The sequence below is a fragment of the Variovorax paradoxus NBRC 15149 genome (genome assembly GCF_001591365.1).
Classification (GTDB): Bacteria; Pseudomonadota; Gammaproteobacteria; order Burkholderiales; family Burkholderiaceae_C; genus Variovorax; species Variovorax paradoxus.
Genome location: NZ_BCUT01000010.1, coordinates 1 through 55,092, shown reverse-complemented (window position 1 = coordinate 55,092; position 55,092 = coordinate 1). Strand labels below are relative to the sequence as shown.

The following is a 55,092-nucleotide window of genomic DNA, read 5'->3' as shown; positions in this document are numbered from 1 at the left end:
GCCACGGCTACATCCGGAAGATGCCGAATTTCGGCTCGGGAATCGGCGCATTGCGCGACGCAGCCAAACCGAGTGCAAGCACCCGCCGCGTGTCGGCCGGATCGATGATCCCGTCGTCCCACAGCCGCGCCGTTGCGTAGTAGGGGTGGCCCTGGTCTTCGTACTGCTGGCGGATCGGCGCCTTGAAGGCTTCTTCCTCTTCCTTGCTCCAGCTGCCGCCCTTCAATTCGATGCCGTCGCGCTTCACCGTGGCCAGCACGCTCGCGGCCTGCTCGCCGCCCATCACGCTGATGCGCGCGTTGGGCCACATCCAGAGGAAGCGCGGGCTGTAGGCGCGGCCGCACATCCCGTAGTTGCCGGCGCCGAAGCTGCCGCCGATGATGATGGTGAACTTGGGCACGTTGGCCGTGGCCACGGCCGTCACCATCTTGGCGCCGTGGCGCGCGATGCCCTCGTTCTCGTACTTGCGGCCCACCATGAAGCCCGTGATGTTCTGCAGGAACACCAGTGGCGTCTTGCGATGGCAGCACAGCTCGATGAAGTGCGCGCCCTTCTGCGCCGATTCGGAAAACAGGATGCCGTTGTTGGCGATGATGCCCACCGGCATGCCCTCGATCTCGGCAAAGCCGCAGACCAGCGTGGCACCGAAGCGCGCCTTGAACTCGTGGAACTCGCTGCCGTCGACGATGCGCGCGATGATCTCGCGCACATCGAAGGGCTTGCGCGTGTCGGTCGGGATCACGCCGTAGAGCTCTTCGCGCGGGAACTCGGGTGGGCGCACCTCGGCCTTTGCGGTGTCCTGGGCCGAGGCCGCGTTCGCATTGAGATTGGCCACGGCCGAACGTGCGAGCGCCAGCGCATGCAGGTCGTTCTGCGCCAGGTGGTCGACCACGCCCGACAAGCGCGTGTGCACGTCGCCGCCGCCCAGGTCCTCGGCCGTGACGATCTCGCCGGTCGCGGCCTTCACGAGCGGCGGGCCGCCCAGGAAGATGGTGCCCTGGTTCTTCACGATGATCGACTCGTCGCTCATCGCCGGCACATACGCGCCGCCCGCCGTGCACGAGCCCATGACCACCGCGATCTGCGCGATGCCCTGGGCGCTCATGTTGGCCTGGTTGTAGAAGATGCGGCCGAAGTGGTCGCGGTCGGGAAACACCTCGTCCTGGTTCGGCAGGTTGGCGCCGCCCGAGTCGACCAGGTAGATGCAGGGCAGGCGGTTCTGCTCGGCGATCTCCTGCGCGCGCAGGTGCTTCTTGACCGTCATCGGGTAATAGGTGCCGCCCTTCACCGTCGCATCGTTGCAGACGATCATGCAGTCGACGCCGTTCACGCGGCCGATGCCCGCGATGAGGCCCGCGCCGGGTGCCGACTCCGCACCCTTGGCATCGAGGTACATCGCATGCGCGGCCAGCGGCGCAATCTCGAGAAAGGGCGTGCCGGGGTCGAGCAGCTCGGCCACGCGGTCGCGCGGCAGCAGCTTGCCGCGGGCCGTGTGCTTGGCGCGCGCGGCCTCGCCGCCGCCCTGCTCCACTTTCGCGAACTGCTTGTGCAGGTCGTCGACCAGCGCGCGCATGGCTGCTGCATTGGCCTGGAAGTCGGCCGAGCGGGCGTTGAGTTTGGTTTCGATCTTGCTCATGCTGTCTTTTCTTGTTCGAGGCCCAGTTGCTCGGCCATCGCTTCGCGGATCTTGAATTTCTGGATCTTGCCGGTCACCGTCATCGGAAACTCGGTGACGAAGCGGATGTACTTCGGCACCTTGTAGTGCGCGATCTGGCCCTTGCAGAAGTCGCGGATCTCGTCTTCGGTCGCGGCCTGGCCGGGCTTGGCGATGATCCAGGCGCACAGCTCCTCGCCGTACTTCCGGTCGGGCAGGCCGACCACCTGCACGTCCTGCACCTTCGGGTGGCGGTACAGGAATTCCTCGATCTCGCGCGGGTAGATGTTCTCGCCGCCGCGGATCACGAGGTCCTTGATGCGGCCGACGATATTCACGTAGCCCTCGGCGTCCATGGTGGCCAGGTCGCCGGTGTGCATCCAGTGCTCGGTATCGATGGCTTCGCGGGTCTTGGGCTCGTCTTCCCAGTAGCCGTGCATCACCGAGTAGCCGCGCGTGCAGAACTCGCCGGAGCTGCCGCGCGGCACGATGGCCCCGGTCTCGGGGTCGATGATCTTGATCTCCAGGTGCGGCTGCACCGTGCCCACGGTGGACACGCGCTTGTCCAGCGGCGTATCGGTGCTGCTCTGGCAGCTCACGGGGCTGGTCTCGGTCATGCCGTAGGCGATGGTGATTTCGCCCAGGTGCATCTCGTTCACCACGCGCTTCATCACCTCGGTCGGGCACGGCGAGCCGGCCATGATGCCGGTGCGCAGCGTGGACAGGTCGAACTCCTTGAAGCGCGGATGGTCGAGCTCGGCAATGAACATGGTGGGCACGCCGTGCAGGCCGGTGCATTTTTCGGCCTGCACGGTCTCGAGCACCGTGAGCGGATCGAAGCCGTCGTTCGGATACACGATGGCCGAGCCATGCGTGAGGCAGGCCAGGTTGCCGAGCACCATGCCGAAGCAGTGGTAGAGCGGCACCGGAATGCACAGCCTGTCGGCCGGCGTGAGCTTCATGCATTCGCCGATGAAGAAGCCGTTGTTGAGGATGTTGCGGTGCGTGAGCGTCGCGCCCTTGGGAAAGCCCGTGGTGCCGCTCGTGAACTGGATGTTGATCGGGTCGGTGGCCTTGAGCGTCTTTTGCGTGGCGGCCACGCGCGGGTCGGCCGCATCGCCGCTTGCGAGCAGCTCGCTGAAGCGCTGCATGCCGGGCTCCTGCACATCGGCCGCGGCCTTGCCGTCGATCCAGAAGGTGTGGCGCAGCTGCGGCAGGCGCTGGGGGCCGAGCTCGCGCAGCATGCCCAGGTAGTCGCTGGTCTTGAACTGCGCCATCGTCACCAGCGCCTTGCAGCCGACCTTGTTGAGCGCGTATTCGAGCTCGGAGGTGCGGTAGGCCGGGTTGATGTTGACGAGGATCAGCCCGGCCTTGGCGGTCGCGATCTGCATCAGCACCCAGGGCGCGTTGTTGTGCGACCAGATGCCCACGCGGTCGCCGGGTGCGAGCCCCAGCTTCAGCAATGCGCTGGCCAGCTTGTTGGACTCGGCCTGCAGCTCGCGGTAGGTGAAGCGCTTGCCTTCGTGGCGGCTGACGAGCGCCTCGCGGTCGGGCTGCTTCGCGGCCATGCCGTCGAAGAAGTCGCCGATGGTTTGTTCGATGAGGGGGACGTTGGTGGCGCCTTGCGCCAGGCTCTGCGTCAGTGGCATCGTCTTGTCTCCTTGTCTTGCTCCCTCTCCCCCTGGGAGAGGGTTGGGGTGAGGGCGCTCGGCCCTCGATGAGGCATGGCGCTCGACTCGATCGCTGCTGCCCTCACCCCGGCCCTCTCCCAGGGGGAGAGGGAGGAAGAAGGGGCGGCGCGCGTCATCCTAGGCGGTTTCAGCAAACAGCTCGCGCCCGATCAGCATGCGGCGGATCTCGCTCGTGCCCGCACCGATCTCGTACAGCTTGGCGTCGCGCCACAGCCGCTCGACCGGAAAGTCCTTCGTGTAGCCCACGCCGCCCAGCGCCTGGATCGCCTCGCCGGCCATCCATGTCGCTTTCTCGGCCGAATAGAGAATGGCGCCGGCCGCGTCCTTGCGGAAGGTGCGCGCGTGGTCGTTGCGGTCGCAGGCCTTGCCCACCGCGTACACATAAGCGCGCGTGGCCTGCCAGGTCGAGTACATGTCGGCGAGCTTGCCCTGCATCAGCTGGAACTCGCCGATGCTCTGGCCGAACTGCTTGCGCTCGTGGATGAAGGGCAGCACCGCGTCCATGCAGGCCGCCATGATGCCCAGCGGCCCGCCCGACAGCACCGCGCGCTCGTAGTCGAGACCGCTCATCAGCACCTTGGCGCCCATGCCTTCGCCGCCGAGCACGTTCTCTTCGGGCACTTCGCAGTTGTCGAAGAACAGCGGGTAGGTGTTGGAGCCGCGCATGCCGAGCTTGTCGAGCTTGGTGCCGGCCGAGAAGCCCTTGAAGCCCTTCTCGACGATGAAGGCCGTCATGCCGCGCGCGCCCATCTCGGGTTCGGTCTTGGCGTAGATCACGAGCGTGTCGGCGTCGCCGCCGTTGGTGATCCACATCTTGCCGCCGTTGAGCACGTAGCAGCCGTTCTTCTTCTCGGCCTTGAGCTTCATGCTCACCACGTCGGAGCCGGCGTTGGGCTCGCTCATGGCCAGCGCGCCCACGTGCTCGCCGCTCACGAGCCTGGGCAGGTATTTCTTCTTCTGCGCATCGCTGCCGTTGCGGTGGATCTGGTTGACGCACAGGTTGGAGTGCGCGCCGTACGAGAGGCCGACCGAGGCCGAGGCGCGCGACACCTCTTCCATCGCCACGATGTGGGCGAGGTAGCCCAGCTCGGTGCCGCCGAACTCTTCCTTCACCGTCATGCCGTGCAGGCCGAGCTCGCCGAGCTTCTGCCACAGGTCGTGCGGGAACAGGTTGTCGCGGTCGATGTCGGCGGCGCGCGGGGCGATCTCGTTCGCGGCAAAGTCCTGGATCGCGCTGCGCAGCGAGTCGATGGTCTCGCCCAGGTCGAAGTTCAGGCCGGGATCGTGCATGTGTGTTGTCTCCTCTGAGGGGTCGGCGCGCAGGCAGGCTGTCCCACGCGGATGGGCGCTTGGAAGAATGCAGCTTACGCCTCGCCGCGCCGCAATTGGCGCCACAATGGTTGCAAATTGCGCCACGCCGGAACCACCTGACCATGTCGTCCCCGTCCTTCCTCCGACCCGCCCGCGCCGTCACGCCGATGGCTTTCGTGAGAGCTATCGTGCAGGGCTACGAGCGCTACGGCGTCGATCCGTCCGCGGCGCTGCAAGCGGCACAGATCACGCCGCGCGAGCTGGCCCGGCCGGGCGCGCGGGTGACGGCCGCGCAGTTCGAGGCGCTGTCGGGCCATGCGATGCAGGAGCTGGACGACGAGGCGCTCGGCTGGTTCTCGCGGCGCCTGCCCTGGGGCAGCTACGGCATGCTGTGCCGCGCCTCGCTGACCTCGCCCGACCTGGGCGTGGCCATCAAGCGCTGGTGCCGCCATCACCGCCTGCTGACCGAGGACATCACGCTGGCGCTGGAGGTGTCGGGCGGCGTGGCCACGCTGCGCATCGCCGAGCACCACCCGCTGGACGAGGCCTTCCGCGAGTTCTGCCTGGTGACGAGCCTGCGCTTCTTGCACGGGTACGTCTGCTGGGCCATCGATTCGCGCATCTCGCTGCGCGACGCGACCTTTCCCTTTGCAGCGCCGCCGCACCGCGACGCCTATCCGCTGATGTTCACGCCCGAGGTGCGCTTCGATGCGCCCGAGGCGAGCATCAGCTTCGACGAGCGCTACCTCGCGCTGCCGCTGCAGCGCGACGAGCGCGCGCTGCGCACCATGCTCAAGCGGGCGCTGCCGCTCACGGTGCTGCAGTACCGGCGCGACCGGCTGCTGGGCCAGCGCGTGCGCGAGCTGCTGCGTTCGCGCGCCGCCGAGGCCACGACGGCGGAGGCGCTGGCCACGCTGCTCAACGTGTCGAGCCGCACGCTGCACCGGCAGTTGCATGAAGAAGGCACGTCACTGCAGACGCTGAAGAACGAAGTGCGCCACGAGATGGCGGTGGAGCAGTTGCGCCGCACCAGCCGGCCGATCAAGCAGGTGGCGCTGGCCGTGGGCTTTCGCAACGAGAAGAGCTTTTCGCGTGCGTTCCTGCAATGGACGGGACATGCGCCGCGGGACTTTCGGCTGCGGGGGTTGTGACGCCTTTGTTCGGGGCGGGTGCCCTGTCCAACGCTCCCGTCGATGGGGTGCCTTGCGCAGCGAAATAAAGGAGGAGGCCGCAGGCCGGGGGACATTCGCGGAGCAAGGTACCCCGTCGGCGGGAGCGCGCCCTGAATCAGCGGCGCCCTGAACAAAGGCACTTACGAAGCTCAGCCCGGCTGTGCAATCAACGCCAGCGCGTCGGCGATGGACTGGCTGTCTTCGGGACGCACCAGCTTCGCGACCTGCTGGCCGTCGCGCATGAACACCAGCGTGGGCCACAGCCGCACGTTGAACGAGCGGCCCAGCGGTCGTCCGCTGCCGTCCTCGACCTTGATGCGCGGAATCTCCGGGTACTTGGCAAAGGCCTCGGCGATATGAGGTTGGGCGGCCTTGCAGATGCCGCACCAGTTGGTGCCGAACTCGACCACCGCCGGGCCCTTCAGGGCATCGATCTCGGCGCGGTCGGGCTGCTCGGTCTTGTATTCGGAAGTCATGGGATCCGGCTCCTTGTGGACTGGCTTGCTTGATGCCATTGCAGCAGAAACGCCGCGGGCTTGCTCGCGGCAGGGGCTTGGTTTTTCCGAGCCCGTTTTTCAGGCCGGCTGCAGGCCGTGCGAAGCGAGCAGCGCGGGCAGTTCCCGCATGTCGCTGAACACCTGCAGCGCGCCGACGCTGCGCAGCGCCTCGGGGCCGCTGTGGCCCGATTCGCCGGTGCTGTAGCCGAACACCGTGGCACCCGCAGCCACGCCGGCCATCGCGCCCGTGACGGTGTCCTCGACCACCGCGCAGCGTTTCGGATCGACACCCAGCGCCTCGGCAGCGGCCAAGTAAACGTCGGGGTAGGGCTTGGAGCGCGGCATCTCGTGGCCGCTGAAGATGCGGCCTTCGAAACACTCGAGCAGGCCGACCTTCGCCAGTTGCAGCTCGACCTTGTGGCGGTCGGCGCCCGAGGCGCAGGCGATGCGGCCCCGGAGCCGCGCATGGACTTCGCGGATGGCCGCGGGGGCGTGCGCAATGGCCAAGAGGTCGCGCTCGAGCGCTTCGTTGCGGCGGGCCCTGAAGGCCTTGAGCCAGTCTTCGGTGATCCTGACGCCGGTCTTCGATTCGATGAGCGCGGTTTCGTCCTTCACGGCCTTGCCGGTGAAGGTGTTCATCGACTCTTCGGTGGTCAGGTGCCAGCCGAGTTCGCCGAGCATCTCGGCGAGCACGCGGTTGGTGATGGGTTCGGAATCGACGAGGACGCCGTCGCAGTCGAAAAGGACGGCGTCGAAGGGGAGTGGGGTCATTGCGCGGAGGGGTTCGGGGGAATTCCCCCATGGTAGCAATGACCCCGGCCGGGCTCAGGACGCGGGCTGGATCGGGATGTAGATCTCGCCGCCGCCCGCCATGAACTCCCTGGACTTCTGCGCCATTCCTTCGGCCATGGCTTCCGCCTCGGCCACGCCCTTCTTCGCCGCGTACTCGCGCACTTCCTGCGTGATCTTCATCGAGCAGAACTTCGGTCCGCACATCGAGCAGAAATGCGCCACCTTGCTCGAATCCTTGGGCAGGGTCTCGTCATGGAATTCGCGCGCCGTGTCGGGATCCAGGCCCAGGTTGAACTGGTCCTGCCAGCGGAATTCGAAGCGCGCCTTGCTGAGCGCATCGTCGCGCGAGCGCGCGCCGGGGTGCCCCTTGGCCACGTCGGCCGCATGCGCGGCGATCTTGTAGGCAATGATTCCCTGCTTGACGTCGTCGCGGTCGGGCAGGCCCAGGTGCTCCTTGGGCGTCACGTAGCAGAGCATCGCGGTGCCGGCCCAGCCGATCATCGCGGCGCCGATGGCGCTGGAGATATGGTCGTAGCCCGGTGCGATGTCGATGGTCAACGGGCCGAGCGTGTAGAACGGCGCCTCGTGGCAGTGCTTGAGCTGCTCGTCCATGTTGGCCTGGATCATGTGCATCGGCACGTGGCCCGGGCCTTCGATCATGGTCTGCACGTCGTGCTTCCATGCGATCTGCGTGAGCTCGCCCAGCGTGCGCAGCTCGGCGAACTGCGCTTCGTCGTTGGCATCGGCGCCCGAGCCCGGGCGCAGGCCGTCGCCGAGCGAGAAGCTCACGTCGTAGGCTTTCATGATGTCGCAGATGTCCTCGAAGCGCTCGTAGAGAAAGCTCTCCTTGTGGTGCGCGATGCACCACTTGGCCATGATCGAGCCGCCGCGCGAGACGATGCCCGTCATGCGGTCGGCCGTCAGGTGGATGAACGGCAGCCGCACGCCGGCATGGATGGTGAAGTAGTCGATGCCCTGCTCGGCCTGCTCGATCAGCGTGTCGCGGAAGATCTCCCAGGTCAGGTCCTCGGCCACGCCGCCCACTTTCTCGAGCGCCTGGTAGATCGGCACGGTGCCGATGGGCACGGGACTGTTGCGCACGATCCAGTCGCGCGTGGTGTGGATGTTCTTGCCGGTGGAAAGGTCCATCACGTTGTCGGCGCCCCAGCGGATCGCCCACACGAGCTTTTCCACTTCTTCCTCGATGCTCGAGGTGACGGCCGAGTTGCCGATGTTGGCGTTGATCTTGACCTTGAAGTTGCGGCCGATGGCCATCGGCTCCACTTCAGGATGGTTGATGTTGGCCGGGATGATGGCGCGGCCGCGCGCCACCTCGTCGCGCACGAACTCGGGCGTGATGATGCGCGGAATGCTGGCGCCCATCGGGTTGCCGGCCACGCGCTTGGCGCGCTCCTCGTTGGCGAGGTATTCGGCCATCCACTCGCGCTTGCCGTTCTCGCGCAGCGCCACGTATTCCATCTCGGGTGTGACGATGCCGCGGCGCGCGTAGTGCATCTGCGTGACGTTGGCGCCCGCCTTGGCGCGGCGCGGCGTGCGCTGCAGCGCCGAGGCGCCGGCCCGCAGTTCGGCGAGGCGCTGGGCATCGTGGTCGTGCGCGTGCTTCAGGCCCTCGTCGAGCGCCTGGTGCGAGCGGCCTTCGTAGCTTTCGGTGTCGTTGCGCTCGGTGATCCAGGCGCCGCGCACGCCGGGCAGGCCGCGGCGCACGTCGATCTCGACCTTGGCATCGGTGTAGGGGCCCGAGGTGTCGTAGAGCGACACGGTCTCGCCGTTGGTCAGCAGCACGTCGCGCACCGGCACGTTGAGGTCGGGCCGGCTGCCCGGGATCAGGCACTTGTGCGATGCGGGAAAGGGCTCGCGCGTGAGCGAGAGCAGGGAGGTGAACTTGTCGGGGGCATTCATGCGGGGCACTCCTTGTTGAGGGAAAGGGTGCTCCGCAATCGCTCTGAGGACTTTGGGCCGCCACGTTGGTGGGTGGGTGGCGGGACCGGAGTCGGGGAGTGCAGCTCTTCTTACGCCGGTATGACCCGGATCAAGTTCGCGGGTCGGCACTTTGCCATCTCAGCACGCCACATGCGTGCACCCCGGAGCGGGGACTATTGTGCGGGCCATGGCCCGGTGCGTCAACCGGGGGTCTGCAGATCGCCTTCGAGGTAGAACCAGCGGTCGCCCTCGCGCACGAAGCGGCTGCGCTCGTGCAGGCGCGTGGCGGCGCCGGTGCTGCTGCGCTGGCGGGCGACGAATTCGACCTCGGCATGGTCGGCGTCCAACACCGAGCGCGAACGGATGTCCAGGCCCAGCCACTTCACGCCGGGTTCGAACTCGATCGACGCCGGCCGCGTCGACGCATGCCAGGTGGCAAGCAGGTAGGGGCCGCGTTCCAGCACGAAGGCGGTATAGCGCGAGCGCATCAGCGATTCGGCGTCGGGCGCGGGCGTGCCCTCGAAATCCTCGAGGTAGCGGCCGCAGCACAGGGCATAGCCGATGGGCTTGTCTCGGCGGTCCGTGCGGCCGCAGGGGCAAGGTCCGGTGGGGGGAACAGTGGCGCTCATGAAGGCCTCTATTGGAACATCCTCCGGGCCCTTCGACCGATGGGGCAAGCCCGAGCGTCCCCGGACATCCACTCTTGGCGCAGTGCTTGCTTGCCGCTAGCCTTGCTTGTGCACACGAAAGAGCGAGGTGGCGATGTACCTGACAGGCTCCGAACAGCGGGCGCTGCGCGGCGTTTTCACGCTGCTGGCGGAAGACCGAGGCGAAATCGACATCCGCGAGCGCCTCGGCCGGGCACTGCTCGACCTGCTGCACGCGGACCAGTTCGCCTCCTTCGTCTGGAATGCCGAAACTGGCCGGTTCGACGGCCGCGTGGCCTTGAACATGGACGCAGCCAACCTCGACCGCTATGGCGAATGGCACCAGCACCACGACCCGATCACCTTCGTGCTGCAGTCGCACCGCCGTGCAACCCGCGTCACCGACGTGATGCCGCAGCGCGAATTGATGCGCACCGAATTCTTCACCGACTTTCTCTCGCGCGACGGGCTGCACTGGGGCATGAACCTGCACGCTTTCCAGGGCAACCGCGCGCTGGGCGACCTGCGCGTCTGGCGGCGCAAGGGCCGCGGCGATTTCGGCGACCACGAGAAGGCGCTGCTCGACCTGATCGAGCCCGCCTTCATCGGTGCATTGCAGCGCGCACAGCGCACGGCGGCATTTGCGCCGATGCCCGCCGAAGCCCTCTGGCGTGCCTTGAGCGGACGCGAACAGGAGGTTGCGCGGGCCGTGTGCGAAGGCCTGACCGACAAGGAGATCGCGCGCCGGATGACGGTGAGCGTGCCGACGGTGCGCACCTATCTGCGGCGGATCTTCGACAAGCTCGGCATCGAGCGCCGTTCGGCGCTGGCCGGCCTGGCCCGGCGCTGATACGGCCGCAGGCGCCCTACTTCGCCTTCGGAGCGGGCAGGCGGCCCAGCACGTTCTCGACCGCGAGGCCCAGGGCGAGCAGCTGGCGATCGCTGCCGGACGGCCCGTCCAGTTCCAGTCCCACGGGCAGCCCGCTGGTCGCACCGAGGCCCGAGGGCAGTTGCACGCCTGGAATGCCGGCGTTGCTGCCGGGGTCGGTGTTCTGAATCAGCGCGCCGAAGTTCTCGGGGCTGCTGGCTTCGGGCGCGGCCACCGGCGCCACCCGCGGCACGGTCGGGAACACAAGCGCATCGAGCCGGTGCTGCGCGAAGGTGTCGCGGTAGAGCTTCTGCAATGCGGGCCGCGCCACGCGCATCGCGTTGTCGTAGGCCGGCTTCGCATCGACAGTGCCGTTCGGCGCGGGCAGCTTGCGCGGGATCACGAAGGCCTCGAAGGTGCCCTTGACGTCGGGGCTCGCGATGCCGGCCGTGAGCTGCGCGATGTCGATGCCGGTGCGGTACTTCGCGAGGTAGGCAACCATGTCGCCGTGTGCCTCGTAGAGCGCAACCGGAAAGCCGATGGCGCCATTGAGCTCCATGAGCTTGGGCATCTCCACGTCCACCAGCATGACGCCCGCCGCGCGCAGCTTGCCGAGCGCCGCGTCAGTGGCGGCGCGCGTGTCGGCGTCGAGATTCGCATAGAAGGCCGGCACCACGCCCAGGCGCACGCGCTTCAGATCGGCTGGCTTCAGCGGCGCGCCGCCCGCAATCACGCGATCGAGCAGCGCGACGTCGGCCATCGACTGCGCCATCGGCCCCGCGGTGTCGCGCGTGTGCGAGATCGGCGCGATGCCCTGCTGCGAATAGCGCCCCATGGTCGGGCGCAGCGAAGCGCAGCCGTTGAACGCGCACGGAATGCGCACCGAGCCGCCCGTGTCGGTGCCCAGCGCCGCCGGCGCCATGCGCGCACCGAGCGCCGCACCGTTGCCCGAGGACGACCCGCCCGCCACGCGGGTCGCGTCGTAGGCATTGCGCACGCCCACCTCGGGGCCGGTCTGGAACGCGGGGTTGTAGCCCGTGACGCCGAAGGCCAGCTCGTGCATGTTCGTCTTGCCCAGAATGACGGCGCCCGCGGCGCGCAGCTTCGCGACCACGGGCGCATCAGCCCTGGGCACAAAGCCCTTGAGCGCCGGCGAGCCGGCCGTGGCGGGCAGGCCCTGAACCTGGATGTTGTCCTTGATGACGACCGGCAATCCGGCCAGCGGCTTGCAGGCGCCGCCGCGCCTGCGCCCGGCATCGGCCGCGCGCGCGGCCTTCAGTGCGCCGGCCTCGTCCAGCGTGATGAAGGCGTTGAGGTCCGCCTTCTCCTTTGCCTGCGCAAGGTACGCCGTCACGAGCTGCTCGCTGCTCAGCGTGCCGGCACAGAGCTGTTGCACGGCATCGCTCGCTGTCAGCGTGGCAATGCCGGCGGCGTCGGGCTGCGCCTGTGCGGATGCACCGAGGCACAGCAGGGCCGCGGTGAAGGAAAGGAGTCTGAAAACGGACATGGCAAGAACCTCCGACGAAGAGGACGCCATGCTGCGCCGCGGGCGCCGTCCTGTCTGTCATCGAAACCGATGACACGGCATGAACGCTTGGCTGGAACGTCAGCCGCAGTGCGCGGCGCGCGCCGGCACTCAAGCCATTGCGCGCTGGATCAGCAGCTTCTGGATGTCCGAGGTGCCTTCGTAGATCTGGCACACCCGCACGTCGCGATAAATGCGCTCGAGCGGAAAGTCGTTCACGTAGCCATAGCCGCCCAGCGTCTGGATCGCGGCGCTGCAGACGCGCTCGGCCATTTCGCTCGCGAACAGCTTGGCCATGGCGGCTTCCTTGAGGCACGGGCGGCCGGCGTCTCGCAGGCTGGCGGCGTGCCAGATCAGCTGGCGCGCGGCTTCGAGCTGCGTGGCGCACTCGGCCAGCCTGAAACCGACGGCCTGCTGGTCGAAGATCGCCCCGCCGAAGGCCTGGCGTTCCTTGGCATAGGCCAGCGCCACGTCGAAGGCGCTGCGCGCCATGCCCACGCTCTGCGCCGCAATGCCGATGCGGCCGCCCTCGAGCGCGCCCAGCGCGATCTTGTAGCCCTCGCCCTCGGCGCCGATGAGGTTTTCCACCGGGATGCGGCAGCCGTCGAAATTGATCTGCGCGGTGTCGCTGCTGTGCTGGCCCAGCTTGTCCTCGAGCCGCGCCACGCTGTAGCCCGGCGCATCGGTCGGCACGATGAAAGCGCTCATGCCGCGCTTGCCCGCGCCCCTGTCGGTCACCGCGATGACGATGGCGACCTGGCCGTTCTTGCCGCTGGTGATGAACTGCTTCACGCCGTCGATCACGTAGCCATCGCCGTCCTTGCGCGCCGTGGTGCGCAGGCTCGATGCATCGCTGCCGGCCTGCGGCTCGGTGAGGCAGAAGGCGCCGAGCATCCGGCCCTGCGCCAGCGGCTCGAGCCACTGCGTCTTCTGCTGCGCGTTGCCATAGCGCATGAGGATCGCATTGACCGGGCAGTTGGTCACGCTGATGGCGGTGCTGGTGCCGCCGTCGCCGGCCGCGATTTCTTCCAACACCAGCGCGAGCGTGAGGTAGTCGAGGCCCGCGCCGCCGTGCTCCTCGGGCACGCAGATGCCGTAGGCACCGAGCGCCGCGAGGCCCTGGTGGGCTTCCTTCGGGAAGCTGTGCTCGCGGTCCCACTTGGGGGCGTTGGGCCAGAGCTCGGCCTGCGAAAAATCGCGCACCGCGTCGCGGATGGCTTCCTGGTCGGCACTGAGCAGCATGGCGTTGTCTCCTGTCCTTTTTCTTGCTTACTTGCCGGCGCCCAGGTCCATGATGAGCCGCGCCGCCATGTACAGGCGCCTTGGAATCGCGCTGATGTCGACGTACTCGGCCTTGTCGCTGTGGTAGCCGAAGCCCGGCAGGCCCAGGCTCTCGATCACGGGCTTGCCCGAGAGCGCCGCGTAGGCCGCGTCGGTGCCGCCGCCGGTGCGCTCTTCCACGCCCAGCGTGCCGCCGGCTTCCTTGTAGTAGGCCACGGCCTTGTCGACCAGCTTCTTGCCGCCTTCGCCGGCGTTGAAGGCCGGACGGCCGCGCGTGACCACCACCTTGACATCGGATTCGGGCAGCTTCTTCTGCTGCGCCTTTTCTTCGAGCGTCTTCATGGCGGCCTCGAAGTCCTCGTTCTGCGCATAGCGCACGTCGGCGTTCAGCGTGGCGCTGGCCGGAATGATGTTCGACACGTTGCCGGCCTTGGACATGGTCCAGTTGAAGCGCAGGTGCCTGGCCTTGTCGTCGATGCTCATGGTGCGCAGCACGAGGTCCGAGGCCTCGACCAGCGCGTTCACGCCCAGGTCGGGCGCGGCGCCCGCATGCGAGGCCTTGCCGATGATGTTGACCTGCACGTAGGCAATGCCCGAAGTGCCGAGCGAGAGCTTCTCGTCGCCCGCGCTCGTGGGTTCGAACGAGAGCACGTAGTCGGCCTGCTTGGCTTCTTCCTGGATCAGGTCGCGCGAGCCGAAGGAGCCTTTTTCCTCGTCGGTGTTGAACAGCACGGTGATGGTGCCGTAGTCGCGCACGCCGTAGTCCTTGAGCAGCTTCAGCGTGTGCAGGATGACGGCGTTGCCGCCCTTGTCGTCGGCAATGCCGGGGCCGTAGGCCTTGTTGCCTTCGATGCGGAACGGCGCCTTGGCGAGCGTGCCCTTGAGGTACACGGTGTCCATGTGCGACATCAGCAGCAGGTTCTTGCCGCCCCGGCCCTTGAGCTTGCCGACGATGTTGTCGCCCACCACGAGGCCGGCCGACTTGCTGCGCGTGACGGTGAAGCCAAGATTCTTGAGCTCGCCCTCGAGGTAGTTGCCCGCGGCCGCAATGCCCTCGGCATCCCCCGTGCCGGTTTCGATGTTGACCAGCTGCTCCAGCGTCTTGAGCACGGCGGGCTGCGCATCGGTGGCGGCCTGGAACAGCACGTTGTCGCGCTTCTGCGCCCAGCCGGCGGCTGGCGCCAGCAAGGCGGTGGCCAGCAGGGCTGCGAGCATGGTGCGTTGATTGAATGGGCGCATGAAGAATCTCCTGGCGTCTGTCTGCAGTATTCGTAGAGAGAAAACCACGAAGCGCCCCGGCAAGGGGCGCTTGCGGCGTTTGTTTTTTGTTAGAGCAACTCGAGTGCCACGGCGGTGCCTTCGCCCCCGCCGATGCACAGCGTGGCCACGCCGCGCTTCTTGCCGCGCGCCTTCAGCGCATGGATCAAAGTGACCATGATGCGCGCGCCGCTGGCGCCGATCGGGTGGCCCAGCGCGCAGGCGCCGCCGTTCACATTGACGATCTCGTGCGACACGTCGAGCTCGTGCATCAGCGCCATCGGCACCACCGCGAAAGCCTCGTTCACTTCCCACAGGTCCACGTCCTTGACGCTCCAGCCGGTCTTCTTGAACAGCTTGGCCACGGCGCCGACCGGCGCGGTGGAGAACCATTCGGGCTGCTGCGCATGCGTGGCGTGGCCGACGATGCGGGCGATCGGCCTGGCGCCGATCTTCTTGGCGTGCGACTCGGTCATCATCACCAGCGCGGCGGCGCCGTCGTTGATCGACGAGCTCGATGCGGCGGTGATGGTGCCGTTCTCTTTCTTGAACGCGGGCTTGAGCGTGGCGATCTTGTCGAGCTTGACCTTGCCCGGGCCTTCGTCGATGGAAATGACGGTGTCGCCGCCGCGGCCCTTCACGGTGATGGGCGTGATCTCGTCCTTGAACGCGCCGGATTCGGTGGCGGCCTTGGCGCGCTGCACGCTGGCAATGGCAAACGCATCTTGCTGCTCGCGCGTGAACTTGTACTTGGCGGCGCAGTCCTCGCCGAAGGTGCCCATCGAGCGGCCCGGCTGGTAGGCGTCTTCGAGGCCGTCGAGCATCATGTGGTCGAAGATGCGGTCATGGCCCATGCGGTAGCCGCCGCGGCCCTTGAGCATGAGGTAGGGCGCGTTGGTCATGCTTTCCATGCCGCCGGCCACCATCACCTCGTGCGTGCCGGCCAAGAGCAGGTCGTGCGCGAGCATCGCGGCCTTCATGGCCGAGCCGCACATCTTGCTGAGCGTGACCGCGCCCGCGCTGTCGGGCAGGCCGCCCTTGTAGGCCGCCTGGCGCGCCGGCGCCTGGCCCTGGCCGGCCATCAGGCAATTTCCGAACAGCACTTCGCCCACGCTGTCGGGCGCGATGCCGGCGCGCTCCACGGCGGCCTTGATGGCGGCGCCGCCGAGGTCGTGCGCGGCAAGGGAAGAGAAGTCGCCCTGGAAGCTCCCCATGGGGGTGCGGGCGGCGCCGACGATGACGATGGATTCAGGCATGGTGGTCTCCTTCGGAAAAGTGGAAAGAAAAAAGGAAGCGGTCGTTGCCGACCGGGGCTCGATCAGAAATGGGTCGCATGGCCCTCGTGCGGAAAGCGCTGCGACTCCTCGTACGGGAACACGTCGAGCATCTGGCCGGCCCGGATGCGCTCCTTGTGGTGCTGCCAGAAGGCAGCGTCGAGCAGGTCGGCATGGTGCGCCATGAAGGCTTTGCGCACCGCGTCGTTGCCGAGCAGGAAAGGCTCGAAGGTTTCCGGGAACACGTCCTTCGGGCCCACCGAATACCAGACCTCGCCGCTCATCTCGTCTTCCTCGTTGCGCGGCGCGGGCACCTTGCGGAACTGGCAGTCTGTGATGTATTCGATCTCGTCGTAGTCGTAGAAGACCACCTTGCCGCCGCGCGTGACGCCGAAGTTCTTCCACAGCATGTCGCCCGGAAAGATGTTGGCCGCCACCATGTCCTTGATGGCGTTGCCGTACTCGACCACCGCATGCTCGAGCTGCTCCTGCGCGCGCTTGGCGTGGGCCGGGCTTTCGGGGTTGGCGAGCGTGTCGAAGGCCTCCTGCAGGAAGATGTTGAGCGGGATCATGCGGCGCTCGATGTAGACGTGCTTGAGCACGAGCTCCATCTCCCCGTTGCCGTCGGGGTCGCCGATCTCGAGCTGGCTGGGCGCGAATTTGCGGATCTCGTCGATCAGCTCGGGCTCGAAGCGGTCGAGCGGAAAACCAACGTCGCTGTATTCGAGCGTGTCGGCCATGCGGCCCACGCGGTCGTGCTGCTTCACGAGCATGTACTTGCCCTTGATCTGCTCGCGCGTGGTGTCCTTCTGCGGCGGATAGAAGTCCTTGATGACCTTGAACACGAACGGGAACGACGGCAGGTCGAACACCAGCATGACCATGCCCTTGATGCCGGGCGCGATGCGGAAGCGGTCGCTCGAGTAGTTCAGGTGCGAGAGGAAGTCGCGGTAGAACAGCGTCTTGCCTTGCTTGGCAAGGCCCAGTGCGTTGTAGATTTCGGCGCGCGGCTTGCGCGGCATGAGCGAGCGCAGGAACTGCACGCAGGCCGAGGGCACTTCCATGTCGACCATGAAGTAGGCGCGCGCAAAGCTGAAGAGCATCTGCAGATCGTCCTCGCCGAAGAGCGCCGCGTCCACGTAGAACTTGCCATGGCTGTCGTGCAGGATCGGCAGCGAGAACGGGAGTTCGACGAAGCCGTTCATGATCTTGCCGACCACGTAGGCGCCCTTGTTGCGGTAGAACAGCCCCGAGAGCACCTGCAGCTGGAAGTTGGCGCGCAGCTTCACCTGGTGGAAGCGCCCCATGATGGCGTGCGCCACGCGCTCGGCATCGCGCCGCTTGTTGGCAAAGCCGCCCTGCAGGCCGTAGTCGTCCAGCATCTGCTCGATGGTGTCGGCCAGCGTGTCGTGCGAGGGGTAGTAGGGCCTGTACGTGGGCGCGCCGCGCGGCTCGATGTACTCGGTGCTGATGGCCGGGCGAACGAAGATGAAGTCGTTCTGGAAGTAGGCCCGGTGCAGGATCTTCGTGGTCACCGAATTGAAGAAGCTCTCGGCCAGCTCGGGCTGGTGATGGTCCACCAGCAGGCCGATGAAGTGCAGCTTGACCTGGTGCCACACCTCCATCGGCTGGTCGCCGGCCTTGAACTCTTTCTCGAGCCGGGCCACGGCCTCGTTCACGCGCATGTCGTAGAACTCGATGCGCTCGCGCTGCGCGCGCTGCTGGCCGTGCCAGTCGGCCGTTTCGAAGCGGTGCTTGGCACGCGCCGACTCGGCGCGGAACAGCGTGTAGTGGCGATTGAACCCGTCGATCATCGCCTTGGCGATGTCGTAGGCCAGCGGTGAGTCGAGACGCTGCGGGAACATGGGTTCAGCCGGTTTTCGTTCCGGTGCTCTCGATGGCCTGGGCACCGGCCGCGGCGGCATCGATGCCTTCGGTCCCGTCGGCCCCGGCCTGCGCCGACGGCGAGGCTCCCGCGGGCTTGCTCCACTTGTAGCGGATGCGCTGCACCGCGGCCTTGTAGACCGCGTCGAGCGGCCTGGCGCCATCGACGTTCAGGCCCAGGTCCTGCAGCAGGCCGTCGTGCACGCCGAAGGTCCAGCCGTGGATCTTGACCTTCTGGCCGCGGCCCCAGGCATCGACCATGACGGTGCTGACGGCCACGTTGACCACCTGCTCGGCCACGTTGAGCTCGCACAGCGCATCGACGCGCACGTCCTCGGGCAGGGAATCGAGCATTACGGCATGGCGGTCGCGCACGTCCTGGATGTGGCGGATCCAGTTGTCGGCCAGGCCGATGCGCTTGCCGCTGAGCGCCGCCTTCACGCCGGCGCAGCCGTAGTGGCCCACCACCATGATGTGCTCGACCTTCAGGTGCTCGACCGCGAACTGGATCGCCGAGAGCGCGTTGAGGTCGGAGTGCACCACGATGTTGGCGACGTTGCGGTGCACGAACACCTCGCCCGGCTCCAGGCCGGTGATCTGGTTGGCGGGCACGCGGCTGTCGGAGCAGCCGATCCACATGTAGCGCGGCGTCTGCTGCTTCACCAGGCCGGTGAAGAAGCCGGGCCGGTCGCGTTCCATCTGTGCGGACCAGGCACGGTTGTGGGCAAACAGGTCATCAAGATTGTCGGACATGGGCGTGATTGTCGATGAGTCGTGGTGGTTCGGTCGGGATCTCAGGCCGCTCTGGCCGCTTTCTGTGCCTTGGCCAGGGCCGCGCGGCCCTTTTTCTCGTGCTCGCGCACTTCCGCCAGGTTGGCCTGCAGCTCGGCCAGCTGCGCCTCGAGCTGGGCGCGGTGCGCACCCAGCACGCCCAGGAACTTCTGCAGCTGCGGCACGGTGTCGCGCGGGCTGTCGTACATGTCGAGGATGTCCCTGGCCTCGGTCAAGCTCAGGCCCAGGCGCTTGGCACGCAGCGTGAGCGTGAGCCGCGCCCGGTCGCGCGCGCTGTAGACGCGCTGCACGCCGGCGCGCTCGGGCGTGAGCAGCCCCATGTCTTCATAGAAGCGGATGGCGCGCGTCGTGAGGTCGAATTCCTTCGCGAGCTGGCTGATGGTGAAGGTTTGCGCGGACATTGGACTGGGATCTGCCGAAAAAAGCCGTCTGGAGGGGCGTTGCGGCGGCGACAGCAGGATGGCCCCGCTCTGCCTACAATGATGCCCTCAACCCATGACGTTTACGTAAACGTCAATCTTACATGAACCTCCTCGAACGCGAACTCCACTACCCCCTGGGCGACACCCTGCCCGCCCCCGGCGAAGCACTGGAAGTCGCGCCGGGCGTGCGATGGATCCGCATGCGGCTGCCGTTCGCGCTCGACCACATCAACCTCTGGCTGCTGCGCGACAGCCTCGACGGCGTCGAGGGCTGGACCGTGGTCGACTGCTGCATCGCGCACGACGAAGCCCGCGCGCAGTGGGAGCATGTGTTCGAAACCCAGTTGCAGGGCCTGCCGATCCTGCGCGTGATCGTCACCCACATGCACCCCGACCACATCGGCCTGGCCGAATGGCTGTGCACGCGCTGGAACGCGCCGCTGTGGATCAGCTCGACCGACTACCACGTGGCGCGCGTGCTGAGCACCGCCGGCGACACGCTGGCGGGCGGCGATGCGGCGGCGAGCTTCTTTGCCTCGCACGGCCTCGTCGACCCCGAGGCGGTGGCCAAGATCCGCGCCCGCACCAACTACTACGCCAACATGGTGCCCTCCGTGCCCGACCGCTTCACGCGCATGATGGACGGCGACACCGTGGCCATCAACGGCCACGCCTGGCGCTGCATCAGCGGCTACGGCCATGCGCCCGAGCACATCGCGCTGTACTGCGACGATCTCAAGCTGCTGCTGGGCGGCGACATGATGCTGCCGCGCATCTCGACCAACGTGAGCGTGCATGCAGGCGAGCCCGAAGCCAATTCGCTGCGGCTCTTCCTGGACAGCATCGACAAGTTCAAGGCACTGCCGGCCGACACGCTGGGCCTGCCCTCGCACGGCAAGCCGTTCACGGGCATTCACCGCCGCGTCGACCAGCTGCAGGAGCACCACCGCGACCGCCTGGCCGAACTGCTCGAAGCCTGCACCGCGCGCCCGCTGACCGCGGCCGAGGGCCTGCCGATCCTGTTCAAGCGCGAACTCGATCTGCACCAGATGACTTTCGCCATGGGCGAGACCGTGGCGCACCTGCACCTGCTGTGGTTCGCGGGCCAGGTCCGGCGCGAGCTCGGCGAGGACGGCATCTACCGCTTCGGACCCCGCAGCGCCACGGCCCGGGCACTTTAGACTCGGTGGATGGACACGCTGGCTGAGCTGCGCGCGGGCCGGCTGGCAGGCGCAAGACGAATCGATCTCTCGTGCGGACTCACCGAGTTTCCGCGCGAGATCTTCGACCTGGCCGATTCGCTCGAGACACTGAACCTCTCCGGCAATGCGCTCGACGCATTGCCCGACGACCTCGGCCGGCTGCACCGCCTGCGCGTGCTGTTCTGCTCCGACAACCGCTTCACGCGGCTGCCCGAATCCATCGGCCAGTGCCAGGCGCTGGAGATGGTCGGATTCAAGGCCAACCGCATCCGCACCGTGCCTGCCGCCGCGCTGCGGCTGCCGTCGCTGCGCTGGCTGATCCTCACGGACAACCAGATCGAGACCCTGCCCGAGGCGCTGGGCCAATGCACCGCCATGCAGAAGCTCATGCTGGCCGGCAACCGGCTGCGTGCGCTGCCGGAATCGCTGGCGGCCTGCGGCCGGCTCGAGCTGCTGCGCATTTCGGCCAACAACTTCGAGGCGCTGCCCGCATGGCTGCTGGCGCTGCCGCGCCTGTCGTGGCTCGCGGGTGCAGGCAACCCCTTTGACATGCAGGCCGAGCAGGCAGCCATCGCCGCGCAGTCGGTGCCGCATGTCGACTGGCGCGACCTGGCGCTGGGACAGAAGCTCGGCGAAGGTGCATCGGGCGTCATCCACCAGGCGGTGCTGGGCCCCGCGTCGCGGCCGGTGGCCGTCAAGCTGTTCAAGGGCGCGGTCACCAGCGACGGCTGGCCGCACAGCGAGATGGCCGCCAGCATCGCGGCCGGCGCGCATCCGACACTGATCGCCGCACAAGGCCGGATCGATGGACATCCGGACGGCACCCAGGGCCTCGTCATGGCGCTGGTGGATCCGTCTTTCCGCACGCTCGCCGGCCCGCCGAGCCTCGCGTCCTGCACGCGCGACGTCTATGCGGCCGATGCGCAGTGGACTTCCGCCGTGGCCTTGCGCATGGCCCGCGACATCGCGTCCGCCATGCGGCACCTGCATGCGCGCGGCATGCTGCACGGCGACCTCTACGCACACAACATCCTCTGGAACGCGCAAGGCGGCGGACTGCTCGGCGATTTCGGTGCGGCCTGGATGACGGGCGCACTCGACACGGCGCAAGCCCAGGCACTGCAGCGGCTGGAGATGCGCGCCTTCGGCTGCCTGCTGGAAGAACTGCTCGAGCGCTGCAGCGACGCGCCGCCGCACACCATCGTGGTGCTGAAGGACCGCTGCCTGCAGGCCGATGCGTCCGCGCGGCCCTCGTTCGCCGAGGCCTTGGCGCTGCTCCAGGGCGAGCTCTCGCCATGACGGGCCAGCGCCTGCCCCTGCCCACGCGCGACGGCGTCGGCCCGAGCTGCGTCGGCCTTCCGCAAGGCGCATGGCCCACCATCGCCGAGTTCCTGATCGAACGCTTTCCGGCAATCACGCGCGAGGCCTGGCTGGCCCGCATGGAAGCCCGCGACGTGGTCGACGAGCACGGCGTCCCCGTGACCGCGCAGCGCCGCTACCAGGCGCCATTGCGCGTGTACTACTACCGCACGCTCGATGCCGAGGTGCGCATTCCCTTCGACGAGCAGGTGCTGTTCCAGGACGACCAGCTCGTGGTCGTGGACAAGCCCCCGTTCCTGCCCGTGACCCCCACCGGCAAGTACCTGCAGGAGAGCCTGCTGGTGCGGCTCAAGCGCAAGCTGAAGCTCGACGACCTGGTGCCGCTGCACCGCATCGACCGCAGCACCGCGGGGCTGGTGCTGTTCTCGGTGCGTCCCGAAACGCGCGGCGCCTACCAGGCCATGTTCCCCGAGCGCCGCATCGACAAGCACTACGAGGCCGTGGTGCCGTGGCAGCCGGGCGTGTCGTCGGTGCCCGGCACCTACCGCAGCCGGCTGGTCGACGACGACCATTTCATGCGCGTGAAGGAAGAGGCCGGCGAGCCCAATTCGGAAACGCGCATCGCCGTGGAACAGGCGGCGGGCGGCCACGCCCTGCTGAGGCTCTCGCCGGTCACCGGCCGCAAGCACCAGCTGCGGGTGCACTGCATGGCGCTGGGCATGCCGATCGTCAACGATCCGTTCTACCCCGTGCTGCTGCCGCCCGACAGCGACGACTTCGACAAGCCCTTGCAGCTGCTGGCCAAGTCGGTGGCGTTCCAGGATCCGGTGAGCGGCGAGCTGCGCCGCTTCACGAGTCCGCGCAGCCTGGCACTGCCGCCAAGGTGACGCCCCGCGGGCACGCCGCGCACTAAGCTCGTTTCCTGAAAACTTTCATTCAGGAGACACCTGCACCATGGACACCACCCAACTCTTCTCGCTGAAGGGCCGCAGCGCCTTGATCACCGGCGGCTCGCGCGGCATCGGCCGCATGATTGCCGAGGGCTTCCTGGCCCAGGGCGCGCGCGTGTACATCTCGGCCCGCAAGGCCGCGGCCTGCGACCAGGCCGCCAAGGAGCTTTCGGCCTTCGGCCATTGCGTCTCGCTGCCGGCCGACGTGTCCACGCTGGAAGGCGCGCAGGCGCTGGTCGCTGCCTATGCGAAGCATGAAGACGCGCTCGACATCTTGGTCAACAACGCGGGCGCGGCCTGGGGTGCACCGTACGACGAATTTCCCGAGAGCGGCTGGGACAAGGTGGTGGACCTGAACCTGAAGACGCCCTTCTTCCTGACCCAGGCGCTGACGCCGATGCTCAAGAAGGCGGCGACCGACCACCTCGCGAAGGTGATCAACATTGCGTCCATCGACGGCATCTCGGTGAATCCGCAGGAGACGTACTCCTATGCCGCAAGCAAGGCCGGCCTGATCCAGCTCACGCGGCGCATGGCGCTGCGGCTCGCGCAGGAGCGGATCGTGGTGAGCGCGATCGCGCCCGGGGCGTTTGCCTCGGACATGAACAAGCTCGCGCGCGACCATGGCGATGAAGTGAAGGAGCGGATTCCCGCGGGGCGCATCGGGGTGCCGGAGGACATGGCGGGGGCGGCCATTTATCTCGCCTCCCGGGCGGGGGACTATGTGATGGGGTCTACGCTGGTGGTGGATGGGGGGGTTACGCACGCTCGCTGATTTTTTTGAGGTGGGGGGCCGGGACTCGCCCCGGCGGGCGAGCTACTTTCTTTTGCTTCGCCAAAAGAAAGTAGCCAAAGAAAAGGCGACCCTGCTGTCTGCGTCCCTCCGCTTCGCTGCGGGCAACCTGCGGTGCTCGATTACGGCGGGGGTCCGCAGAACTCGCCTTCGGCTCAAACAGCTGCGGCCCTGATCCCGCCTCCATCTGCGCTCCTCGGCGCATACAGAAGGGGTGGGAGCCGGGCAGCCTTCGCTTCGCTCGGCCCCAATACCAACAGCCCAACCACCGCAGGCGCGCAGCGCCTGCGGTGGCTTGGTGGCCGAGCGAAGCAAAGGCCCGTGTGGTTTGCCCTCCCCTCTGTATGCGCCGAGGAGCGCAGCGTTTCGCGGATCAGGGCTCGCAGCTGTTTGAGCCGAAGGCGAGTTCTGCGAGACCCCGCGAAACGCGAGCACCGCAGGTTGCCCCGTAGCGCAGCGAAGGGGTCGCAGACAGTGGGGTCGCCTTTTCTTTGCTTACTTTCTTTTGGCGAAGCAAAAGAAAGTGAGTCCGCCGCCGGGCGGAATCCCGGCCCCGGAAAACAAAAAAACAAACCTCAAGACCACCGAGGCACAGCCTCATCCTTGAGCTGCCGCCGCAGCAGGTCATAGTCCGGCACCACGCTCTCCACCGTGTCCCAAAACCGCTGCGAGTGGTCCATCACCCGCAGATGCGCCAGCTCATGCGCCACCACATAGTCGATCACCGGCAGGCGAAAGTGGATCAACCGCCAGTTCAGCCGGATCGACCCATCCGCGCTCGCGCTTCCCCAGCGAGTCGCGGCATTCGACAGCGACAGCTTCTGCCACCGCACTCCCAGCCGGGGCGCGAAATGGTCGAGCCGCTCGATGAACAGCCGGCGCGCCTGCCGCATGAGCCAGGCCTGGGCGGCATCGCGGATCTGCGAGGCCTCGGCGTTCTGCGCCACGGCCAGGCGCAAAGTGCGCGGGCCGGCGGCGTCATCGCTTGCATCGAGCGTGCCGCCGACGCTTGCAAAGCCGTGCTTCGGATCGAGGCGGATCACGACCCTCTCGCCCATGAAGGGAAACTCCGCGCCGTCCTTCCAGTCGATGCGCGTGGCCTCGACGCGTGCGTGGCGCTGCTGCGTCTCCAGCAGCTTGCGCAGGATCCAGCCGGCCTTTTCCTGGATGGCGGCATCGACGTCGCGCAGCGTGACCCAGCGCGGCGCGCGCACCGACAGGCCTTCGGCGCCCACCACGAAGCCGATGGTCTTGCGCTTGCCGCGCTTGAACTCGTAGGCCACGCGCGCCGATCCCAGCACCGCTTCGCGCGTGGCCTCAGGGTGCACGAAGCTTGCGAGCGCGAGCGTGTCGCGCAGCGGGACGGCGGGCTGCGCAGGACCGGCGTCTCCGGCCCTGCCTGTTGGCTGCGCATCGGCCACCGGGGGTGCGGGCACGGCCGGCGGCGCCGCCTTTTTCCGGACCTTCTTGCCGCGCGGCTCGCTCGGCTTGGCCGGCGCAAACTCGTTGCCCAGCCCTTCGAACAGGTCCATCGTGAACTGAAGCAGTCCCCGCATCTCGGGCTCTTTCTTTTCTTCTACTACTTCAGCGCCTCTTGCGGCGCCTGCGGCAGCGGCAGGCTGTCGCGGTAGGCCTCGGGATCGAGCCGGCGCATCTCGGATTCGATCCAGGCCTCGACCTCGCGCATCAGCTCGTCGGGCTTGCGGCCCACGCTGGGAATGGCCGGGCCGATCGACACGTCGACCACGCCGGGACGCTTGATGAAGGCCTTGCGCGGCCAGACCTTGGCCGAGGTGACGGCCACCGGGATCACCGGCACGCCGGTCTCGCATGCGAGGCGCGTGCCGCCGCTCTTGTAGGTGCCCTTCTGGCCGCGCGGAATGCGGGTGCCCTCGGGAAACATGATGATCCAGATGCCCTGCGCCAGCAGCTTGCGGCCCTGGTTCACGACCTTGTTGAAGGCCTGCGCGCGCTGGCTGCGGTCGATGTGGATCATGTCGAGCCGGGCCATCGCCCAGCCGAAGAAGGGCACGTAGATCAGTTCCTTCTTGAACACGAAGGCCAGCGGATGCGGCATCAGCGTGGGCATCAGGAAGGTCTCGAAGGTCGACTGGTGCTTCACCAGCAGGACTGCGCCGGCCAGCTTGTCGGCGGGCAGGTTTTCCATGCCGGTCACGCGCGTCTGGATGCCCAGCAGCACGCGCGCGCCGCCGATGGCCCAGCTGAGCCACTGCACCGCCATCCAGTAGAGCGGAATGCCGCGCTTCCAGAGCGAACTGACGCACATGATGATGCCCCAGGGCACCACGGTGACGAGCATCCACAGGGCATGGACAACGGAACGGATAAAAGCCATCAGACAGCCACCTGCAGTGCAGCCTGCGCTTCGCGCGCAAGCAAAAAGTCGACAAAGGCGGCGAGGTTCTCATGAACCACGGTGTTCGCCGGGTATTCGGGGGGCAGCGGATCGACGCCGCGGCAGGCCGCGCCCATGCCGGTGAGCAGCAGGTGCGGCTCGCAGCCGGCGGCCGCGCCGGCCTGCAGGTCGCGCAGGCTGTCGCCCGCGGTGGGCACGTCCTTCAGGTCGATGCCGTAGCGGTCGGCAATCTGGCGGAACAGGCCCGGCGCGGGCTTGCGGCAATCGCAGCCCTCGTCGGGGCTGTGCGGGCAATAGAAGACCGCATCGACCCGCCCGCCCACGGCCGCGAGCATCTTGTGCATCTTGGCGTGCATGGCATTGAGCGAGGCCATGTCGAACAGCCCGCGGCCCAGGCCCGACTGGTTGGACGCGATCACCACATGCCAGCCCGCATGGTTGAGCCGGGCCACGGCCTCGAGCGCACCGGGCAGCGGCGTCCACTCGATGTCGCTCTTGACGAAGTCTTCGCGGTGCACGTTGATCGTGCCGTTGCGGTCGAGGATGACGAGTTTCATGGCAGTGCCGCCCATCGTGAGGTCGCCGGGGGGATGATCAAGCAGCCAGCCGCTCGAGCTGCGCCACGCGGTTCATCGCGGCGTGCAGCGACATCAGCAGGCCCAGCCGGTTCAGGCGCAGGTCGGCCTGCTCGGCATTGACCATCACGCCGTCGAAGAAGGCATCGACCGGCTCGCGCAGCGCGGCCAGGGTCTGCAGCGAAGCGGTGTAGTCGCCGGCATCGAACTGGGCATTGGCGGCGGGCACGACCTCGGCCATGGCGGCATGCAGCGCCTTCTCGGCGGGCTCCTTCAGCAGCAGCTCGCTGACGTGCGCGTCGGCCTCGGGCGCCTTCTTGAGGATGTTGCCGATGCGCTTGTTGGCGGCGGCCAGCGCGGCGGCGGCTGGCAGCGCGGCAAAGGCGCGCACGGCCGCCAGCAGCTTGGGCACCTCGCCCAGGCGCTGCGGCCGCGGCGCCAGCACGGCGTCGACTTCCTGCGCGCTGGCGCCCTGCTCGCGCAGGCTGCCGGCCAGGCGGTCGAGGATGAAGTCCTGCAGCTCGGCCGTGGCCTTGCCGGTGTCGAAGCCGTCGATGTCCTTGAACTGCGCGGCGGCGTCCTGCAGCAGCGCGTCGAGCTTCAGCGGCAGGTCTTTCTCGATCAGCATGCGGATCACGCCGAGCGCATGGCGGCGCAGCGCGAAGGGATCGCGGTCGCCGGTGGGCAGGTTGCCGATGCCGAACATGCCGACCAGCGTCTCGAGCTTGTCGGCCAGTGCGACCACCAGGCCCACGCTGTTGCGCGGCAGCTCGTCGCCGGCAAAGCGCGGCTTGTAGTGGTCTTCGATCGCGTCGGCCACTTCGGCAGCGAGGCCGTCGTGCAGCGCGTAGTAGCGGCCCATGGTGCCCTGCAGCTCCGGGAACTCGCCGACCATGTCGGTCACGAGGTCGGCCTTGGCCAGCTGCGCGGCCTGCACCGCATGCGCGACGAGCGCGGCGCCGCCGAGCTTTTCGGCGATGCCGCGCGCAATGCGCATCACGCGTTCGACGCGCTCGCCCTGGGTGCCGAGCTTGTTGTGATAGACCACCTTGCCCAGCGATTCGACGCGCGAGGCCAGCGACTTCTTGCGGTCCTGGTCGAAGAAGAACTTGGCGTCGGCCAGGCGCGGACGCACCACGCGCTCGTTGCCGCCGACCACCGCGCTCGCATCTTCCGGGCTGATGTTGCTGACCACCAGGAACTTGTTGGTGAGCCGGTTCGAGGCGTCCAGCAGCGGAAAGTACTTCTGGTTGGCCTTCATCGTGAGGATGAGGCACTCCTGCGGCACTTCGAGGAATTCGCGCTCGAAGCTGCAGACCAGCACGTTGGGCCGCTCGACCAGCGCGGTCACTTCGTCGAGCAGCGCGTCGTCATGGATGGGCACGGCAGCGCCGCCGACCCGCACGGCCGCGGCCGCGAGCTGGCGCGCGATCTCGGTGCGGCGCGCTTCGAAGCTCGCGATGACCGCGCCCTCGTCCTGCATCTGCAGCGCATAGCTGTTGGCGTCGCGCAGCACGACCGGATCGACGGCCGCCTCGAAGCGGTGGCCGTGGGTTTCGCGGCCGGCCTTCAGGCCGAGCGCCTCGACCGGCACCACGGCATCGCCATGCAGCGCCACCAGGCCATGCGCGGGGCGCACGAAGCTCACGCTGCTCCAGCCGGGCAGCTCGCAGCCGCTTTCGAGCTGGTAGCTCATCACCTTGGGAATCGGCAGCTTGGCAATGGCCTCGGCCAGCGCCTTCTGCAGGCCTTCGGCCAGCGTTGCGCCCTTGGCGGTGCTTTCGTAGAACAGCGCTTCGGCCTTGCCGTCCATCGCGCGCTTGAGGCCGGGCACGGCCGAGGCGTCGGCGCCCAGCGCGGCCAGGCGCTTCAGCAACGCGGGCGTGGGCTGGCCCGAGGCATCGAGTCCCACGGCCACGGGCATGAGCTTTTGCGAGACGGCCTTGTCGGCGGCGCGCTCGGCCACGTGCGTGAGGTGCGCAGCGAGGCGGCGCGGCGACGCGTAGGCCGTGAGCACCGAGGCGGGCTCGGCGAGCCCCTGGGCCACGAGCTGGTCGCGCAGCACGCCGGCGAAGGCATCGCCGAGTTTCTTCAGCGCCTTGGGCGGCAGCTCTTCGACGAAGAGTTCGACCAACAGGTTCTTTTGCACGCTCGTCATCGCTCAGGCCGCCTTCTTCGTGATTTGTGCAACCCACTCGCGAGGCGCCATCGGAAAACCGAGCCGCTCGCGGCTCTCGTAGTAGCTCTGCGCCACGCTGCGCGCGAGGTTGCGGATGCGGCCGATGTAGGCCGCGCGCTCGGTCACGCTGATGGCGCCGCGCGCGTCGAGCAGGTTGAAGCTGTGCGCGGCCTTGAGCACCTGTTCGTAGGCCGGCAGCGCGAGCTGCTCGGTCATGAGGTGCCTGGCCTGCTTCTCGTGCGCCGCGAAGGCGGTGAACAAAAACTCGGCGTCGCTGTGCTCGAAGTTGTAGGTCGACTGCTCGACCTCGTTCTGCTTGTAGACGTCGCCGTAGCTCAGGCCGTCGGTCCAGGTGAGGTTGTAGACGTTGTCCACGCCCTGCAGGTACATGGCCAGGCGCTCCAGGCCGTAGGTGATCTCGCCGGTGATCGGCTTGCAGTCGATGCCGCCGACCTGCTGGAAATAGGTGAACTGCGTCACTTCCATGCCGTTGAGCCAGACTTCCCAGCCCAGGCCCCAGGCGCCGAGCGTGGGATTCTCCCAGTCGTCTTCGACGAAGCGGATGTCGTTTTTCTTCAAGTCGAAGCCCAGCGCCTCGAGGCTGCCGAGGTACAGCTCCAGGATGTTGCTGGGCGCCGGCTTGAGCACCACCTGGTACTGGTAGTAGTGCTGCAGGCGGTTGGGGTTCTCGCCGTAGCGGCCGTCCTTGGGGCGGCGGCTGGGCTGCACGTAGGCGGCCTTCCAGGGCTCGGGGCCGAGCGCGCGCAGGAAGGTGGCGGTGTGCGAGGTGCCCGCGCCCACTTCCATGTCGTAGGGTTGCAGCAGCGCACAGCCCTTGTCGGCCCAGTACGACTGCAGTTTGAGAATGATTTGCTGGAAGGTCAACATGAAGCAGGCCGGCGTGACCGGGCGTTGGACGGTAGCGCGATGAAGCACCGCGAAAGCAGACGATTTTACGGGCGGAGGGCCGCTCTCCCACAGCAAGCCGGCATGCCGGCCGCCTGCGCGGACCGGCCGGCCGTGCGACAACCGCGGGTCAGGGGCGCGCACCGCGCTTTTCCCGGGCTTCCTGCCCCCGCGCCCGAACTTTCGCAGCCCGCCAGGCTCTTCCCCTCCTTTTTCCGGTTTCCATCGACATGCAGCCGTCTCCCCTCGGTCCGAACTCCCCCTTGTTCGTCGTTCTCAACGCCGGCTCCGGCAGCGCGGACGCCGCCGAAACCCGCGAAATCATCGAGCAAGGCTGCGCCGCGGCCGGCCGCAGGCTGCGCATCTTCCTGGTCGACGAACGCACGACGGTGCAGGCGCTGGCGCGCGAGGCGGTGGAGCGCGCCCGCGCCGTGGACGGCGTGGTGGTGGCCGCGGGCGGCGACGGCACCCTCAACACGGTGGCGCGGGCCACGCTCGGCAGCGGGCTGGCCTTCGGCGTGCTGCCGCAGGGCACCTTCAACTATTTCAGCCGCGCCCACGGCATTCCGCGCGACACGGCGCAGGCGCTGCAGGTGCTGCTGGACGAGCAGCCGCGGCCGGTGCAGGTGGGGCTGGTCAACGACCGCATCTTCCTGGTGAACGCCAGCATGGGCCTGTATGCCGAACTGCTGGAGGAACGCGAAAGCTACAAGGTGCGCTACGGCCGCAGCCGCTGGGTCGCGTTCTTTGCCGGCCTGCTCACCGTGATGCGTGGCCACCGGCACTGGAACCTGCGCATCGCCTCGCACGGGGTGGAGCGCGACATCCGCACGACCACGCTTTTCGTGGGCAACAACCCGCTACAGCTGCTGCAGGTGGGCATCGCGCATGCCGATGCACCCGAGAACGGCCAGCTGGCCGCCGTGGCGCTGAAGCCGGTGGGCGTGCTGGCCATGCCCGGCCTGCTGGTGCGCGGCGCGCTCGGCCGGCTGGGGAACGCCGACGAGGTGCTGAGCTTTCCGTTCGAGTCGATGACGGTGAAGGCCGGCCGCCTGCATCCGCCGCGCCGCGTGAAAGTGGCCACCGACGGCGAGATCGCCTGGGCCGAGATGCCGCTGCTGTTCCGGGTCTCGCCCGAACCGCTGTGGCTGGTACGGCCCGACGTCGCGCCCGAGCTGGAGGCCGCCAAGCAATGAGCTGCCTGCTGCAGATCTCCGACACGCATTTCGGCACCGAGCAGCCCGAGGTGATGGCCGCGCTCGAGCGGCTCGCGCAGGCCCTGGCGCCGCAGGTGGTGGTGCTCTCGGGCGACATCACGCAGCGCGCCACGCGCAGGCAGTTCGCGGCCGCACGCGCCTTCGTCGATCGGCTGGCCGCACCGGCCGTGGTGGCCATTCCGGGCAACCACGACATTCCGCTGTTCCAGCTGGGGGCGCGCCTGTTCTCGCCTTATGGGCGCTACGCCGGCGCCTTCGGCACCGACCTGGAGCCGGTGTTCGAATCCGCCGACTGGCTGGTGGTGGCGGTCAACACCACGCGCTGGTGGCGGCATGCGGACGGCGAGGTCTCGCCGGCGCAGATCGAGCGGGTGGCGGCGCGGCTGGCGGGCGCCCTGCCTTCGCAACTGCGCGTGGTGGTCACGCACCAGCCCGTGATGGTGACGCGGCAGGAAGACATGCAAAACCGGCTGCACGGGCGCGAAGCCGCCGTCGCGCGCTGGTGCGCGGCCGGCGCGGACCTGATCCTGGGCGGCCACATCCACCTGCCGTTCGTGCGTTCGCTGCACGGTGCGTACGCCGGCTGCCCGCGCACCGCATGGGCGGTGCAGGCCGGCACGGCGGTGTCGTCGCGCGTGCGCGCGGGCCATCCCAATTCGGTGAACGTGCTGCGCCTGGGCGCGCCGGAAGACGGCCGCGTGTGCCAGGCCGAGCGCTGGGACCATTCGGCCGCCGACAAGGCCTTCGTGTGCGCCAAGGTTTTGCAGCTTCCGCTTGCCAGCGCCAGGGCGCCCGCTTAGGGTGCGCCGCATGCCGATGGAAGCCCCTGCACTCGTTCTTCTCGCCCGCCAGCTGGGCGAGCATTCGCTGGCCTGGTTCGCCGGCGCCTTCGCCGTCTCGGTGCTCGGCGCCGGCCTGGCCTGCCGGGCGCTGCAGCGGCGGCGCCTCAGGAGATCGCCGGCCGATGAGCCCGACGAACCGCGGCTGGCCGCCGGGCTGGCCATCGGCTTCCTGTCGATCCTCGGGGCGGCCAGCCTGGTGGCATACATCGCATCGAAGCTCGGCGACGGGCGCCTGCTGGGCCTGGCCGACCAGGCGCTGGCCAACGCCATCGGCGAGCACCTGCCGTGGGCGGCGCTGGTGGCTTTCAGCTGGCTCACGCACCTGGGCGATGCCGAACTGCTGGCGCCGGTGTGCGTGGTGGTGGCGCTGCTGCTGTGGCGCCGCGCGCACCACGGCCTGGCGCTGGGCTGGGTCATGGCGCTCGGCGGCATCGTGCTGCTGAACCCGGCGCTCAAGCGCATCTTCGCGCGCGCGCGGCCGCTGCACGACCACGGGCTGGCGCTGGAGACGAGCTACAGCTTCCCGAGCGGCCACAGCGCGGGCGCGATCGTGAGCTACGGCATGCTGATGTACTTGGCGCTGCGCCTGCTGCCGGCGCGCTGGCATGTGCCGGCGGCCATGGGGGCGGCCGCCGCCATCGTCACCATCGCGTGCAGCCGCGTGTTCTTGCAGGTGCATTTCGCAAGCGACGTGGCGGCCGGCCTGCTGACCGGCCTGGCCTGGCTGCTCGTGTGCGTGGGCAGCCTCGAATACGCGTGGCACCGCAAGCGCCGCGCCGCGCGCTAGGGCGGGTCAATACTCCCAGAAGATGCGCTGGAGCTCTTTGGTGTCGCTGGTCTTGGTCAGCGCCACCATCGCCAGGATGCGCGCCTTCTGCGGACGCAGGTCGTGCGCCACCACCCAGTCGTACTTGTCGTCGGGCTGCTCGGCATTGCGGATCACGAAGCCGTCGGGCACGCGCGAGCTGCGGATGATGATTGCGCCGTCGGTGCGCGCCTTCTGCAGGTTGGGCACGATGCGGTTGGCCACCGAGCCGTTGCCCGTGCCGCCATGGATGATCGCCTTCACGCCGCTCTTGGCCAGCGCGTCGATGGCGATGGACGAGACGCCCTCGTAGCCCATCGCGATCTCGACCGGCGGCAGCGCGGTGATGGCGTCGATGTCGAACTCCGAACTCATGGTGTGGCGCTTGACCGGCGCGCGGAACCAGTAGTTCTTGCCCTCGACCACCATGCCGAGCGGGCCCCACTGGCTCGAGAAGGCGCTGGTCTTGATGTTGACGTTCTTGCTCACGTCGCGGCCGCTGTCGATGTTGTCGTTCATCGTCACGAGCACGCCCTTGCCCGCCGCGTCCTTGCTGCCGGCCACGCTGACGGCGTCGTACAGGTTGAGCGCACCGTCGGCGGAAAGGGCCGTGCCCGGGCGCATCGAGCCGACCACCACGATCGGCTTGCTGGTGTGCACGGTGAGCGTGAGGAAGTAGGCGGTTTCCTCGAGCGTGTCGGTGCCGTGGGTGATGACGATGCCGTCCACGTCCGCCTGCTTCGACAGCGCCGAGACGCGCTTGGCCAGCGTCAGCAGGTTGTCGTTGGTGAGGCTTTCGGAAGCGACCTGGAACACCTGCTCGCCGCGCACGTTGGCGATCTTGGAGAGCTCGGGCAGGCCGGCGATCAGCTTCTCGACGCCGACCTTGGCGGCCGCGTAGGTGGCGCTGTTGACGGCCGAGGCGCCGGCGCCCGCGATGGTGCCGCCGGTGGCCAGGATCACCACATTGGGCAACGCCTGCTGGGCTTGCGCCAGGGCGCTGGCCGCGAGCAGTGCGGCACCGGCCGCGAAGGCGCGGAAACGGGGGGAAAGGTACATGAAGGAACTCCTTTGTTGGGACGAAATTCTGGAAGCGGCGAGAAGATACATGAACCGTGCCCGCATGCCCTGCGCTTCCATGCCGGCATGGCATGCGGCCATGCGCCAAGGATTACCATCGCCGGGCGCACCGCCGCATATCCGCCATGCCATGAACGCCGATCCCGCCGCCCTGTCCCCCAGCACCGCCCAGGAAATGCCCGCCCCCGACGGCCCGCTGTCGCGCGCGCGGCCGGGGCGCGAACGCATCATGGCGGCGATCCGCACCGCGGCCGTGGCCGAGTTCAGCCTGCATGGCCTCAAGGGCACCTCCACCCAGGCCATTGCCGCGCGCGCCGGCCTCACCAAGCCCCAGCTGCACTACTACATCGCCGGCAAGGAAGAGCTCTACGAAGAGCTGCTGATGCAGGTGCTGCATGCCTGGAAGGTGGTGTTCTCGTTCGAGGACGCCAGCGACCCGGCCACCGTGCTGGGCGACTACATCCGCAAGAAGCTCGACCACGCGTTCGACAACCCCGAGATCTCGCGCATCTTCACGCGCGAAGTGCTCGACGGCGGCCGCAACCTCGACCGCTACTGGCCCAACGCGCAGGCCTGGACGCAGAAGAAGGTCGACATCATCAACGGCTGGATCGCGCGCGGGCAGATGCGCCCGCTCGATGCGCGCCTGCTCCTGATGCACATCTGGGCCATGACCCAGAGCTACGCCGACTATGCGATCCAGACGCGCGTGATGCTCGGCCTGCCGCCCGATGCGCCGATCGACCGCGAGCCGATCGCTCGCGAGCTGGTGGCCTTCGTGCTGGGCGGCTGCGGCATCGGCAGCCAAGCCTAGCCGCAGGCCTTCGTCAGACCATGCTGACCCGGCCGGTCGCCAGGTCGTAGATTCCGCCGACCACCTTGACCGCGCCGCTCGCGGCCATGCCGCCGAGGATGGGCGCCGACGTGGCCAGGCGCGCGACGCTCTGGCGCACGTTCTGCTCGGTGGCCGCCTGCAGCAGCGAGGCGGGCTCGCGGCGCGACGCGGCTTCCACGGCCGGGCGGATCGACGCGACCAGCCCCGGCAGGTGCCCGGGCAGCACGGCGTTTTCCTGCAGCACCTTGATGGTGGCCGAGATGGCGCCGCAGTTGCTGTGGCCGAGCACCATGATGAGCGGCACGTCGAGGAACTTGGCCGCGTATTCCATGCTGGCGATGCCATCGTCGTTGACGAAGTTGCCGGCCAGCCGCACCACGAAAAGATCGCCCGGGCCCTGGTCGAAGGCCAATTCGGGCGCCACGCGCGAGTCGGCGCAGGCAAGGATCGCCGCGAACGGCTTCTGGCCCGAGGTGCGCGCCACGCGGCCCACGCTGAAATCGCGCTGCGTCTGCCGGCCCTGCGAATAGCGCAGATTGCCCTGCACCAGCCGCTGGAGCGCGGCATCGCCGCCGATGCGGTTGTCGGGCAGCGGCGTGTCGGCCGCGAACGCATCGGCGCCGGACGCCAGGGCGGCCAAAGCGGCCGCGCCGCCCAGCAGCCGGCGGCGCGAGGTTGCCGGCAGCGCGGCGGAAGATTGGCAGTCACACATGAGGAACTCCGTTCTTGGTGGTTGTCGAGTTCGCCGGGTCTCCCGGCAGGAAATGCCGGGCTTTCGCACTGGCGCGCGAATTGTTACGCTATGTATCGAGAACAACAAAGTCCAAACATTGCATGGATTTCCTGCCGCCGCCCGAGCTGGCGCTTTCGATCTCCTACGAAGCCCGCGCCCAAGCCGTGGCGCTCTATTGCGACGCGATCGTGCGCATGCACTGGGGCGAGCGGCTCATCAACAAGATCTTCGGCCGCGCGATGCAGTCGCACGCCGCGGGCCGCATCGTGGTGCAGCACTACCGCTGGAAGGAAGAGGGCGCCGAGCGCCCCACGCTGGCGCTGCTGCAGCGCCACGCGAGCCGCGGCACGCGCACGCTGGCCAGCTTCGTCGCCGTGCTGCGGCTCACGGGCATGGTGGCGGCCGAGGCCGATCCCGGCGACCGCCGCGTGCGCTACCTGGTGCCGCAGGAGCGGCTGATTGCCGGCCTGCGCGCCTGGATCGCCCACCACCTGCGCTGCTGCGAGGCGCTCGGCCTGCTGGGCGCCGGCCATGCCGACAGGCTGGCGGACGACGCCGCCTTTTTCTCGGCCTTCGTGAGCCGCGCCGGCACCATCCTGGACCAGGTGGCGCTGCACCGCGGCCGCTTCGGCGGCTGGAGCTGGTTCGACGAGCGCGACGGCGGCGGCCGGGTCGCGATGCTGCTGCTGCGCGACCACTTCAAGGCCAACCCGGTCGCAGGCTCGCCCCCGGCGGCCTTCCCGCTGCGCGCACGCGAACTCGCCGAGGGACTGGGCCTGTCGCACTCGCACGTGCGCGGCATGCTGAAGGAGGCGACGGAGGCGGGCCACCTGGCGCATGACGCGGGGCGCGCGCAGCTGCGGCTCACGCCGCGCTTCCTGGACGAAGCGACGAGCTGGCTGCTGCACTTCCTGTCGTGGTTCGCCGATGCCGCGCATGCGGCGCGGCGGGCCGGCTGAGGCCGCCGCCGGCCGCGTTCAGGCCGCGCCCGCCTCCCAGGTGCGGCCTGCCGGATCGGCCAGCGCGAGCCGCATGGTCTCGATGAAGCGGCGCAGGCGCGCCGGCTGGAAGCGCGACGGCGGATAGATCAGGTACACCGGCAGCGGCGCCACATGCCATTGCGGCACCAGCTGCACCAGCCGGCCGGCGGCAATGTCCTCGTTCACCAGCCAGGCCGAGGCCATGCAGGCACCCAGGCCCATGCGCGCCGCGCTTTGCAGCGCATAGAGGCTGTCGGTGCTCATGCGCGGGCGGATCGGTACGCGCGCGACCTCGCCGCTCGGCCGGTGCGTGAGCAGCACCTCATTGCGATAGAAGGTGCGCAGCGCGAGCCACGGCAGCTCGGCCAGCTCCGACGGATGCGCGGGCGGCGCGCGCCCGGCCAGCACCGAGGGCGCAGCGACCACCACGCGCGGCACTTCCGAGAGCTTGAGCGCCACCGCCAGGGTGTCGGTCACCTCGCCGACCTGGATCGCGCAGTCGACGCCTTCGGCGATGAAGTCGGGCCGGCGGTCGTTCAGCAGCCACTCGACCGACACGCGCGGATAGGCCCGGAGGTAGTCGGCCAGCGGACCGACCAGCAGCAGCTGGCCCAGCGCATGCGGCGCCACCACGCGCAGCGTGCCTTCGGGCTCGTCGCCCACGCCGCGCAGGTCGGCCTCGAAGGCGTGCCAGTCGGCGAGCAGCTCCCGGGCGCGCTCGTAGCAGCGCTCGCCGTCCTCGGTGAGCTTCATGGCGTGCGTGGACCGGCGCAGGAGCCGCACGCCCAGCGAGCGCTCCAGCGACTGCAGGCGGCGGCTCACGGTGGGCTGGGTCGCACCCATCTGGAGCGCGGCGGCCGAAAGGCTGCCGGCCTCGACGATATGGACGAAGGTCTGCATCAGTTCGATGCGGTCGGCGGCGGGAGAGGAGAGAGTCGACATGGCTTGCTTTATTCGCTTGGCGTATAGGCATTGTGCGATTCTCGAGACTACCAAGCCAAACCCTAAGCGTGCACATTTCAGTCATCGCTCGATGTTCAAGGGTTAACACCATGTCTTCCATTCAAAATATGCATGCATCGGCTGGCGCCGCGCCGGAGGGGCGCAGCCTGCCGGGATCGCTGGTGCTGCTGCTGGCCACGGGTGCGGGCCTGTCGGTGGCGTCGCTCTACTACGCCCAGCCGATGCTCGGCGTGCTGGGCGCGGACATCGGCGCCTCGCCCCGCTCGGTGGGGCTCATTCCCACGCTCACGCAGCTGGGCTACGCGCTCGGCATCCTGCTGCTGGCGCCGCTGGGCGACCGCTTCGACCGGCGCCGCATCGTGCTGGCCAAGGCGGCCGCGCTGTGCGCCGCGCTGCTGGTGGCCGGCGCCGCGCCGTCGATCGGCGTGCTGCTCGCGGCCAGCCTGGCCATCGGCCTGGCGGCGACCATGGCGCAGGACATCGTGCCCGCGGCCGCCACGCTGGCACCCGAGGCCTCGCGCGGCAAGACCGTGGGCACGGTGATGACCGGGCTGCTGCTGGGCATCCTGCTGTCGCGCGTGGTGAGCGGTTTCGTGGCCGAGCACTTCGGCTGGCGCGCGATGTTCATCGCGGCCGCGGCCAGCATCGCGCTGATCGGCGCGGCCGCCTGGCGCGGGCTGCCGCGCTTCCGGCCCACCACGCACCTGGCCTACGCCGCGCTGCTCGGCTCCCTGGGCACGCTGTGGTCGCGCCACGGCATGCTGCGCCGCGCGGCGCTGGCCCAGGCGCTGCTGGCGGTGGGATTCAGCGCGTTCTGGTCGACGCTGGCCGTGATGCTGCATGGCGCCCCCTTCCACCTGGGCAGCGCGGCGGCGGGCGCCTTCGGCCTGGCCGGCGCGGCGGGCGCGCTGGCGGCGCCGCTGGCCGGCCGGCTGGCCGACCGCCGCGGGCCCGAGCTGGTGACGCGGCTGGGCGCCGGGCTGGCGGTGCTGTCGTTCGCGGCCATGGGCCTGGCGCCGCTGATGGCGCCGCAGGCGCAGCTCTGGCTGCTGGCGCTGGCCGCAGTCGGCTTCGACCTGGGCATGCAGGCGGCGCTGATCGCGCACCAGACCATCGTCTACGGCATCGAGCCCGGTGCGCGCAGCCGCCTCAATGCGGTGCTGTTCACCAGCATGTTCATCGGCATGGCGGCCGGCTCGGCGCTGGGCGCGCTGGCGCTCGCGCAGTGGGGCTGGGCCGGCGTGACCGGGCTGGCGACCGCCACGGCCGCCGCGGCGCTGGCGGTGCGGCTCTGGCCGCGCAAGGCCAGGTAGCGTCGGCTCACCTTGAGCCCGCTGCGCAGCACGGCTTGAATTCGACGGTGGGGCCGAAGGCAGTGTCGATGACCCGGGTACGCGATTCCGCCTGCAGGTCTTCTCCGCCGCCGCCACCGGCCGCCGCGGCGCCGATGCGCCGCACTTCCTCGGACTGCGCCTCGTCGAGCGGCGCCTTGCCATGGGCGCGCGGCAGCATGACGTAGACGGCGAAGAGCGCGGCGTTCACGACGAGCGCCAGCGCGATCACCTTCTCGTAGACGGAAGAAATGCTCTGTGCATGGCGCGGTTGCATATGGCTCTCCTGCGCATCGGTGCGCACTGGCGGCAAACATAGGCGATCGGCGCCGCCGCCGCGTCCTCCGAAGCGATGACGGCCCCCGAGCCCCACTCCGGTGCATTCGGACTGGCACGTCGCTTGCATAACCTGACCACTTGCTCTGATTAATCGGTCAAATTCATGCGCGTGCTCGTCGTCTACTGCCATCCGGTCGAAACCAGCTTCCACGCCGCCCTGCACCAGGAGGTGCTGAAGAACCTGCGCGCGGCCGGGCACGAGGTGGACGACTGCGACCTGTACGCCGAGGGCTTCAACCCGGTGCTCTCGCGCGAGGAGCGGCTCGGCTACCACGAGGTGCCGGGCAACCAGCTGCCGCTCAAGCCCTATGTGGAGCGGCTGCGGTGGGCCGAGGGCATCGTGTTCTGCTTTCCGACCTGGTGCTTCGGCCTGCCGGCGATGCTCAAGGGCTACTTCGACCGGCTCTTCATGCCCGGCGTGGCCTTCGACATCAGCGATCCGGCCAACGTGAAGCCGATGCTCACGCACATCAAGCGCATCAGCGCCGTGGTCACCTACGGGCGGCCGCGCTGGATGGCCTGGTACATGGGCGACCCGCCGCGCAAGATCGTCACGCGCTACATGCTGCGGCTCACGGGCCGCCGCGCCCGCGTGGACTACCACGCCCACTACCACATGAACGTGGCGACCGAGCCCCAGCTCAAGCGCTTCATGGCACGGGTCGGCGCCGCGATGGCGCGTTTCGCATGAAGGCGCCCGCGCTGCTCGGCAATGCGCGCCTGCCGCGCTGGCTGCTGCCGGCCGGCTGGCCAGAGCGCGACGGCGTGCCGGTGCTGGCGCGCATCGCGCTCGAGGCCGGCCGCGTGCAGTCGGTGCGGCCCGCTTCCGGCCCGGACGAGCCCGACCCCGAAGCATGGGACCTGGCCGGCACGCTGGTGCTGCCGGGCTTCGTCGACGCCCACACGCACCTGGACAAGGCCTTCACGCTGCCGCGCATGAAAAAGGTGCAGCCCGGCCTGCTCGGCGCCATCGACGCGATGCTGGCCGACCGCGTGCACTGGAGCCCCGCCGACGTGCACGAGCGCGCCGCGCGCGGCCTGCAGTGGGCCTGGGAATGCGGCACCACGCATGTGCGCACGCATGTCGACTGGTGGGAGCCCGACACGGTGCCGCTGGCCTGGCCCGTGATGGCCGAGCTCGCGCAGGAATGGGCCGGCAGGGTGCGGCTGGAGCAGGTCAGCCTCATCAAGCTGCCGCTGTTCGAGGACGCCGCGCAGGCCCTGCGGCTTGCCAGGCAGGTGAAGGCCACCGGGCCGCATGCGCTGCTCGGCGGCTTCGTGCATTCCACCAACTGGAGCGAGAACGCGCTGCGCAACCTGCTGGTGGCAGCGCAGGCCTGCGACCTCGACGTCGACCTGCACGTCGATGAAGAACTGAATGCGTCGGCAGCCGGCCTGCAAACCACCGCACGCATCCTGCGCGAGATCGGCTTCGAAGGCCGCGTGGTCTGCGGCCACGTCTGTGCGCTGGCCGCGCAGCCCGAGGCGGAGGCCCTTGCCACGCTCGATGCCGTCGCACGCGCGCCGATCACCATCGTCTCGCTGCCCGCCACCAACCTGCTGCTGCAGGACGCGGTGACGGGCCGCACCCCGCGCCTGCGCGGCCTCACGCTGGTGAAGGAAGCGCGCGAACGCGGCATTCCGCTGCTGTTTGCGAGCGACAACGTGCAGGACCCGTTCTGCCGCCTCGGCAGCTTCGACCCGGTCGAGGCGCTGGGCACGGCCGCGCTCGTCGCCCAACTGCCCGATCCCTTCGACGACTGGTCGCAGGCGCTGTGCCGCGGCGACTGGCTGCAGCGCGCCCCCGCCACGGCGGCGCCCACGCTGGCCGGCGCCAAGGCCGACCTCGTGCTGTTCACCCAGGCCGACCGCCATGGCTGGCCTTCGCGCAGCGCCACCCGCGTGGTGCTGCGCGAGGGCCGCGTCACGCATGGCGACGCGGCGCCCTTCCTTCCCCGCTGACGAACAAAGGAACCCCATGCTCCACGGCTACATCCCGCCCCACCGCTTCCTGCCCTACCTGAGCTGGACCGAAATCGCGGCACTGCCCGACCGCGAGAACACCGTCATCGTGCTGCCCTGCGGCGCCATCGAGCAGCACGGCCCGCACCTGCCGTGCTCGGTCGACAGCGTGATCGCCTCGGGCGTGATGGGCAAGGCGCTCGAGAAGCTGCCGGCCGAGGTGCGCGCCTTCGCGCTGCCCACCATCACCTACGGCAAGTCGGAAGAGCACCTGCACTTTCCCGGCACCATGACGCTCACCGGCACCACGCTCTTGTCGACCGTCACCGAGATCGGCGAGTCGGTCTACCGCGCCGGCTTTCGCAAGCTGCTGTTCGCCAACGGCCATGGCGGCCAGCCGCAGGTGCTGGAGATGGCGGCGCGCGAGCTGCGGCTGCGCCATGGCGACTTCGTGGTGGTGCCGCATGGCGTGTCGCGCCTGCCGAACGCATCGAGCAGGCAGATCAGCGAGCAGGAAAAGAAGCTCTCGATGCACGCCGGCCATTCCGAGACCGCGCTGATGCTCGCGCTGGCGCCCGACACCGTGCACATGGAGCGCGCCGCCGCCAACTTTCCGCCGCCGTTCCCGATCAAGCTGCTGTCGGCCGATGGCCGCCCGGCCTGCGCCTGGACCGCGCGCGACTTCGGCCCGAGCGGCGTGATCGGCGACCCGACCAGCGCCACGCGCGAACAGGGCCAGGAGATCCTGGACACGCTGTCCGACAGCTGGGTGCAGGCATTGACCGAGCTGCATGCGCTGCGCTGGGTGGTGCGCGAGGAAGCCACCTGGGAGCGCGGCCACCAGCAGGGCTTCATCCAGCAGTCCTTCGAGGCCGCCTGAGGCGCGCTACTTGCATCCGCTTCATCGCTTTTTTTCCAACCCTTCCTTCACCAGCCTTCGAGAGGTTCCCACCATGCGCTCCTTCGCTCTTTCCATGGCCGGCGCCGCCGCGCTCGCACTGTTCGCCGCTGCCGCACCGGCCCAGGCGCAAGACAAGTTCACCTACATGACCAACTGGTATGCGCAGGCCGAGCACGGCGGCTTCTACCAGGCGGTGGCGCTGGGCATCTACAAGAAGCACGGCCTGGACGTGACCATCAAGATGGGCGGTCCGCAGGTCAACATCACACAGATGATGGCCGCGGGCCAGGCCGACTGCATCATGGGTTCGAGCGACATCCAGATGATGCAGGTGCGCGAAGGCGGCGTGCCGGTGGTCAACGTGGCGGCCTTCTTCCAGAAGGACCCGCAGGTGCTGATCGCGCACGATGACGTCAAGAAGTTCGAGGACCTCAAGGGCAAGACGCTGCTGATCGGCGCGCAGGCCAACCGCGGCTACTGGCCCTGGCTCAAGGCCAGGTTCGGCCTCAAGGACGAACAGACGCGCCCCTACACCTTCAACATCCAGCCCTTCGTGGCCGACCCGAACGCCGCGCAGCAGGGCTACCTGACCTCGGAGCCCTACGCGATCCAGAAGGCCGGCGTGAAGAGCACCGTGCTGATGTTCAGCGACCACGGCTTCCCGGCCTACGCCACCACGGTGTCGTGCATGGAAAAGACCGTGAAGGACCGCAGCAAGCAGGTGGAAGCCTTCGTGAAGGCCTCGGCCGAAGGCTGGAAGAGCTACCTCGCCGATCCGGCGCCCGCGAATGCGCTGATCAAGAAGGACAACCCCAACATGACCGACGACCAGCTGGCCTACAGCGTGGCCAAGCTCAAGGAAATGGGCATGGTCACCGGCGGCGATGCGGCCAAGCTCGGCATCGGCGTGATCACCGATGCGCGTTCCAAGGCGAGCTACGACTTCCTCGTGGGCGCCAAGCTGCTCGACCCGGCAAAGGTGGAACTCGCCAAGACCTACACCACCGAGTTCGTCAAGGACGCCAAGGTTTTGCCCTGAGCCATCCACCCATGAACCGCATCGAACCCCACACCCTCGCGCCGCCCGCGGCGCCTGCCGTGCCCGCGGTGGAAGTGCTCTCGGCCGAGAAGACCTACCCCAACGGCACGCAGGCGCTGCTGCCGGTGGACCTGTCGATCGCCGAAGGCGAATTCGTCACGCTGCTCGGGCCTTCGGGCTGCGGCAAGAGCACGCTGCTCAAGATGGTGGCGGGCATGCTCGAGCCGAGCGACGGGCGGCTCTTGGTGTGGCGCAAGCCGGTGGCGGAGATCCACAGCTGCCCGCACAAGCTGTCCTTCGTGTTCCAGTCGGCCACGCTGATGCCGTGGGCCAGCGTGCGCACCAACGTTCGGCTGCCGCTCGACCTGGCCGGCGTGCCACGCAAGGAGGCCGACGCGCGGGTGATGGAATCGCTCGCGCTGGTGGGGCTCGAGAAGTTTGCCGATGCACTGCCGCGCGCGCTCTCGGGCGGCATGCAGATGCGCGTGTCGATCGCGCGCGGCCTCGTCACGCAACCCGATCTGCTGCTGATGGACGAGCCCTTCGGCGCGCTCGACGAGATCACGCGCCACAAGCTCGACGCCGACCTGCTCGACCTCTGGCGCAAGAAGAAGCTCACGGTGATCTTCGTGACGCATTCGATCCACGAGGCGGTGTTCCTGTCGACCCGCGTGGTGATGATGGCCGCGCGGCCGGGCCGCGTGGTGGAGCAGTTCCACATCGACGAGCCCTACCCGCGCACACCCGACTTCATGGTGACGCCGGAATTCGCGCGCCACGCCAGGCGCCTGCAGGACAGCCTGCTGCGCGCGAGCCAGGGCGACGAGGAGCACGCACGATGAAAAGCCCGCCCCTCCTGAGCCAGCCGCGCGTGCAGCGCGTGCTCTATCCCCTGCTCATCGGCGTGGTGCTGGTCGCGCTGTGGCAATGGATGGTGGTGGCCATGGAACTGCCGCCCTATCTGGTGCCCTCGCCCTTCCTCATGGTGCAGACGCTCGTGACCGACTGGGCGCCGCTCGGCAGCGCGCTCCTGGTCACGCTCAAGATCACGCTGCTGTCGTTCCTGCTGGCCACCGTCGCCGGGGTGCTGATCTCGTTCCTGTTCGTGCAGAGCAAGCGCATCGAGACCGCGCTCTTTCCGTATGCGGTGCTGCTGCAGGTGACGCCCATCGTGGCGGTGGCGCCGCTCATCATCATCTGGGTGAAGAACCCGGTGGCGGCCATGACGGTGTGCGCCGCGCTGGTGGCGCTGTTCCCGATCATCAGCAACACCACGCTCGGCCTGCGCAGCATCGACCCCGACCTGCAGAGCTACTTCAAGCTCAACCGCGCGACGCGCTGGCAGCAGCTGGTGCGGCTGCGCATCCCGAGCGCGCTGCCGTACTTCTTTGGCGGGCTGCGCATCTCGAGCGGCCTGGCGCTGATCGGCGCGGTGGTGGCCGAATTCGTGGCCGGCACCGGCGGCTCGGGCGCGGGCCTGGCCTACCAGATCCTCCAGGCCGGCTTCCAGCTGAACATCCCGCGCATGTTCGCGGCCCTGCTCCTGATCTCGTTGACCGGCGTCGCGCTCTTCGTGCTGATGGCCTGGCTCACCAAGCTGGCGCTGGGCTCGTGGCACGCGAGCGAACTTTCCCAGGATTGAACCTTGACCATGACCGCCTCCATTTCCGCCATCGAAGAGCTGCGGCTCGAACTGCCCGGCCTCGACTGGATCACCGACGAGGGCCGCGTCACGCGCCTGTCGCAGGACTTCTCGTGGTTCAGCCCCGTGCTCAACCGACAGTTGAAGGACAAGCGCGCCGACGTGGCCGTGCGTCCGCGCACCGAGGACGAGATCCGCGCCGTGGTCGGTGCCTGCGCGCGCCGCGGCGTACCGATCACGCTGCGCGGCAGCGGCACCGGCAACTACGGCCAGACCACGCCGCTCGCGGGTGGCGTGGTGCTCGACATGACCGGCTACAACGCCTTCCTGTGGATGCAGCCCGGCGTGGCCCGCGCGCAGGCCGGCATCCGCCTGGGCGAGCTCGAGAAGCAGACCAAGCCCTCGGGCCAGGAGATGCGCAGCATGCCTTCCACCTACCGCAGCGCCACGCTTGGCGGCCTGTTCGGCGGTGGCTTCGGCGGCGTGGGCTCCATCAACTACGGGCCGCTGGGCGCGCCCGGCAATGTGCTGGGCATCCGCGCGATGACCATCGAGCCCGAGCCGCAGGTGATCGAGCTGCGCGGCGCCGAGGCCATGCGCATGCACCACCTCTGGGGCACCAACGGGCTGGTGCTGGAGCTGGAAATCGCACTGGCACCGGCGCATCCCTGGCTCGAGACGCTGGTGACTTTCGACAGCTTCGCGGATGCATTGCACTTCGCCGACAAGCTCGCGAATGCGCCCGGCATCGTGAAGCGGGAGATCGCCTTCTTCGCCGCGCCGATCTCGGACCACCTGGCGCAGCTCGCGGCGCACCTGCCCAAGGGCTGCCACACGGTACTGTCGCTGGTGGCCGAATCCTGCGAGCCGGCCATGCAGCAGCTGGCCGAGGCGCACGCCGGCACCGTGAGCTACCGCAGGACCGCGGCCGAGGTGCAAAAGAGCAACCGCACGCTGATGGAGTTCACCTGGAACCACACCACGCTGCATGCGCTCAAGGTCGACCCCTCGCTCACCTACCTGCAGAGCGGCTTCGTGCCGGGCCGGCACGTCGAGCAGATCATCGAGATGGAGCAGCTGCTGGGCGGCGAGGTGATGATGCACACCGAGTTCATTCGCAACGTGGCCGGGCTCATGACCTGCAGCGGGCTGCAGCTGGTGCGCTTCAGCACCGAGGAGCGGCTCGCCGAGATCATCGGCATCCACCGCGCGCGCGGCGTGCACATCAACAACCCGCACGTGAACATCGTGGAGGACGGCAAGGCGGGCGGGCCGCTGCCGCCCGAGGTCATCGAGATGAAGAAGCGCTTCGACCCGATGGGCCTGCTGAACCCGGGCAAGCTGCGCGACTGGCCCGTGAAGGCGGTGCCGGCGGAGGTCTGACGACGACGGGGACGCCGCCGGGTCAGCCCTGGCGGCGGCGCAGCACGAAGGCGATGGCCACGATGGCCATCGCCGCAATCCACAGCGGCCACAGCCCGAAGTGCGCGACCCAGCGCGCAAAGGGGGTGAGCCCCGTGCGGCCCTCGACCGAGGCTTCGAGCACGCCGCGCGTGAGCCGCGGCAGCTGGTGCGTGACGCGGCCTTCGGCATCGATGACCACCGTGGCGCCGGTGTTGGTGGCCCGCACCATCGGCCGCGCGAATTCGAGCGAGCGCATGCGCGAGATGGCCAGGTGCTGGTCGATGGCCACCGAGTTGCCGAACCACGCGATGTTGCTCACGTTGAGCAGGATGGTCGGCGCCGTGGCCTCGTCCTTGAAGTTGGCGCCGATCTCGTCGCCGAACAGGTCTTCGTAGCAGATGTTCGGCGCAATGCGCTGGCCCTGCCAGGCAAAGGGCGCCTGCGCCAGGCCGCCGCGCGCGAAGTCGCCGAGCGGGATGTTCATCATGCGGATGAACCAGCGAAAGCCCGGCGGAATGAATTCGCCGAACGGAACCAGGTGATGCTTGCTGTAGCGGTAGGGCTGCGCCGCACCGGGCTGGAAGCCGAGCACCGCGTTGCTGTAGGTGCCCTGGCGGCCCAGCGGCAGGCCGACGATGGCCGCCTGCGTGCCCTGGCCGTAGCGCGCCTGGATCGCCTCCAGGTAGCCCTCGGGCAGTTGCTGCGGCAGCAGCGGCAGTGCGGTTTCGGGGGTCACCACGAGCGAGGCCTTGGCATCGCGCAGCTGCTCTCCGTACCAGCGCAGCGCCAGGTCGATGCCGCCGCCCGGAATGAATTTTTCGTCCTGCGGGATGTTGCCCTGCAGCAGCGCGAGCTGCAGCTTGCCGCTCGAACCCCTGGCGCCCTGCGCGTCGCCGGACAGCGGTGCCACGAGGTGCGGCGCGGCGAATGCAGCGGCGACAAGTACCAGGGCCTGCGCGAGCGCGATGCCGCGCGCGGGCCGGGTCAGCGCCACCAGCGCGGCCACCAGCGCAGCCACTGCGCCGATGCCGTACACGCCGATCCACGGCGCCCAGGCCGCCAGCGGCCCGTCGACATGCGCATAGCCGCCCGCGCCCCAGGGAAAGCCGGTGAACCAGCTGCCGCGCACGAGCTCGGCCAGCGTCCACAGCGCGGCGAACACCAGCGCCCCGGCCACCGGCCCGCGCGGCCCGCGAACGACGAACCAGGCGCAGGCCGCCGCGTAATAGAGCCCGAGCGCCGCCGCGAGCGAGAGCACCGCAATGGCCGCGAGCGGCGCCGGCAGCCCGCCGTAGGTGTGCATCGAAATGAAGAGCCACCAGAAGCTGCCGGTGAGCCAGGCGGTCGAGAAAAGCCAGCCATGCAGCCCGGCGCGGCGCCAGCCCGCACCCTCGGCGCGCAGCCAGTCCAGCAGTCCGACGAGCACCGCCAGCGAAACAAGCTGCAGCCACCACAGCGGCCGGCCGTTCGCAGGCCAGGCAATGGCTGCGGCCTGGGCGAGGCCCGCGAAGGCAAAGCCCAGCAGGCGCAGCAGGCCCACGGCGGAAAAGGCGGGAGACGTGCGGAGCGTGGCCGCTGCCGGCAGCGGCATCAGTCGGCCGCGTCGCTGCCGCGGGCCGGGGACACCTTGAACCAGCGCACGGCCCCGCCCTTGGTGTGCAGCACCACGAAGTCGAAGCCGCCGATCGCGTGGTGCTCGCCGCGCTTGGGCACGTGCCCCATCTCGTGCGCGATGAGCCCGCCGATGGTGTCGAAGTCTTCGCTCAGTTGCTCTTCGTCGAAGACGATGCCGAAGGCCTCGGCCACGCGCTCGATCGGCGTGTCGCCCGAGACGCGGTAGGTGTGGTCGGCCAGACCGAAGATGTCGCCCTCGTCCTCGGCGATGTCGAACTCGTCCTCGATCTCGCCGACGATCTGCTCGAGCACGTCCTCGATGGTGATGAGGCCGGCCACGCGGCCGAACTCGTCGATCACGATCGCCAGGTGGTTGCGGTTGCCGCGGAACTCGCGCAGCAGGTCGTTCAGGCCCTTGCTCTCGGGGATGAAGGTCGCGGGCCGCAGCAGCGCGCGGATGTTGAGCCCCGGCGCGCGCTGCAGCTTGAGCAGGTCTTTCGCGAGCAGGATGCCGATGATGTTTTCCTTCTCGCCCTCGTACACCGGGAAGCGCGAGTGCGCGGTGTCGATGACCAGGTGCAGCAGCGCGTCGAACGGCGCGTCGATGTTCACCAGGTCCATGCGCGGCGCCGCGACCATCACGTCGCCGGCCGTCATGTCGGCCATGCGCAGCACGCCCTCGAGCATGACGCGCGATTCGGCGCCGATCACCTCGTTGTCCTCGGCGTCCGCGAGGGTTTCGATCAACTCGTCGCGCGAGTCGGGACCGGGGTGGATGAATTCGGCCAGCTTCTGGAGAAAGCCGCGCTTGTCTTCCCGTTCGACGGGTGCGCGTTCAGGGTGAGGGTCGGCCACTGCGGGAGGCGTAGTTGAAGAGATACAAGGATACCGGATTGCGCGTGACAGGCTCTACCGCGTGGCCGCCAGGGGCGCTTTTCAGGTATTCAGGGGGCAGACTTGCTGCGCGCGTCCCGCATGCCGCTGCGCACTTCCTGCAGGCTGGCCAGGAAGGCCCAGAACTGCTTGGCGCGGGTCTTGAGGTGGTAGTCGACCGCTGCGTACTGCTCGAGCGCGATCTCGCTCATGCGGCTGTCGAAGGTGGCGCTCGGCAGCTGCAGGTGGGCTTCGGATTCCGAGCCGCTGCGAACCACGGTGGCGCCGGCGTTGCGGGCGATCTTCAGCATGGCGGCGTTTTCGCTCAGCGCATGGATGAAGAGCATGCCCACGCCTTCGTTGCGCGCCACGACCACGGCGCGCTCGAACAGCCGCGCGCCGTAGCCGCGGCCCCGCGCATGCGCGGCCACCGACACGCCGAATTCGGCGCAGTCGCTGTGCTGCGCGTCCGGCGCGAACGCGAGGTGGGCCATCGCGATCAGGTCGAGCCGGCGGTTGTAGATGCCGAAGAGCTCGTCGCGCTCGAAATCGAGCCCGTCGACGTAGCGCTGCACCTGCTCGTCGCCCGCGGCGTAGCCGAAGCGCAGGTAGCGGTCGTGCGGCGTGAGCGCCAGCAGGTGCTGGGCGATGCGGTCGCGCTCGCGCGGGCCGATCGAGCGGATCGGCACCATGACGGGTTGCGGCGCAGAGGCTGCGCGCGGTTGCGCCTCAACCATCGGCGCCTTCAGGAAAGAGCCGAGGCCGAGAGACGCCTTCAGGAGGGTCTTGGCGGTAAGCATGGCTCAAATATAAGGGTTTTCCCTTAAACACCAAGCCTGCAGGGGTACTTTCGGGCAACATTTGTGAACCAATACCAGAGAGCGTGTCGTTCACGCAACCATCAGCTGGCTAAACCGGCACGGCTGTTGTGGCCTTGACACGGTCGAGCACGAAGCTGGTCTTGCAATCCTCCACGCTGGGGTGCTTGAGCAGGGTGTCCATGATGAAACGGCTGTAATGCCCCATGTCGGCGACCACCACGCGCAGCAGGTAGTCCATCTCGCCGGTGAGCGCCGCGCACTCGACCACTTCGGGCCAGGTCTGGACGCTGGCGCGGAACAGGTCCATGGGGTTGCGCTTGTGGGTCTCGGTGTGCTTTTCGAGGCGCACATTGAGATAGGCGGTCAACCCCAGGCCGATGACTTCGGGGCGCACGAGCGCGACGTAGCGGTCGATGACGCCGCTTTCCTCCAGCCGCTTGACGCGCCGCAGCACGGCGCTCGGGGAAAGGCTGACCTGTTCGGCGATCTGGTCGTAGGTGGCGCGCCCGTCTGCTTGCAGCGTGCGCAGAATGAGCCTGTCGATCTTGTCTAGTGCTTCCATGGCTGCATTTTCGCAGTTTTACTGCGTCTCAGCTCTCTTCGGCGCCCAATAACGCTGAAAACGTGAGCGGCATCCGCTCTACAGTGCAGCACTGGTCGTTCTCGCCCACCCCGTTCGCTATTTCCTTCATTCGAACCCCATTTCTGGAGACCCCATGAGCCACACCGACGCGCCCCCCTTCACGCCCTGGGAGAACCCCATGGGAACCGATGGCTTCGAATTCATCGAATACGCGGCGCCGGACCCGGTCGCAATGGGCAAGGTGTTCGAGCGCATGGGCTTCAAGGCCGTGGCGCGGCACCGCCACAAGAACGTGCTGCTGTACCGCCAGGGCACGATCAATTTCATCGTCAACGCCGAGCCCGACTCCTTCGCGCAGCGCTTTGCGCGCGAACACGGCCCGAGCGTCTGCGCCATCGCCTTCCGCGTGCAGGACGCCAAGCAGGCCTACGAACGCGCGATCTCGCTCGGCGCCTGGGGCTTTGCCGACAAGGCGGGTCCGGGCGAATTGAACATTCCCGCCATCAAGGGCATCGGCGACAGCCTGATCTACCTGGTCGACCGCTGGCCCGGCAAGAACGGCGCGAAGCCGGGCGACATCGGCAACATCGGCTTCTACGACGTCGACTTCGAACCGCTGCCCGGCGTGGCCTCGCAGGATGCGCTGGCGCCCAAGGGCAACGGCCTGACCTACATCGACCACCTCACGCACAACGTGTACCGCGGCCGCATGAACGTCTGGGCCGGCTTCTACGAGAAGCTCTTCAACTTCCGCGAGATCAAGTACTTCGACATCGAAGGCCAGGTCACGGGCGTGAAGAGCAAGGCCATGACCAGCCCCTGCGGCAAGATCCGCATCCCCATCAATGAAGAAGGCAAGGAGCAGGCCGGCCAGATCCAGGAGTACCTGGACATGTACCGCGGCGAAGGCATCCAGCACATCGCGATGGGCTCGGACAACCTGTACGAGACCGTCGACGCGCTGCGCGCCAACGGCGTCACCCTGCTCGACACCATCGACACCTACTACGAGCTGGTCGACAAGCGCATTCCCGGCCATGGCGAAAGCGTGGCCGAGCTGCAGAAGCGCAAGATCCTGATCGACGGCAAAAAGGACGCGCTGCTGCTGCAGATCTTCAGCGAGAACCAGCTCGGCCCGATCTTCTTCGAGTTCATCCAGCGCAAGGGCGACGACGGCTTCGGCAACGGCAACTTCAAGGCGCTGTTCGAAAGCATCGAGCTCGACCAGATGCGCCGCGGCGTGCTGACGGCCGCAAAATAAGCGCCTTTTTCACTGGCCAGGAGCCTCCATGCGCAGCACGTTCTCGATCGGCTTGACCCTCACCGCGGCAGCCGCCGCTGTTCTTCTTTCGGGCTGCGCCATGGCGCCGGCCGCCCCGGCGGGCGGCTCGCACCTCGACGCGGTGCAGAAGGCTGCAGCGCTGCGCATCTGCACGCCGGGCGACTACAAGCCCTTCAGCTTCCAGAAGGCCGACGGCTCGTTCGAGGGCATCGACGTCGATCTCATGGCGGGCTTCAGCGCCAGCCTCGGGGCCAAGCCCGAATGGGTCAAGACCACCTGGGCCAACCTGCTGCCCGACCTCGGCGCCGGCAAGTGCGACATCGCCGTGGGCGGTGTTTCCGTGACCACCGACCGGCAAAAGCGCGCCTTCTTCAGCGCGCCCTACATGGTGAACGGCAAGGCGCCCATTGCGCGCTGCGCCGACGTTGCCAAGTACCAGAGCGTGGCCGACATCGACAAGCCTTCCACCCGCGTGATCTTCAATCCGGGCGGCAGCAACGAGCGCTTTGCGCGCGCCAACTTCAAGCAAGCCAAGCTCACGCTGCACGGCGAGAACGTGACGATCTTCGACGAGATCCTTGCCAACCGCGCCGACGTGTTCGTGACCGAATCCGCCGAAGCCATCACGCAGCAGAAGCTCAAGCCGGGCCTGTGCGCGATCAACCCCGACAAGCCGCTGCAATACGGCGAAATGGCTTGGATGCTGCCGCGCGACGACGTGGCCTTCAAGGCCTACGTCGACCAATGGCTGCACCTGCAGCAAGCCGGCGGCGACTTCCAGCGCGTGATGGACCGCTGGCTCAAATAAACCGAAAGAGCATTCCCATGGACACCCCTGCAGCAGCTGCTGTCGTCACGTCCGCCGTCTACGGCGCTTCGGACCGTCCGCCGCGCGGCGACTACTCGCGCGGCGGGGCGGTGCTTGCCGACTACACCTGCCCGCAGGACTGGGCCAGCTACACGCCGGCCGACCACGAGACCTACCAGCGGCTCTACGAACGGCAGGCCGCGCAGCTGCCGGGCCTCGCCTGCGACGCATTCATCGAGGCGCTGCCGCTGCTGGGCGTGAAGGACCGCATCCCTCGCTTCGAGGAAATCAACGAGCGGCTGCACCGCGCCACCGGCTGGGAAATCGTGGCGGTGCCGGGGCTGATTCCCGAGCTGCCGTTCTTCACCTTGCTCGCAAACCGCAAGTTTCCGGTGACCGACTGGATCCGCAAGCCCGAGGAGTTCAACTACATCGTCGAGCCCGACGTGTTCCACGACCTGTTCGGCCATGTGCCGATGCTGTTCGACCCGGTCTTTGCCGACTACGTGCAGCGCTATGGCCAGGGAGGCATCAAGGCGCATGAGCTCGGCGCGGGCGAGAAGCTCGCGCGGCTGTACTGGTACACGGTCGAGTTCGGCCTGATCCGCCAGCCCGACGGCCTGCGAGCCTACGGCGCCGGCATCCTGAGTTCCGTCGGCGAACTGCAGCACGCCGTGCGCAGCGGCGAGCCGCACCGGCTGCCGCTCGACCTGCTGCGCACCATGCGCACGAGCTACAAGATCGACACCTACCAGAGCAACTACTTCGTGATCGAAAGCTTCGCGCAGCTCTTCGACCTCACGGCTCCCGACTTCACGCCGCTCTACCAGGCGCTCGACGCCCTGCCCGACATTCCGGCCGGGGTGCTGCTGCCGGGCGAGTCCGGCCGGGCCTGAACGCTCCTTTCGAAGTGATTGCGGCGGCATGCATGCGCTGCGGTTCACTATCGCGTGCGCGACAGCGCATGCCCTGCTCCTAGGACAAGCCCGCTGGCGGCCAGATGTGTCTGGCTCCCACAATCCGCGCAAAAGGAGCTTGCATGCAGACATCCGCGCGACAGAACTATCCGGCCGGCGTGCCGCACGAGATCGACCCCGGGCAGTACCGGTCCCTGCCCCACATGTTCGACGAGGCCTTCGCCCGCTATGCCGATCGGCCGTTCTCGGTTTGCATGGAGCGCTGGATGTCGTATGGCGAGCTCGACACGCTGTCGAAGGCCCTGGGCGCGTGGCTGCAATCGCTGGGCCTCGAGCCCGGCGCGCGGGTCGCCATCATGCTGCCCAACGTGCCCCAGTTCGCGGTCACGATGTGCGGCGTGCTGCGCGCCGGCTACACCTGCGTCAACGTCAATCCGCTCTATACGGCGCGCGAGCTCGAGCACCAGCTCAAGGATTCGGGCGCCACGGCCATCGTCATCCTCGAGAACTTCGCCGCGACGCTGGAACAGGTGATCGAGCGCACGCCCGTCAAGCACGTGGTCGTCACTTCGATGGGCGACCTGCTCGGCGGAGTCTATGGCGCCTGGATCACGGTGGCGGTCCGCCACCTGGCGAAGATGGTGCCCCCGTACAAGCTGCCCCTGGGCAACGGCCGCACTGTCACGCCTTTTTCGAAGGTCATCGAAGAGGGGCGCGGGCGCGCGTTGGCGCCGGACCAGAGCACGCTCGATTCGATCGCGTTCCTGCAATACACCGGCGGCACCACGGGCCTGTCCAAGGGCGCGGTATTGACCCACCGCAACATCGTCGCGGCCACGCTGCAGGCGGAGGCCTGGTTCACGCCGGCGCTGTCGCGGGCGGGCGACCTGGCCAAGGTCAACAGCATCGCGGCGCTGCCGCTCTATCACATCTTCGCGCTCACGCTTTGCCTCCTGGTCATCCGCCAGGGCTCGCACATGACGCTGATTCCCAATCCGCGCGATTTCGGCAAGTTCATTGCGGTGCTCAAGAAGCGGCCCTTCCACATGCTGCCGGCGGTGAACACGCTCTTCAATGCGCTCTTGATGCATCCCGGGTTCAAGTCGATCGATTTCTCCACGCTGTTCGTTTCGCAGGCGGGCGGAATGGCCGCCTCCGAAGGCACGGCACGGCGCTGGTTCGAGGCCACCGGCTGCCCGATGATCGAAGGCTGGGGCATGAGCGAGACCTGCGCGATCGGCACCAACAACCCGGTGTCGAACACCAGCTTCACAGGCACCATCGGCTTGCCGCTGCCCAGCATCGAGATCGCCATCAAGGACGACGAAGGCAACTCCCTGCCCGTCGGCACGCCGGGCGAGCTCTGCATCAAGGGGCCCAACGTCATGACCGGCTACTACAACCAGCCCGCCGAGACCGCCGCTGCCTTCACGCCCGATGGCTTCATGCGCACCGGCGACATTGCCGTCATGCAGGAGGATGGCTACAGCCGCATCGTCGACCGCAAGAAGGACATGATCCTGGTGAGCGGCTTCAACGTCTTTCCGAACGAACTGGAGAACGTCATTTCGCTGTGTCCCGGCGTTGTCGAGTGCGCGGCTGTCGGTGTGCCCGACGAGAAGCAGGGCGAGGCGATCAAGGTCTTTGTCGTGCGCAAGGACGCGGCGCTCACCGAGGAAGCCGTGCTGCAATACTGCAATGGACAGCTCACCGGCTACAAGCGGCCCAAGCACATCGAATTCCGCGACTCGCTGCCGAAGACCAATGTCGGGAAGATCCTGCGGCGCGAATTGCGCACCAGCGCGGGCGCCTGAATGAACGATCGCGCCGCCGCCGGGCTGCCGGCGAATCTGGTGGTCTTCGAGCGCGGCTGGCTGTCGTCGAACAACATTCTGTTCATCGGGGCCGGCGAAACCGCGCTGGTCGACACCGGGTACACCACGCATTCCGATCAGACCCGGGCGCTGGTCGAATCGGCGCTGGGAACCCGGCCACTCGACCGGATCGTGAATACGCATCTGCACAGCGACCATTGCGGTGGCAATGCGGCCCTTCAGCAGCGCTATCCGGCGATCCGGACGGACATTCCACCCGGCGAGGCGGCATTGGTGGAACGGTGGGATGAGGGCGGTCTGAGTTTTCTTGCGACGGGACAGACCTGTCCGCGATTCCGGTTCACCGGCCTCTTGCAGCCGGGAACCGAATGCATGCTCGGCGGCATCCCGTGGCAGGTGCATGGCGCGCCTGGCCATGATCCCCACTCGATCATCCTCTTCGATCCCGCTTCACGGACGCTGATCTCGGCGGATGCCCTGTGGGAAAACGGCTTCGGCGTCGCCTTTCCCGAACTCGTGGGCGAACCGTCATTCGGCGATCTGGCTGTGACGCTGGATCGGATCGAGGCGCTGGGGCCGCTGCGGGTGATCCCGGGCCATGGTTCGGTCTTTGGCGATGTCGGCAAAGCCTTGGCCACGGCGCGCCGCCGGCTCGAGGGTCTTCAGCGCGATCCCGTGAAGCATGCGCGGCACGCCATCAAGGTGCTGATGAAATTCAAGCTGCTGGAGGTGCAGTCCATTGCCCTTGACGACTGGAAAGCCTGGGTCTGCAGCACGTCGTATCTGGATATCGTTCGTTCGCGCTTCTTTGCCGACGTGGAATTGGAGCAATTGGCCGGGGACGTCTTACACGAGCTGATCGGCGCAGGTGCGGCGGAGATGGACTCCTCGGGCATCCGCAATATCTGATCTTTGTCTGCTGGAATAAAAAAAGCGCGTCACCGCAAGATGACGCGCTTTTTAAAGCTGCAAAGAA

Annotated in this window: 51 protein-coding genes and 1 riboswitch; of the genes, 24 read left to right on the top strand and 27 right to left on the bottom strand. The window is 68.1% G+C overall.

The window, feature by feature from the left end; genetic code table 11:
* Nucleotides 1–7: 7 nt before the first annotated feature.
* From VPA02S_RS30880 to VPA02S_RS30870, 3 genes are all read right to left on the bottom strand, one after another.
* Nucleotides 8–1,636: a carboxyl transferase domain-containing protein gene (locus VPA02S_RS30880; protein WP_062367319.1), complete on the bottom strand. Its 1,629-nt coding sequence runs from the start codon at nucleotides 1,634–1,636 to the stop codon at nucleotides 8–10.
* Nucleotides 1,633–3,303: an AMP-binding protein gene (locus VPA02S_RS30875; protein WP_062367317.1), complete on the bottom strand. Its 1,671-nt coding sequence runs from the start codon at nucleotides 3,301–3,303 to the stop codon at nucleotides 1,633–1,635. The genes VPA02S_RS30880 and VPA02S_RS30875 overlap by 4 nt, the downstream gene beginning before the upstream one ends.
* A gap of 159 nt (nucleotides 3,304–3,462) precedes the next feature.
* A complete protein-coding gene (locus VPA02S_RS30870; RefSeq protein ID WP_062367314.1) occupies nucleotides 3,463–4,635 on the bottom strand; it encodes an isovaleryl-CoA dehydrogenase in 1,173 nt (390 codons plus the stop codon).
* 143 nt (nucleotides 4,636–4,778) lie between these two features.
* Here VPA02S_RS30870 and VPA02S_RS30865 point away from each other — a divergent pair, with 143 nt between their 5' ends.
* Nucleotides 4,779–5,807, top strand: a complete 1,029-nt coding sequence (locus VPA02S_RS30865) for an AraC family transcriptional regulator (protein WP_062367313.1) — start codon at nucleotides 4,779–4,781, stop codon at nucleotides 5,805–5,807.
* Nucleotides 5,808–5,977: 170 nt separating this feature from the next.
* Here VPA02S_RS30865 and VPA02S_RS30860 read toward each other — a convergent pair whose 3' ends face one another.
* From VPA02S_RS30860 to VPA02S_RS30845, 4 genes are all read right to left on the bottom strand, one after another.
* Nucleotides 5,978–6,304, bottom strand: coding sequence for a thioredoxin family protein (locus VPA02S_RS30860; RefSeq protein WP_062367311.1), 327 nt, complete (start codon nucleotides 6,302–6,304; stop codon nucleotides 5,978–5,980).
* 99 nt (nucleotides 6,305–6,403) lie between these two features.
* Nucleotides 6,404–7,096, bottom strand: a complete 693-nt coding sequence (locus VPA02S_RS30855) for an HAD family hydrolase (RefSeq protein ID WP_062367309.1) — start codon at nucleotides 7,094–7,096, stop codon at nucleotides 6,404–6,406.
* A gap of 54 nt (nucleotides 7,097–7,150) precedes the next feature.
* Entirely contained in the window at nucleotides 7,151–9,037 is a 1,887-nt protein-coding gene (gene thiC, locus VPA02S_RS30850) for a phosphomethylpyrimidine synthase ThiC (RefSeq protein ID WP_015867489.1), read from the bottom strand.
* A 90-nt stretch (nucleotides 9,038–9,127) separates the two neighbouring features.
* A riboswitch (TPP riboswitch) is annotated at nucleotides 9,128–9,232 on the bottom strand.
* Nucleotides 9,233–9,258: 26 nt separating this feature from the next.
* Nucleotides 9,259–9,687: a YchJ family protein gene (locus VPA02S_RS30845; protein ID WP_015867490.1), complete on the bottom strand. Its 429-nt coding sequence runs from the start codon at nucleotides 9,685–9,687 to the stop codon at nucleotides 9,259–9,261.
* Between the two features lie 133 nt (nucleotides 9,688–9,820).
* Between VPA02S_RS30845 and VPA02S_RS30840 the strand changes: the two genes are divergently transcribed.
* Nucleotides 9,821–10,555: a helix-turn-helix transcriptional regulator gene (locus VPA02S_RS30840; RefSeq protein WP_062367307.1), complete on the top strand. Its 735-nt coding sequence runs from the start codon at nucleotides 9,821–9,823 to the stop codon at nucleotides 10,553–10,555.
* 16 nt (nucleotides 10,556–10,571) lie between these two features.
* On the opposite strand, the gene iaaH is transcribed toward VPA02S_RS30840, so the two are convergent.
* The 7 genes from iaaH to VPA02S_RS30805 all read right to left on the bottom strand — a co-directional run bounded on the left by iaaH (nucleotide 10,572) and on the right by VPA02S_RS30805 (nucleotide 18,987).
* Nucleotides 10,572–12,080 carry an indoleacetamide hydrolase gene (gene iaaH / locus VPA02S_RS30835; protein WP_218002191.1) on the bottom strand — a complete coding sequence of 503 codons (1,509 nt, stop codon included), beginning with the start codon at nucleotides 12,078–12,080 and terminating at the stop codon, nucleotides 10,572–10,574.
* A gap of 129 nt (nucleotides 12,081–12,209) precedes the next feature.
* A complete protein-coding gene (locus tag VPA02S_RS30830) occupies nucleotides 12,210–13,340 on the bottom strand; it encodes an acyl-CoA dehydrogenase family protein (protein WP_062367305.1) in 1,131 nt (376 codons plus the stop codon).
* 27 nt (nucleotides 13,341–13,367) lie between these two features.
* Nucleotides 13,368–14,618, bottom strand: a complete 1,251-nt coding sequence (locus tag VPA02S_RS30825; RefSeq protein WP_062367304.1) for a glutamate carboxypeptidase — start codon at nucleotides 14,616–14,618, stop codon at nucleotides 13,368–13,370.
* Between the two features lie 89 nt (nucleotides 14,619–14,707).
* Entirely contained in the window at nucleotides 14,708–15,892 is a 1,185-nt protein-coding gene (locus VPA02S_RS30820; RefSeq protein WP_018907065.1) for an acetyl-CoA C-acyltransferase, read from the bottom strand.
* Between the two features lie 62 nt (nucleotides 15,893–15,954).
* Nucleotides 15,955–17,775: a bifunctional isocitrate dehydrogenase kinase/phosphatase gene (gene aceK, locus VPA02S_RS30815; RefSeq protein WP_062367303.1), complete on the bottom strand. Its 1,821-nt coding sequence runs from the start codon at nucleotides 17,773–17,775 to the stop codon at nucleotides 15,955–15,957.
* Between the two features lie 4 nt (nucleotides 17,776–17,779).
* Nucleotides 17,780–18,547, bottom strand: a complete 768-nt coding sequence (gene can / locus VPA02S_RS30810; protein ID WP_062367301.1) for a carbonate dehydratase — start codon at nucleotides 18,545–18,547, stop codon at nucleotides 17,780–17,782.
* 41 nt (nucleotides 18,548–18,588) lie between these two features.
* Nucleotides 18,589–18,987, bottom strand: coding sequence for a MerR family transcriptional regulator (locus VPA02S_RS30805; RefSeq protein WP_015867496.1), 399 nt, complete (start codon nucleotides 18,985–18,987; stop codon nucleotides 18,589–18,591).
* A gap of 122 nt (nucleotides 18,988–19,109) precedes the next feature.
* Here VPA02S_RS30805 and VPA02S_RS30800 point away from each other — a divergent pair, with 122 nt between their 5' ends.
* The 4 genes from VPA02S_RS30800 to VPA02S_RS30785 all read left to right on the top strand — a co-directional run bounded on the left by VPA02S_RS30800 (nucleotide 19,110) and on the right by VPA02S_RS30785 (nucleotide 23,255).
* Complete coding sequence (locus tag VPA02S_RS30800; RefSeq protein WP_062367299.1) at nucleotides 19,110–20,189, top strand: MBL fold metallo-hydrolase; 1,080 nt, start codon at nucleotides 19,110–19,112, stop codon at nucleotides 20,187–20,189.
* A gap of 9 nt (nucleotides 20,190–20,198) precedes the next feature.
* Nucleotides 20,199–21,509, top strand: a complete 1,311-nt coding sequence (locus VPA02S_RS30795; RefSeq protein WP_062367297.1) for a leucine-rich repeat-containing protein kinase family protein — start codon at nucleotides 20,199–20,201, stop codon at nucleotides 21,507–21,509.
* Nucleotides 21,506–22,417, top strand: a complete 912-nt coding sequence (locus tag VPA02S_RS30790) for a pseudouridine synthase (RefSeq protein ID WP_027730332.1) — start codon at nucleotides 21,506–21,508, stop codon at nucleotides 22,415–22,417. Before VPA02S_RS30795 ends, VPA02S_RS30790 begins: the two co-directional genes overlap by 4 nt.
* Nucleotides 22,418–22,484: 67 nt before the next feature.
* On the top strand, nucleotides 22,485–23,255 hold the full coding sequence (locus VPA02S_RS30785) for an SDR family oxidoreductase (RefSeq protein ID WP_015867500.1): 771 nt from the start codon (nucleotides 22,485–22,487) through the stop codon (nucleotides 23,253–23,255).
* A gap of 593 nt (nucleotides 23,256–23,848) precedes the next feature.
* Here the strand turns inward: VPA02S_RS30785 and VPA02S_RS30780 are convergent.
* The 5 genes from VPA02S_RS30780 to glyQ are packed head-to-tail and all read right to left on the bottom strand — an operon-like array spanning nucleotide 23,849 to nucleotide 29,292.
* Nucleotides 23,849–24,805 carry a M48 family metallopeptidase gene (locus VPA02S_RS30780; protein WP_027730107.1) on the bottom strand — a complete coding sequence of 319 codons (957 nt, stop codon included), beginning with the start codon at nucleotides 24,803–24,805 and terminating at the stop codon, nucleotides 23,849–23,851.
* Nucleotides 24,806–24,852: 47 nt separating this feature from the next.
* The gene (locus VPA02S_RS30775; RefSeq protein ID WP_015867502.1) at nucleotides 24,853–25,629 is read right to left on the bottom strand and encodes a lysophospholipid acyltransferase family protein; all 777 of its coding nucleotides are present in this window, start codon (nucleotides 25,627–25,629) and stop codon (nucleotides 24,853–24,855) included.
* A complete protein-coding gene (gene gmhB, locus VPA02S_RS30770; protein WP_015867503.1) occupies nucleotides 25,629–26,222 on the bottom strand; it encodes a D-glycero-beta-D-manno-heptose 1,7-bisphosphate 7-phosphatase in 594 nt (197 codons plus the stop codon). Before gmhB ends, VPA02S_RS30775 begins: the two co-directional genes overlap by 1 nt.
* 22 nt (nucleotides 26,223–26,244) lie before the next feature.
* Nucleotides 26,245–28,383 (bottom strand): glycine--tRNA ligase subunit beta, encoded by a 2,139-nt coding sequence (gene glyS, locus VPA02S_RS30765; protein ID WP_027730333.1) that lies wholly within the window; start codon nucleotides 28,381–28,383, stop codon nucleotides 26,245–26,247.
* Nucleotides 28,384–28,386: 3 nt separating this feature from the next.
* Nucleotides 28,387–29,292: a glycine--tRNA ligase subunit alpha gene (glyQ, locus tag VPA02S_RS30760; protein WP_062367296.1), complete on the bottom strand. Its 906-nt coding sequence runs from the start codon at nucleotides 29,290–29,292 to the stop codon at nucleotides 28,387–28,389.
* Nucleotides 29,293–29,540: 248 nt separating this feature from the next.
* Between glyQ and VPA02S_RS30755 the strand changes: the two genes are divergently transcribed.
* From VPA02S_RS30755 to VPA02S_RS30745, 3 genes are read left to right on the top strand one after another with little or no spacing between them, the layout of a single operon-like run.
* A complete protein-coding gene (locus VPA02S_RS30755) occupies nucleotides 29,541–30,506 on the top strand; it encodes a diacylglycerol/lipid kinase family protein (protein ID WP_062367295.1) in 966 nt (321 codons plus the stop codon).
* Complete coding sequence (locus VPA02S_RS30750) at nucleotides 30,503–31,327, top strand: metallophosphoesterase family protein (protein ID WP_062367294.1); 825 nt, start codon at nucleotides 30,503–30,505, stop codon at nucleotides 31,325–31,327. Before VPA02S_RS30755 ends, VPA02S_RS30750 begins: the two co-directional genes overlap by 4 nt.
* Before the next feature lie 10 nt (nucleotides 31,328–31,337).
* A complete protein-coding gene (locus VPA02S_RS30745) occupies nucleotides 31,338–32,156 on the top strand; it encodes a phosphatase PAP2 family protein (RefSeq protein ID WP_062367325.1) in 819 nt (272 codons plus the stop codon).
* 6 nt (nucleotides 32,157–32,162) lie between these two features.
* Here VPA02S_RS30745 and VPA02S_RS30740 read toward each other — a convergent pair whose 3' ends face one another.
* Nucleotides 32,163–33,233: an asparaginase gene (locus VPA02S_RS30740; protein WP_015867509.1), complete on the bottom strand. Its 1,071-nt coding sequence runs from the start codon at nucleotides 33,231–33,233 to the stop codon at nucleotides 32,163–32,165.
* Nucleotides 33,234–33,384: 151 nt separating this feature from the next.
* On the opposite strand from VPA02S_RS30740, the gene VPA02S_RS30735 reads away from it, so the two are divergent.
* The gene (locus VPA02S_RS30735) at nucleotides 33,385–34,068 is read left to right on the top strand and encodes a TetR family transcriptional regulator C-terminal domain-containing protein (RefSeq protein WP_015867510.1); all 684 of its coding nucleotides are present in this window, start codon (nucleotides 33,385–33,387) and stop codon (nucleotides 34,066–34,068) included.
* Between the two features lie 13 nt (nucleotides 34,069–34,081).
* Here VPA02S_RS30735 and VPA02S_RS30730 read toward each other — a convergent pair whose 3' ends face one another.
* Complete coding sequence (locus VPA02S_RS30730) at nucleotides 34,082–34,801, bottom strand: carbonic anhydrase (protein ID WP_015867511.1); 720 nt, start codon at nucleotides 34,799–34,801, stop codon at nucleotides 34,082–34,084.
* Between the two features lie 122 nt (nucleotides 34,802–34,923).
* On the opposite strand from VPA02S_RS30730, the gene VPA02S_RS30725 reads away from it, so the two are divergent.
* Nucleotides 34,924–35,781, top strand: a complete 858-nt coding sequence (locus VPA02S_RS30725) for a hypothetical protein (RefSeq protein WP_062367293.1) — start codon at nucleotides 34,924–34,926, stop codon at nucleotides 35,779–35,781.
* Between the two features lie 18 nt (nucleotides 35,782–35,799).
* Here VPA02S_RS30725 and VPA02S_RS30720 read toward each other — a convergent pair whose 3' ends face one another.
* A complete protein-coding gene (locus VPA02S_RS30720; RefSeq protein WP_062367292.1) occupies nucleotides 35,800–36,744 on the bottom strand; it encodes a LysR family transcriptional regulator in 945 nt (314 codons plus the stop codon).
* A 110-nt stretch (nucleotides 36,745–36,854) separates the two neighbouring features.
* Between VPA02S_RS30720 and VPA02S_RS30715 the strand changes: the two genes are divergently transcribed.
* Complete coding sequence (locus VPA02S_RS30715) at nucleotides 36,855–38,078, top strand: MFS transporter (protein WP_015867514.1); 1,224 nt, start codon at nucleotides 36,855–36,857, stop codon at nucleotides 38,076–38,078.
* 7 nt (nucleotides 38,079–38,085) lie between these two features.
* Here the strand turns inward: VPA02S_RS30715 and VPA02S_RS30710 are convergent, their stop codons facing one another.
* Nucleotides 38,086–38,373 carry a hypothetical protein gene (locus tag VPA02S_RS30710; RefSeq protein ID WP_015867515.1) on the bottom strand — a complete coding sequence of 96 codons (288 nt, stop codon included), beginning with the start codon at nucleotides 38,371–38,373 and terminating at the stop codon, nucleotides 38,086–38,088.
* A gap of 165 nt (nucleotides 38,374–38,538) precedes the next feature.
* On the opposite strand from VPA02S_RS30710, the gene VPA02S_RS30705 reads away from it, so the two are divergent.
* The 7 genes from VPA02S_RS30705 to VPA02S_RS30675 all read left to right on the top strand — a co-directional run bounded on the left by VPA02S_RS30705 (nucleotide 38,539) and on the right by VPA02S_RS30675 (nucleotide 45,362).
* Nucleotides 38,539–39,126 carry an NAD(P)H-dependent oxidoreductase gene (locus tag VPA02S_RS30705; protein ID WP_062367290.1) on the top strand — a complete coding sequence of 196 codons (588 nt, stop codon included), beginning with the start codon at nucleotides 38,539–38,541 and terminating at the stop codon, nucleotides 39,124–39,126.
* On the top strand, nucleotides 39,123–40,397 hold the full coding sequence (locus VPA02S_RS30700) for an amidohydrolase family protein (RefSeq protein ID WP_062367288.1): 1,275 nt from the start codon (nucleotides 39,123–39,125) through the stop codon (nucleotides 40,395–40,397). Before VPA02S_RS30705 ends, VPA02S_RS30700 begins: the two co-directional genes overlap by 4 nt.
* Before the next feature lie 16 nt (nucleotides 40,398–40,413).
* Nucleotides 40,414–41,277 carry a creatininase family protein gene (locus VPA02S_RS30695; protein ID WP_015867518.1) on the top strand — a complete coding sequence of 288 codons (864 nt, stop codon included), beginning with the start codon at nucleotides 40,414–40,416 and terminating at the stop codon, nucleotides 41,275–41,277.
* A gap of 73 nt (nucleotides 41,278–41,350) precedes the next feature.
* A complete protein-coding gene (locus VPA02S_RS30690) occupies nucleotides 41,351–42,337 on the top strand; it encodes an ABC transporter substrate-binding protein (RefSeq protein WP_015867519.1) in 987 nt (328 codons plus the stop codon).
* Nucleotides 42,338–42,348: 11 nt separating this feature from the next.
* Nucleotides 42,349–43,179, top strand: a complete 831-nt coding sequence (locus VPA02S_RS30685) for an ABC transporter ATP-binding protein (RefSeq protein ID WP_018907087.1) — start codon at nucleotides 42,349–42,351, stop codon at nucleotides 43,177–43,179.
* Nucleotides 43,176–43,979, top strand: coding sequence for an ABC transporter permease (locus tag VPA02S_RS30680; protein WP_015867521.1), 804 nt, complete (start codon nucleotides 43,176–43,178; stop codon nucleotides 43,977–43,979). Before VPA02S_RS30685 ends, VPA02S_RS30680 begins: the two co-directional genes overlap by 4 nt.
* Nucleotides 43,980–43,988: 9 nt before the next feature.
* Nucleotides 43,989–45,362 carry an FAD-binding oxidoreductase gene (locus VPA02S_RS30675; RefSeq protein WP_027729577.1) on the top strand — a complete coding sequence of 458 codons (1,374 nt, stop codon included), beginning with the start codon at nucleotides 43,989–43,991 and terminating at the stop codon, nucleotides 45,360–45,362.
* A 22-nt stretch (nucleotides 45,363–45,384) separates the two neighbouring features.
* On the opposite strand, the gene lnt is transcribed toward VPA02S_RS30675, so the two are convergent.
* The 4 genes from lnt to VPA02S_RS30655 form a co-directional block, all read right to left on the bottom strand.
* Nucleotides 45,385–46,974 (bottom strand): apolipoprotein N-acyltransferase, encoded by a 1,590-nt coding sequence (gene lnt, locus VPA02S_RS30670; protein WP_062367286.1) that lies wholly within the window; start codon nucleotides 46,972–46,974, stop codon nucleotides 45,385–45,387.
* A complete protein-coding gene (locus VPA02S_RS30665; protein ID WP_015867524.1) occupies nucleotides 46,974–47,852 on the bottom strand; it encodes a CorC family transporter in 879 nt (292 codons plus the stop codon). The genes lnt and VPA02S_RS30665 overlap by 1 nt, the downstream gene beginning before the upstream one ends.
* A gap of 89 nt (nucleotides 47,853–47,941) precedes the next feature.
* The gene (locus VPA02S_RS30660) at nucleotides 47,942–48,670 is read right to left on the bottom strand and encodes a GNAT family N-acetyltransferase (protein ID WP_015867525.1); all 729 of its coding nucleotides are present in this window, start codon (nucleotides 48,668–48,670) and stop codon (nucleotides 47,942–47,944) included.
* 109 nt (nucleotides 48,671–48,779) lie between these two features.
* Nucleotides 48,780–49,253 (bottom strand): Lrp/AsnC family transcriptional regulator, encoded by a 474-nt coding sequence (locus VPA02S_RS30655; RefSeq protein WP_015867526.1) that lies wholly within the window; start codon nucleotides 49,251–49,253, stop codon nucleotides 48,780–48,782.
* Nucleotides 49,254–49,407: 154 nt separating this feature from the next.
* Between VPA02S_RS30655 and hppD the strand changes: the two genes are divergently transcribed.
* From hppD to VPA02S_RS30630, 5 genes are all read left to right on the top strand, one after another.
* The gene (gene hppD, locus VPA02S_RS30650; protein WP_062367284.1) at nucleotides 49,408–50,535 is read left to right on the top strand and encodes a 4-hydroxyphenylpyruvate dioxygenase; all 1,128 of its coding nucleotides are present in this window, start codon (nucleotides 49,408–49,410) and stop codon (nucleotides 50,533–50,535) included.
* A 28-nt stretch (nucleotides 50,536–50,563) separates the two neighbouring features.
* Nucleotides 50,564–51,364: a transporter substrate-binding domain-containing protein gene (locus VPA02S_RS30645; RefSeq protein ID WP_062367282.1), complete on the top strand. Its 801-nt coding sequence runs from the start codon at nucleotides 50,564–50,566 to the stop codon at nucleotides 51,362–51,364.
* 17 nt (nucleotides 51,365–51,381) lie between these two features.
* Complete coding sequence (gene phhA / locus VPA02S_RS30640) at nucleotides 51,382–52,260, top strand: phenylalanine 4-monooxygenase (protein ID WP_062367280.1); 879 nt, start codon at nucleotides 51,382–51,384, stop codon at nucleotides 52,258–52,260.
* Nucleotides 52,261–52,403: 143 nt separating this feature from the next.
* Nucleotides 52,404–54,095 (top strand): AMP-binding protein, encoded by a 1,692-nt coding sequence (locus VPA02S_RS30635; protein ID WP_062367278.1) that lies wholly within the window; start codon nucleotides 52,404–52,406, stop codon nucleotides 54,093–54,095.
* A complete protein-coding gene (locus tag VPA02S_RS30630; protein WP_062367276.1) occupies nucleotides 54,096–55,025 on the top strand; it encodes an MBL fold metallo-hydrolase in 930 nt (309 codons plus the stop codon).
* Nucleotides 55,026–55,092: the final 67 nt, after the last annotated feature.

Coding starts and splice junctions, on each gene's coding strand:
- VPA02S_RS30880 (WP_062367319.1), bottom strand. CDS start 1,636: ATGAGCAAGATCGAAACCAAACTCAACGCCCGCTCGGCCGACTTCCAG.
- VPA02S_RS30875 (WP_062367317.1), bottom strand. CDS start 3,303: ATGCCACTGACGCAGAGCCTGGCGCAAGGCGCCACCAACGTCCCCCTC.
- VPA02S_RS30870 (WP_062367314.1), bottom strand. CDS start 4,635: ATGCACGATCCCGGCCTGAACTTCGACCTGGGCGAGACCATCGACTCG.
- VPA02S_RS30865 (WP_062367313.1), top strand. CDS start 4,779: ATGTCGTCCCCGTCCTTCCTCCGACCCGCCCGCGCCGTCACGCCGATG.
- VPA02S_RS30860 (WP_062367311.1), bottom strand. CDS start 6,304: ATGACTTCCGAATACAAGACCGAGCAGCCCGACCGCGCCGAGATCGAT.
- VPA02S_RS30855 (WP_062367309.1), bottom strand. CDS start 7,096: ATGACCCCACTCCCCTTCGACGCCGTCCTTTTCGACTGCGACGGCGTC.
- thiC (WP_015867489.1), bottom strand. CDS start 9,037: ATGAATGCCCCCGACAAGTTCACCTCCCTGCTCTCGCTCACGCGCGAG.
- VPA02S_RS30845 (WP_015867490.1), bottom strand. CDS start 9,687: ATGAGCGCCACTGTTCCCCCCACCGGACCTTGCCCCTGCGGCCGCACG.
- VPA02S_RS30840 (WP_062367307.1), top strand. CDS start 9,821: ATGTACCTGACAGGCTCCGAACAGCGGGCGCTGCGCGGCGTTTTCACG.
- iaaH (WP_218002191.1), bottom strand. CDS start 12,080: ATGTCCGTTTTCAGACTCCTTTCCTTCACCGCGGCCCTGCTGTGCCTC.
- VPA02S_RS30830 (WP_062367305.1), bottom strand. CDS start 13,340: ATGCTGCTCAGTGCCGACCAGGAAGCCATCCGCGACGCGGTGCGCGAT.
- VPA02S_RS30825 (WP_062367304.1), bottom strand. CDS start 14,618: ATGCGCCCATTCAATCAACGCACCATGCTCGCAGCCCTGCTGGCCACC.
- VPA02S_RS30820 (WP_018907065.1), bottom strand. CDS start 15,892: ATGCCTGAATCCATCGTCATCGTCGGCGCCGCCCGCACCCCCATGGGG.
- aceK (WP_062367303.1), bottom strand. CDS start 17,775: ATGTTCCCGCAGCGTCTCGACTCACCGCTGGCCTACGACATCGCCAAG.
- can (WP_062367301.1), bottom strand. CDS start 18,547: ATGTCCGACAATCTTGATGACCTGTTTGCCCACAACCGTGCCTGGTCC.
- VPA02S_RS30805 (WP_015867496.1), bottom strand. CDS start 18,987: ATGTCCGCGCAAACCTTCACCATCAGCCAGCTCGCGAAGGAATTCGAC.
- VPA02S_RS30800 (WP_062367299.1), top strand. CDS start 19,110: ATGAACCTCCTCGAACGCGAACTCCACTACCCCCTGGGCGACACCCTG.
- VPA02S_RS30795 (WP_062367297.1), top strand. CDS start 20,199: ATGGACACGCTGGCTGAGCTGCGCGCGGGCCGGCTGGCAGGCGCAAGA.
- VPA02S_RS30790 (WP_027730332.1), top strand. CDS start 21,506: ATGACGGGCCAGCGCCTGCCCCTGCCCACGCGCGACGGCGTCGGCCCG.
- VPA02S_RS30785 (WP_015867500.1), top strand. CDS start 22,485: ATGGACACCACCCAACTCTTCTCGCTGAAGGGCCGCAGCGCCTTGATC.
- VPA02S_RS30780 (WP_027730107.1), bottom strand. CDS start 24,805: ATGGACCTGTTCGAAGGGCTGGGCAACGAGTTTGCGCCGGCCAAGCCG.
- VPA02S_RS30775 (WP_015867502.1), bottom strand. CDS start 25,629: ATGGCTTTTATCCGTTCCGTTGTCCATGCCCTGTGGATGCTCGTCACC.
- gmhB (WP_015867503.1), bottom strand. CDS start 26,222: ATGGGCGGCACTGCCATGAAACTCGTCATCCTCGACCGCAACGGCACG.
- glyS (WP_027730333.1), bottom strand. CDS start 28,383: ATGACGAGCGTGCAAAAGAACCTGTTGGTCGAACTCTTCGTCGAAGAG.
- glyQ (WP_062367296.1), bottom strand. CDS start 29,292: ATGTTGACCTTCCAGCAAATCATTCTCAAACTGCAGTCGTACTGGGCC.
- VPA02S_RS30755 (WP_062367295.1), top strand. CDS start 29,541: ATGCAGCCGTCTCCCCTCGGTCCGAACTCCCCCTTGTTCGTCGTTCTC.
- VPA02S_RS30750 (WP_062367294.1), top strand. CDS start 30,503: ATGAGCTGCCTGCTGCAGATCTCCGACACGCATTTCGGCACCGAGCAG.
- VPA02S_RS30745 (WP_062367325.1), top strand. CDS start 31,338: ATGCCGATGGAAGCCCCTGCACTCGTTCTTCTCGCCCGCCAGCTGGGC.
- VPA02S_RS30740 (WP_015867509.1), bottom strand. CDS start 33,233: ATGTACCTTTCCCCCCGTTTCCGCGCCTTCGCGGCCGGTGCCGCACTG.
- VPA02S_RS30735 (WP_015867510.1), top strand. CDS start 33,385: ATGAACGCCGATCCCGCCGCCCTGTCCCCCAGCACCGCCCAGGAAATG.
- VPA02S_RS30730 (WP_015867511.1), bottom strand. CDS start 34,801: ATGTGTGACTGCCAATCTTCCGCCGCGCTGCCGGCAACCTCGCGCCGC.
- VPA02S_RS30725 (WP_062367293.1), top strand. CDS start 34,924: ATGGATTTCCTGCCGCCGCCCGAGCTGGCGCTTTCGATCTCCTACGAA.
- VPA02S_RS30720 (WP_062367292.1), bottom strand. CDS start 36,744: ATGTCGACTCTCTCCTCTCCCGCCGCCGACCGCATCGAACTGATGCAG.
- VPA02S_RS30715 (WP_015867514.1), top strand. CDS start 36,855: ATGTCTTCCATTCAAAATATGCATGCATCGGCTGGCGCCGCGCCGGAG.
- VPA02S_RS30710 (WP_015867515.1), bottom strand. CDS start 38,373: ATGCAACCGCGCCATGCACAGAGCATTTCTTCCGTCTACGAGAAGGTG.
- VPA02S_RS30705 (WP_062367290.1), top strand. CDS start 38,539: ATGCGCGTGCTCGTCGTCTACTGCCATCCGGTCGAAACCAGCTTCCAC.
- VPA02S_RS30700 (WP_062367288.1), top strand. CDS start 39,123: ATGAAGGCGCCCGCGCTGCTCGGCAATGCGCGCCTGCCGCGCTGGCTG.
- VPA02S_RS30695 (WP_015867518.1), top strand. CDS start 40,414: ATGCTCCACGGCTACATCCCGCCCCACCGCTTCCTGCCCTACCTGAGC.
- VPA02S_RS30690 (WP_015867519.1), top strand. CDS start 41,351: ATGCGCTCCTTCGCTCTTTCCATGGCCGGCGCCGCCGCGCTCGCACTG.
- VPA02S_RS30685 (WP_018907087.1), top strand. CDS start 42,349: ATGAACCGCATCGAACCCCACACCCTCGCGCCGCCCGCGGCGCCTGCC.
- VPA02S_RS30680 (WP_015867521.1), top strand. CDS start 43,176: ATGAAAAGCCCGCCCCTCCTGAGCCAGCCGCGCGTGCAGCGCGTGCTC.
- VPA02S_RS30675 (WP_027729577.1), top strand. CDS start 43,989: ATGACCGCCTCCATTTCCGCCATCGAAGAGCTGCGGCTCGAACTGCCC.
- lnt (WP_062367286.1), bottom strand. CDS start 46,974: ATGCCGCTGCCGGCAGCGGCCACGCTCCGCACGTCTCCCGCCTTTTCC.
- VPA02S_RS30660 (WP_015867525.1), bottom strand. CDS start 48,670: ATGCTTACCGCCAAGACCCTCCTGAAGGCGTCTCTCGGCCTCGGCTCT.
- VPA02S_RS30655 (WP_015867526.1), bottom strand. CDS start 49,253: ATGGAAGCACTAGACAAGATCGACAGGCTCATTCTGCGCACGCTGCAA.
- hppD (WP_062367284.1), top strand. CDS start 49,408: ATGAGCCACACCGACGCGCCCCCCTTCACGCCCTGGGAGAACCCCATG.
- VPA02S_RS30645 (WP_062367282.1), top strand. CDS start 50,564: ATGCGCAGCACGTTCTCGATCGGCTTGACCCTCACCGCGGCAGCCGCC.
- phhA (WP_062367280.1), top strand. CDS start 51,382: ATGGACACCCCTGCAGCAGCTGCTGTCGTCACGTCCGCCGTCTACGGC.
- VPA02S_RS30635 (WP_062367278.1), top strand. CDS start 52,404: ATGCAGACATCCGCGCGACAGAACTATCCGGCCGGCGTGCCGCACGAG.
- VPA02S_RS30630 (WP_062367276.1), top strand. CDS start 54,096: ATGAACGATCGCGCCGCCGCCGGGCTGCCGGCGAATCTGGTGGTCTTC.